Below are 56,514 nucleotides of genomic sequence, written 5' to 3'. Positions count from 1 at the left end.
ACCGATACCCGTGGCAAGGAACAGCACGTGACCGTGCCTGTGTCCCACTTCGACGAAGACAAGTTCACGTCCGGCCATGCATTTGATGGCTCCTCGGTAGCCGGCTGGAAGGGCATTGAAGCCTCGGACATGCAACTCATGCCCGACCCCAGCACCGCCAACATCGACCCCTTCTTTGAAGAAACCACACTGTTCCTGCAGTGCGATGTGATCGAACCCGGTGACGGCAAGGCCTACGACCGCGATCCACGCTCCATCGCCAAGCGCGCTGAAGCCTACCTCAAGGCCTCCGGCTTGGGCGACACGGCGTTCTTCGGCCCAGAGCCAGAATTCTTCATCTTCGACGGCGTGCGTTGGTCCAACGAACCCGGCAAGGTCATGTTCGAGATCGAAGAGTACGAAGCCCCCTGGAACTCGGGCGCCAAGCTCGAAGGCGGCAACCGTGGTCACCGTCCCACCGTCAAGGGTGGCTACTTCCCAGTGCCTCCCGTCGACAGCACGCAAGACATGCGCGCTGAGATGTCCCTGATCCTCGAATCCCTGGGCATCCCGGTCGAAGTGTTCCACCACGAAGTGGCGGGCGCTGGCCAGAACGAAATCGGTACGCGTTTCAGCACGCTGGTCGAGCGCGCTGACTGGACGCAGGTCCTGAAGTACGTGGTCTGGAACGTGGCCAACGCCTACGGCAAGACCGCCACCTTCATGCCCAAGCCCTACGCTGGCGACAACGGCTCCGGCATGCACGTGCACCAGTCCATCTGGAAGGACGGCAAGAACCTGTTCGCAGGCGACGGCTATGCTGGCCTGAGCGACTTTGCGCTGTACTACATCGGCGGCATCATCAAGCACGCACGTGCCCTGAACGCCATCACCAACCCCGGCACCAACTCCTACAAGCGCTTGGTGCCCGGCTTTGAAGCCCCTGTGAAGCTGGCCTACTCGGCCCGCAACCGCTCGGCCTCGATCCGCATTCCTTACGTGGCTAACCCCAAGGGCCGCCGTATCGAAGCGCGTTTCCCCGATCCATCGGCCAACCCTTACCTGTGCTTCTCGGCACTGATGATGGCGGGCCTGGACGGTGTGGAAAACAAGATCCATCCCGGCGAAGCCGCCACGAAGGATCTGTACCATCTGCCGCCCGAAGAAGACAAGCTGGTGCCCACCGTGTGCCACAGCCTGGACCAAGCGCTCGAGTATCTGGACAAGGACCGTGGTTTCCTTACCAAGGGTGGCGTCTTTACCGACTCCATGCTGGATGCCTACATCGAACTCAAGATGGGCGAAGTCACGCGTTTCCGCATGGCACCTCACCCTGTCGAGTACGACATGTACTACTCCCTGTAATCGCCTGCCTGCAGGCCATTAGCCTCACAAAGGCGGCCCCGGCCGCCTTTTTTTATTGCGCTCAAGGATCGGGTTTCGCTGAAACGGAACCACTGGCTGGGCCGTTGCATCCTTGTACAAAGCCCTGTGCGGGGCTGCTGGTGTTGGATTGGCGATGTGTGGTGATTGGGGGATACTCCCCGAACCCCTGCATGGCAGTGCGAGGAAACCGAATGAAGAAAACGCTCATCACCCTGTTACTGATCGCCGCGACGGCTCCCGCCGCATGGGCGCAAGACCGCATCTACCGTTGCGGCAACGAATACACCAACAACGCCCAGCAGGCCAAGGAGCGCGGCTGCAAGCTGGTTGAGGGAGGCAACGTCACCGTGGTCCAGGGCACCCGACCTGCAGGCGCCGCAACGGCAGCGCCAGCGGCGGGAACCGGGGCTGGGGCGGGCACAGCTCCCGCCGCATCTCCCCCGTCTGCACCCCGTGTCGCCACCAACGACCAGAAGGCCCGCGATGCCGATGCCCGTGCCATCCTCGAATCCGAGTTGCGCAAGGCCGAGGCGCGCCATGCCGAGCTGGTGAAGGAATACAACGGTGGCGCGCCGGAGCGCAACGCGCTCGACCTGCGCAACCCGCAGCGCTACATGGAGCGCACGGCAGAACTCAAGGCCAGCGTCGCCCGCAGCGAAAGCGATATCGCAGGCATCAAGCGCGAAATCGCCCGTCTTCCGGCCAACTGAATCTCTTTCCCTCGTTTGGCACGCGTGTGAGTTCCTCACCTTTCACAGAAGCCCCTTCCTCCGACACGGGGCGCTTTCATTCGCTGGACCTGATGTCCACCCTGGTGGCGGTGCTGCGCGCTGATGGCGCCGTGCAATTCGCCAATGCAGCGCTGGAGAACGCGCTCGGCCTCTCGCGCCGCACCCTGGAGGGGGTGGACTTCTCCACCTTCTTCACCGACCCCGCCTTGCTACAGACCGCATTGGCGGGCGCGCGGGGCAAGGACTTCGCGGCCCTGCGGTATGAAGCCAGCCTCAAGCGCCAGCACCAGGACCCGGTGCCCGTGCATGTGAGCGTGGCCGATGCGGAGCAGGTCGGCGAAATCCTGGTGGAGCTGTGGCCGCTGGAGCAGCAGGCCCGCCAGGACCGCGAGGAGCGCCTGCTGGACCAGGCCCAGGCCAACAAGGAGTTGATCCGCAACCTGGCCCACGAGATCAAGAACCCGCTGGGCGGGATTCGCGGTGCTGCGCAACTGCTGGAGATGGAGCTTGAAAGCCGCGAACTGACCGAGTACACCCAGGTCATCATCCACGAGGCCGACCGCTTGCAAAGCCTGGTAGATCGGCTGCTGGCACCCCATCGCCATCCCCACCTGGTGGGTGACGTCAATATTCATGAGGTGTGCGAGCGCGTGCGGTCTCTGGTGCTGGTGGAGTACCCCCAGGGCCTCAAGGTGCTGCGCGACTACGACACCTCGATCCCTGAGTTCCGGGGCGACCGCGCCCAGCTCATCCAGGCGCTGCTGAACATCGTGCAGAACGCAGCCCAGGCGTTGACCGAGCGCATCGCAGAGGGTGAGGCGACGATCACACTGCGCACCCGTGTTGCGAGACAAGTAACGTTTGGTCGCCAGCGCTATCGGCTGGCACTGGAATTGCATGTCATCGACAACGGACCGGGCGTGCCTGATGCGATCAAGGAGCGGATTTTTTACCCTCTGGTATCGGGTCGGGACGGCGGGTCAGGGCTGGGGCTCACGTTGGCACAAACCTTCGTGCAGCGCCATCATGGGTTGATCGAATGCGACAGCGTACCGGGTCGCACCGATTTCCGCATCCTGATTCCCTTGCCTTAAAAGCGCAGATGGTCCCTGACACGCAACCACAGGGAAGGTAAGAAAAACATATGAAGCCGATCTGGATAGTAGATGACGACCCCTCGATCCGCTTCGTCCTCGAAAAGGCGCTGGCCCGCGAGAACCTGCCTACGCGCAGCTTCACGCACCCCCGCGAAGTGCTGGACGCGCTGGCCGATATCACCCCCGGAGACCCGGCGCGGCAAGGCCCCCAGGTCCTGGTAAGCGACATTCGCATGCCTGGCGGCTCCGGCCTGCAACTGCTGGAAAAAGTGCGCGAACTGCAGCCAGGCCTGCCCGTCATCATCATGACGGCGTACTCCGACCTGGACAGCGCCGTGTCGGCCTTCCAGCGCGGCGCGTTCGAGTATCTGCCCAAGCCATTTGACCTGCCCAAGGCGGTGGAGCTCATCCGCCGCGCGGTCGAAGAAAGCCAGCGCGAGGAAGTGACCGAAGAGCGCCAGGCCGAAGCCCCGGAGATGCTCGGCCAGGCACCCGCCATGCAGGACGTGTTCCGCGCCATCGGCCGCTTGAGCCAAAGCCAGGTCACGGTGCTGATCACCGGCGAATCGGGCTCGGGCAAGGAGCTCGTGGCGCGCGCGCTGCACAAGCACTCGCCGGTCGCAGACGGACCCTTTGTCGCCATCAACACGGCGGCCATCCCCAAGGACCTGCTCGAATCTGAACTCTTCGGCCACGAGCGCGGCGCCTTCACCGGCGCACAGACGCAGCGGCGCGGCCGCTTCGAGCAGGCCGAGGGCGGCACGCTGTTCCTCGATGAAATCGGCGACATGCCGTTCGACCTGCAGACGCGCCTGCTGCGTGTGCTGTCGGACGGCCAGTTCTACCGTGTGGGCGGCCATGCGGCCGTGAAGGCCCATGTGCGCGTGATCGCTGCCACCCACCAGGACCTGGAGCGGCGCGTGAAGGAGGGGGGCTTTCGCGAAGACTTGTTCCACCGTCTCAACGTCATCCGCCTGCGCCTGCCCGCGCTGCGCGAGCGGCACGAGGACGTGCCCGTGCTCACTCGCCATTTCCTGCAGCAAAGCGCGCGGCAACTGGGTGTGGAGCCCAAGCGCATTGCCGACTCGGCCATCGCACGGCTGGAGCAGTTCGCCTTTCCGGGCAATGTGCGCCAGCTGGAGAACATCTGCCACTGGCTCACGGTGATGGCGCCCGCCCAGGTCATCTCGCTGCAGGATCTGCCGCCCGAAGTGCTGGAAGCGCCCCTTTACCAACCCGCTCCCCGACCCGGCAGTGATCCGTCTGCGGCGGTAACTGCCGTGCACGCCGTTGCTGCCCCAATGCCAACCCCTGCGCCGGCGGTGGAGCTGGTGGGAGGGCTGCCACAATCTGCCACTGTCGCCACGCAGCCCCTGGTGGGCGGTATTGCGGCCTCTGCCACCCCGGCGCTGGGCGCTACGCCCCACTGGCCCGCCGAGGCGCAGATGGCGACGGGTTCGGGCGGCATAGCTGCCACCGTTGGCACTGCGGCGACCTGGGAGCAGGCGCTGGAGACCGAGGCGCAGAAGCTGCTTGCGGGCGGCCAGCCCGAAGTGTGGGACGCCCTTACGCGGCGGTTCGAATCGCGCCTGATCCGCACCGCGCTCACCGCCACCCATGGGCGCCGCATGGAAGCCGCGCAGCGCCTGGGCATTGGTCGCAACACCATCACACGCAAGATCCAGGAGCTGGGCCTGGATGCGCCCGATGAGGCATAAAAATAACCTCTAGCGCTTGATGGTAAAGCGTTAGGAGCTATAAATTTTGTAGTGCTCGAGGTGGGTCTGTCTTGGCGGATGCCGGGGCAGGCACACCTCCCAATGTCCTACAAGCAGGCCCTCCTTGGGCCGACCCAGCCCTCCGGGAGTGACTTCAACAATGAAGGCACTGTCAACCAACCGGAGAGCTTCTATGTCGGATTTCAACGATGCCAACCGTGACCCTTTGACCAATGAACCGGGTTCCCATCCCGTCGGAACCGGGGTCGGTGCTGCCCTGGGTGGCGCCGCTGCGGGTGCCGCAGCAGGTGCCTTTGGCGGCCCGGTCGGCGCAGCCATTGGCGGCGTGGCCGGTGCGGTAGCCGGCGGCCTGGCGGGCAAGGCTGCCGCCGAGGCGGTCAACCCCACCGAGGAAGATGCCTACTGGCGCGAAAGCTTCCACCGCGAGCCTTATTACGTGGGTGGCCGCACCTACGAACAATACCGCCCTGCCTACGAACTGGGCTGGTCGTCGGTGGGCCGCTATGAAGGCGATTTTGAGGCGGTGGAACCCCGCCTGGCCGATGACTGGCGGGCGCGCCATTCGGACGGCCTGGCCTGGACGGATGCCCGCCCCGCCGCCCGCGCCGCCTGGGAACGGGTCTCGCGCTCCAGCCTGAACGACGACCGCCCCATGGATGTCGTGGACAACGAAGACGTGGTGGATGTTCTCAACGACCTGCTGGAGTCGTCCCGCGATGGCGAATACGGCTTCACCGCCTGCGCCGAGCATGCCGACTCTGCCCAGCTCAAGAGCGTGTTCCAGCGCCATGCGCGCGAATGTGCGGCCGCCGCTGTCGAACTGGAGCACGAGGTGCGTCGCCTGGGGGGCGAGCCTGCTTCAGGCGGCACCGTGGCTGGCGCGCTGCACCGCGGCTGGGTGTCGGTGAAATCCGCACTGTCTGTGCACGACGACAAGGCCGTGCTGCAGGAATGCGAACGCGGCGAGGACGCTGCCGTGGCCCGTTACCGCAAGGCCCTGAAGGCCACCCTGCCGCTGGATGTGCGGGCCCTGGTAGAGCGCCAGTCGCAGGGCGCGCAGCGCAACCACGATGAAGTACGTGGCCTGCGCGACACGTTCGCCAACAGCTGATAGGGCACAGCTTGCGCGCTGGGGTTTCGTTCAGGGGCTCACAGCGCGTCGCAAGTCATAGGCCATAGGCCGCAGGGACTTTTGGACGCAGGTTTCTTGCGCGCCGATTCCCCAAAAACAAAGGCTGCAAGGATTTTCCTTGCAGCCTTTTGTGTATGCCGGGCGTCCAGCTTGTTGTCGCACGGCCCGCGTCGTCAAGGGTTGTTATGCCATGGTGAGCACCACGGGCGCGTGGTCGCTGGGTTGTGGGTTCTTGCGGGGGGCGCGGTCTACCGTGCAGGCGGTCACACTCGCACGCAGTGCATCGCTCACCAGAATGTGGTCAATGCGCAGCCCCCGGTTCTTCTGAAACCCGAGCATGCGGTAGTCCCACCATGAGTAGCTTTTCTCGGGCTGCTCGAACATGCGGAAGGTGTCTGTCAGGCCCAGGGCAATCAGGTCCTGGAAATGCTGGCGCTCTTCCACCGTGTGGTGGATGGTGTCTTTGAGCCCCACCGGGTCGAACGAATCGCGGTCTTCGGGCGCTACGTTGAAGTCACCCAGCAGCGCCAGGCGCGGGTGGGCCAGCAGCTCTTCACGCAGCCAGCGATGCAGCGCCGCAAGCCACAGCATCTTGTAGGCAAACTTCTCCGATCCCGGGGCCTGGCCGTTCACGAAGTAGCAGTTCACCAGGCGCAGTTCACCGCCGGGCGTGTCCAGCGTGGCGGCAATGACGCGGGCCTGCTCGTCCGTGTGCCCGGGGATGTTGCGCACCACGTCGCGCATGGCGTGGCGGCTCAGGATAGCGACGCCGTTGTAGGTCTTCTGGCCAAAAGTCACGGCCTCATAGCCTGCCTCCTTGAACGTGTCGTGCGGAAATTTGTCGTCGGTGAGCTTGAGCTCTTGCAGGCACAGCGCATCGACCGGGTTGGCCGCGAGCCAGGCCAGCACCTGGGGCAGGCGGACGGTGAGGGAGTTGACATTCCAGGTGGCGATTTGCATGTTTTTTGCCTCCAGCGCTTGATGGGTAAGCGCTAAGTGCTATCAATTGATGAGCTTTGCGTTCCGGAGCCGTGTCAACCTGCGCGCACGTAGGTCACAAAGCTGAAGGGCAGCCCCTTGGTGCTGACGTGGCGGCTGCGTGCGGATTCTGTCCACGGCGCACCCAGCGTGGGCGCGTAGGCATCCCCGTCGAAATCCTGGTCGATCTCGGTCACTTCCAGGCGGTCGGCCAGGGGCAGGGCCTCGGCGTAGATCTGCGCGCCGCCTATCACCCACACCGTCTGATCGGCAGGTGCCTGCTGCAGCGCATCCTGCAGGCTGGTGGCGCGCACGGCGCCCTCGGCCTGCCAGTCGCCCTGGCGCGTGACCACGATGTTGGTGCGGCCGGGCAGGGGGCGAAAACGCGGGGGCAATGAGTCCCAGGTCTTGCGGCCCATGATGACGGCGCAGCCCTGCGTGAGTTGCTTGAAGTGCGCCATGTCCTCCGGGATGTGCCATGGGATGGTGTTGTCCTTGCCAATGACGCCGTTGGCGGCGCGGGCGTAGATGAGGTGCAGGGGCATGGTGGGGCTTCCTTGTTTCAGATATGCAAGGCGGCGAGGGCGCCCACGCCCAGGCCCACGGCAGCCACGCCGTACATGCCGTACTCCAGCCATTTTTTCTTGGTCAGCAACGCAATGGCGGCCAGGGCGATCGCCACCTGCAGCGCCGTGGTGGCCTGTGCCCAGCGGTGGTGCTGGTGCATCTGGGCCTCGCTCTTGCGGTCGAACTCATGGGCGTCGGCTTCGAGTTTTTCGGCCACCACCTTGATCTCGTTTTTCTCGGCCTCGTAGCGCTCCACCTTGGTCTGGTAGCCCGCCTTGCGGTCATCGGGCGCCAGGTCGCGGGCCAGCTCGGCCAGGGATTGCTTGGTGCTCTTGGACTGGAAGTAATTCCACTGGTTGGACGCTTCGGTCTTCTTGATGGCTGCGTCGTTCTTGAGCAGGCCGGCATTGGCTTGCGTGGCGCCGCCCATGTAGGCAAAGATGGCACCCACCGTGGCCACGATGGCGGTGAACATGGCGATCTTGTTCATCGACGAGTTGCTGTCGGTGCCGTGCGCTGCAGCGTGGTCGCCGTGGGTGGCATGCTCCACCGCGTGGTCGTGGGGGCCGTGTACGTGAAATCCGCCGGAAGACATGGATAAAAGCTCGTGGTGTTGGGTGGAAGCAGGCAAGGCGCTGTTGACTCTGCCCTTGGGACTCAAGAGGTAGGGGGTACCAAAGAGGGATGTCGGCTGATCAAACGGCCACAGGGGCCTTGATGGCGGGGTGGCACTGGTAGTCCAGCACTTCAAAGTCTTCGTACTCGTAATCAAAGATGCTGTCGGGCTTGCGTTTGATGTTCAAGACCGGGTAGGGGTAGGGCGTGCGCGCCAGCTGGGTCTGCACCTGCTCGTGGTGGTTGCTGTAGATGTGGCAGTCGCCGCCCGTCCAGATGAAGTCGCCCACGTCCAGGTCGCACTGCTGGGCCACCATGTGGGTCAGCAGTGCATAGCTGGCGATGTTGAAGGGCACTCCGAGGAAGATGTCTGCGCTGCGCTGGTACAGCTGGCAGCTCAGCGTGCCGCGCCCGCCGGGTTCTTGTGCCGGGGCCACGTAGAACTGGAAGAACGCATGGCAGGGCATGAGCGCCATCTTGTGCAGCTCGGCCACGTTCCAGGCGCTCACGATGATGCGGCGCGAGTCGGGGTTGGTTTTGAGCGTATTGATCACGTCGCTGATCTGGTCGATGTGCCCGCCGTCCGGCGTCGGCCAGCTGCGCCACTGCACGCCGTACACCGGGCCCAGGTCGCCGTCTTCGCGCGCCCATTCGTCCCAGATGGTCACGCCGCGCTCCTTGAGCCAGTTGTTGTTGCTCGACCCCGTCAGGAACCACAGCAACTCCTGGATGATGGATTTGAGGTGCACCTTCTTCGTGGTGACCAGCGGGAAGCCTTCTTTCAAATCAAACCGCATCTGGTGGCCGAACACGCTCTTGGTGCCGGTGCCCGTGCGGTCCGACTTGTCCACGCCATGGGTGAACACGTGGCGCATGAAGTCTTCGTATTGTGAGCGGACGGGGCGGGCGTGTTCTGTCATGGCGGTTGGAAGGCGAAAGACGCGATTTTAGGGGGGCGGCTGCCGGCTGGAACCGGCTAAGCTCGCAGACCTTTTCGCCCAGCTGCCCTTTCTAGAAAGAAGCCCCCGATCATGCGCCCTGTCTCTCCAGCCCCTTTGTCACGCGCCGTGCTGGCCGCTCTTGCGTTGGCGGTGCTGCTGCCGGGTTGCGTGGGTACGGTACCCACCGCGCCCACTGCGCCGCGCAAGGTCGCGCGTCCTGTGCCCAACGACGTACCTGCCGCGCCCGCCAATCCCTGGGGGAACCTGCAAACCCAGGTAGGCAACTATCCGGTCGGGGGCTCAGACTTCCTGCGTGCCGGCCCGCTGGCCGAGCGGCTGCGTGGGCTGCTCGGTCTCGCCAACTACAACGTGCTGCTGGACAACCTGCAGGTGAGTGGGCCGCTGCGGCAAGACGGCTCCATGCTCTACATCACCGGCAACCGGCCGGACGCAGGCGACACGGCGGCGGCCGCCATCGTGATCCACGCCGCCACCGACACGGTACGCGTATGGCTGCTGACCGGCGGGGAGGAATGGGACGTGCAGGACCTGGGGACCCCGAAGACCCTGCCGGCCCACGTTGCCACGATGATGGAAAACGCGCGGCGCTGAGCTCGCAGCCGACCTGTCCGCGTGGTGGCGTGCCCAGGATCTGGGCGGGAATGTGTTTCTATAATCGAGAATCATTCTCAAAAAGGCCGTCACGCCATGTCTGCCGCTCATCCCCTGCACGCGCTCTACAGCCACCACCACGGATGGCTGCAGTCCTGGCTGCGCCGGCGGCTCGGTTGTGCCGACGATGCGGCCGACCTGGCGCAGGACACCTTCGTGCGCCTGCTCGCACGGCCGACCGCCATCGCCCCCGACGCGATGCGCGAGCCGCGCGCCTACCTGACCACGGTGGCACGCGGGCTGCTGGTGGACTTCTGGCGCCGGGGTGAACTGGAGCGCGCCTACCTGGCAGACCTGGCCCTGCAGCCCGAGGTGCTGCAGCCATCCCCCGAAGAGCGCCTGGCCGCCGTGCAGATGCTCCACGCGGTCGATGCATTGTTGCAGGGCCTGACGCCCAAAACGCGCGCAGCATGGCTCATGAACCGGCTCGATGGTCTCACGCATGCAGAGATTGCCGAGCGGCTGCAGGTGTCGGTGCCCCGCGTGCGCCAATACCTGGCCAACGCCATGCGCCACGCCTACCACCTGCGTTTTGGCGGCGCGGCGTGAGCAGTGCGGGCTGGACAATGGGCGGCCCACCTGGTGGTACAGGCGACGACCACCCCGTGCCGCCTGCCGTGCTGGAGGCCGCCATCGGCTGGCAACTGCGCCAGGGCGAGGGTGATAACTCGCCGGCGGACGCCCAAGCCCTGGCCGACTGGCTGGCCGCACACCCCGACCATGCCCGCGCCTGGCGCCAGCTGGGCGACATCGACCATCACTTGGCCCGAGCCGCCGCAGGTCCCGGAGCCCGCGCAGCGTTGCTGCTGCCACCGCGCCAGCGCCGTCCTGCCCGCGTGGCGGGCGCCGTGCTGGGCCTGGCATTGGCGGTGGCCTGCGGGGTGCTGGTGCTGGACCGCTACCAGCCCGTGGGCCAGCTGCTGGCCGACCACCGCACCGCGACCGGCGAGCGCCGCACCATCGTGCTGCCCGACCAGACCGTGCTGCACCTGAACACCCGCAGCGCTGTGGACATCGTGTTCAGCCAAGGCCAGCGCGCCATCCACCTGCGCGCGGGCGAGGTGGCCGTGGAAACCAGCCATGCCGACCCGGCTGAGCGGCGCCCGTTCGTCGTGCTGACCGAGGACGGCAGCCTGCGCGCCCTGGGCACCCGCTTCACCGTACGCCGCTGGACACAGGCGCACACCGCTGGCAGCGATGGGGCGCAGGGCCGTGGCGCGCCCGCCACCGAGGTCGCGGTCACCCAGTCGGCCGTTGCGGCCCGCCCGGCGAACTGTGCGGCAGCAGCGTCCGAGCCGTGCAGTGCCGAGCGCATCGTGTCGGCCGGGCAGGGCGCGCGGCTGGAGGGCGGGCGGGTGGACCCGTGGGTGGCCCCGCCCGATGCCGACGCCTGGAAGGACGGCATGCTGGTCGTGGACAACCAACCCTTGGGCGAGGTGGTGGCCATGCTGGCGCGGCACCGGGTCGGCCACCTGGGTGTCGACCCCCGTGTGGCCGGGTTGCGTGTGACGGGCACGCTGCCCCTGGCGGACACCGACCAGGCCCTGCTGGCGCTGACCGCGGCCGTGCCGGTGGAGGTGGTCTGGACCACGCGCTGGTGGGTCACGCTCAAGCCGCGTGCTGCGCCCTGAGGAGGAAAATATAAGGAAAATCGGCCGCTACCGCTTGATGGGTAAGCACTGGCAGCTATAAAAAAATGAGTGACTTGGTGCGGCTGATCGACGGTTCCATTCAGTTCAACCCAGATCAACCCGCCGAAGCAGATCAACCCAGAGCGCCGCTGCCAGCTGGCACCCCATCCACCAACGATGCCGGCCCGAAAAAGAAATTGCCCCGGCCCCCTCTCACTTTTCGGCACCCGTTCGGCAATCAGACAGAGACCGTGCATCCGCGCGGTTGCCCCTCTTTTCTGACGTGACCCGTTTCGGAGCCTGACCCATGCCCTCTGCTGTTCTCCCCTTTCCGCTGAACCCCTGCGCTGCGGCGCTGCTGCTCGCGCTGGCGGCCTCTGCGGTGGCTGCACAGCCAGCCACGGCAGAGACCCCCGCGGCCACGGCCAGCGCTGCGGCGGTGCGCGACTACGACCTGCCCGCCGGGCCATTGGGGGCTGCCCTGAACCGCATCGCGCGCGACGCAGGCCTGGCCCTCACCGCCGATGCGCAGTTGGTGGAAGGCCGCAACGCGGCGCCTGTACGGGGCCGCTTCGATGCACCCGAGGCACTGCGCCGCGCGCTGGCGGGTTCGGGGCTGGAGCTGCGGCAGGCCACGGGCGGCGTCTTCACGCTGCGCGAGGCATCGCGCCCTGCAGTGCAGGCACCCCGGCTCAGCGATGCCGCCACCCTGGGCGCCGTCACCGTGACGGCCAGCGCCGAGGCAGCGCCCGGCGATTTGCCGCCCGCCTATGCCGGCGGCCAGGTCGCCACGGGCAGCCGGGTCGGCCTGCTGGGTCAGCAGAGCCTGATGGACACGCCGTTTCACATCACCAGCTATACGGCCGAACTCATGCAGGACCAGCAGGCGATCACCGTGGCCGATGTGCTGGCCAACGACCCGTCCGTGCGCACGGTGTCCTACAGCCTGACGAACGCTGCTGCGGGGGGCGACATCTTTCTGATCCGCGGCTTCTCGGTGCAGGACTCGGTGCTGTTCGACGGCATCGGAGGCATCGCCACCAACCGTGCCGTGGCGGTCGAAGCGGCCGAGCGCGTCGAGGTGCTCAAGGGCCCCAACGCGCTGCTCAACGGCATGGCACCTGGGGCGGGCGGCGCGGTGGGCGGCGCCATCAACCTGGTGCCCAAGCGGGCGGGCGATGTGCCGCTGACCCGCCTGACCACCACTTACCTGTCCAAGGGCAACCTGGGCGGCCACCTGGACGTGGGCCGCCGGTTCGGCGACGACCACCAGTGGGGTGTGCGCTTCAACGGCGTCTACCGTGACGGGAAGACCGCCACCCAGGGCCAGTCCGTCGAGCTGGGGGCTGCGGCGCTGGCCGTGGACTACCGGGGCAGCCAGCTGCGGGCCTCGGTAGATGCCGGCCACCAGACGATGAACAACGAAGCGCCGCAAGGCGCCGCGGGCTTTGGCATCGACGACGCCATTGCCATCCCCAGGCCGCCCCGGGCCAGCCATCGCGTCGCGCAGGACTGGGAGTTCGCCAGGTCGCAGAGCAACTACCTTCTGGCCAAAGCCGAGTACGACCTCACCCCGGACTGGACGCTCTCTGCAGCCGCGGGTGGCAGCCACACGCGGTCCCGCTACCTCGCCACCGACGTGTTCGTGACCAGCGTGCAGGGCGATGCGCAGGCCACCACGTACTTCTGGCCCAACTGGACGAACTACCGCACCGTGCAAGGCGGCCTGCAAGGCACGGTGCGTTCCGGCGAACTCACGCATCGCATCCACCTGCATGCGTCGTACCTGAAGAAGGACAGCGGCTTCACGGCGCAGTACTACGGCTTCGACAGCTTCGCCACGAACATGTATGCGCCCGCGGCCACCGCGCGTCCGTCCATCGACGGTTTCTCATCGCGGCCGCCACAGACCGATTCCTTGCAGTTGCCGTCTGTGGCGCTGTCAGACACCGTCTCGCTGTGGCAAGACCGCCTGGCCGTCACCCTGGGTGCCCGCTACCAGCGCGTGAAGGTCGTCAAGTACGACACCACCACCGGGGCAGGCAGCACCGCGTACGACGAGCACGCGGTAACGCCGGCGCTGGCGGCGGTGTTCAAGCTACAGCCGCACGTATCGCTCTACGGCAATTACATCGAAGGGCTGGTCCAGGGCGATTCAGCGCCGCTGGGCACCACCAACGCCGGGCAGGTGTTCCCGCCGGTCCGGACGAAGCAGCGGGAGGTGGGCGTGAAGGCCGATTGGGGCCGCTTCAGCACCACAGCGAGCCTGTTCCACATCCAGAAGCCGAGCGGGCTGGTGGCGTCCAACGGCGATGGCACGTTCACCTACCAGGTCGGTGCAGAGCAGCGCAACCGCGGCGTTGAACTCAATGTCTTCGGCGAGGTGGCCCGGGGCACGCGCCTGCTGGGCGGCGTGACCTTCAACGATGCCCGGCTGACCAAAACCGAAGGCGGCACCTACAACGGCAACGCCGCACCCAATGTGTCGCGCTGGCAGCTCAACCTGGGCAGCGACCACGACGTGGCTGCCGTTCCAGGACTGACGCTGTCGGCCCGCATGATCTCCAGCAGCGCGCAGCATGTGGACGCCGCAAACCTGCGGCGCATTCCGGGCTGGACGCGCTGGGACATCGGTGCCCGCTACAAGACCCAGGCGTGGAGCCGGCCGCTGGTGCTGCGCGCGGGCGTGGACAACCTGTTCAACCGCAACTACTGGTCCAGCGGCTCCGGCAACTGGCTGTATGTGGGAAGTCCTCGCACGGTGACTCTCTCTGCCACGGTGGATTTCTGACGGGAGCAGTGCTGCCGTGGGCGGACGGACAAATGGATGGAGGAGGGGGTAGTGGTGTCTTCCCCGGTGGGCCTTGGTGCACGAAATATGGATTAAATTGGCCTCTACCGCTTGATAGATAAGCGCCAAAAGCTATTGATTTGATAGTGATTTGGGGCATCCGCGACTAACCGTGCTGGGGGTCCGGCCCCTCTCTTCCTGGTTGGTTAGATACCCTGTTGACACCTCTAGGTATAAATCCTGAGTATCTGGTGCAAATTAGTATTTGTGGAGGCATCTGGAGTACCAATCGAGCATTGCAGCATCGGTATCGTTCAGTTCGTCAATGCCGTATGCCTGCACTGGCGTTGAACGGTCGATCCCATACCAATTACGAAGGAGACATTCCGATGCCACATTCCCCCCGTGTTTTTGCTCCTCAGCGCCTCGCCCTGGCCGCTGCACTGGCCCTGTCGCTGTGCGACGCCGCCAGCGCGCAGACCGAGCTGGTCATTGCCACCGTGAACAACGGCCACATGATCGAGATGCAAAAGCTCAGCAAAAACTTCGAGCAGGCCAACCCCGACATCAAGCTCAAGTGGGTCACGCTGGAAGAAGGCGTGCTGCGCCAGCGCGTGACCACCGACATCGCCACCAAGGGCGGCCAGTTCGACGTGATGACCATCGGCATGTACGAGGCGCCCATCTGGGGCAAGAAGGGCTGGCTGCAGGAGCTGAAAACCGACGCTGCGTACGACGTGGACGACCTGCTGCCCGCCGTGCGCAACGGCCTGTCCATCGACGGCAAGCTGTTCGCTGCGCCGTTCTACGGCGAAAGCTCGATGCTCATGTACCGCAAGGACCTGGCCGACAAGGCGGGCGTGCAGGTTCCCGAGCGTCCCACCTGGCCGCAGATCAAGGACCTGGCCGCCAAGATGCACGACCCCAAGAACGGGGTGTACGGCATCTGCCTGCGCGGCAAGCCGGGCTGGGGCGACAACATGGCGTTCCTGACCACGCTGGTCAACACCTTTGGTGGCCAGTGGTTCGACATGCAGTGGAAGCCGCAGCTCGAGTCCAAGCCCTGGAAGGACGCGATCAACTTCTACGTGGACCTGCTCAAGAACTACGGCCCGCCCGGCTCTGCCGCCAACAGCTTCAACGAGATCCTGGCGCTGACCAACTCGGGCAAGTGCGGCATGTGGGTGGACGCGACCATTGCGGCATCGTTCGTGGCCGACCCCAAGCAGTCCAAGGTGGCCGACCAGATGGCCTTTGCCCAGGCGCCCACCATGAACACGCCCAAGGGCGCCAACTGGCTGTGGTCGTGGAATCTGGCCATCCCGGCTGGTTCCAAAAAGGTCGACGCCGCGCAGAAGTTCATCACCTGGTCCACCAGCAAGGACTACATCCAGCTGGTGGCCAAGACCAACGGCTGGGCCAACGTGCCCACCGGCACGCGCAAGAGCACCTACGCCTCGCCGGAATTCCAGAAGGCCGCGCGTTTTGCCGCCGCAGAGAAGACCGCCATCGACTCGGCCAACCCGACCGATTCGACCCTGCCCAAGAGCCCGTACGTGGGCGTGCAGTTCGCGGCCATTCCTGAGTTCCAGGCCATCGGCATCGCGGTGGGTCAGCAGATGAGCGCAGCACTGGCGGGCAAGACGACGGTGGACGCTGCGCTCAAGGCCAGCCAGGTGTCGGCAGACCGCGAAATGAAGAAGGCCGGCTACTACAAATAGGCAAGCACCCATTGGGCTACTGCGCGGCCCGATCTGGGGGCGGTGTTCCTCGCCGTACGGGAGTACGACTGCGGTACAGCACCCCCACCTCGGGCCGCTCGCTACGCCCACAGGGCGCTTGCCTCACTGCGCTGTGTAAGTCTGTATCGGAATTCCCATGAACCGCCGCCTGCTACCCCGTCTGCTGCTCACGCCAGCCATGGCCACGCTCTTCCTGTGGATGATCGTGCCGCTGGTGATGACGATCTACTTCTCGCTCATCCGCTACAACCTCATGCAGCCGGACCAGACCGGCTTTGCCGGGCTGGAGAACTTTGAGTATTTCGTCACCGACCCCTCGTTCGGCACGGCGGTGGTCAACACCATCTTGCTGCTGGGTAGTGTGATTCTCATCACGGTGGTGTTCGGCATTGCGATTGCGCTGCTCATCAACGAGCCGTTTGCGGGCCGTGGCATCGTGCGGGTGCTGCTGATTTCGCCGTTCTTCGTCATGCCCACGGTGAACGCGCTGATGTGGAAGAACATGATGATGAACCCCATCTACGGCGTGCTCGCCCAGGTGTGGATGTTCTTTGGCGCACAGCCGGTGGACTGGCTTACCGACCACCCGCTGTTCTCGGTGATCGTCATGGTGTCATGGCAGTGGCTGCCGTTTGCCACGCTGATCTTCATGACCGCATTGCAGAGCATGAACCACGAGCAGCTCGAAGCATCGCGCATGGACGGCGCCAACTACCTGCAGCAGCTGCGCTACCTGTATGTGCCACACCTGGCGCGCTCGGTGGCGGTGGTGGTGATGATCGAACTCATCTTTTTGCTCAGCATCTTTGCCGAGATCTACACCACCACGGGTGGCGGGCCGGGCGATGCGAGCACCAACGTCACCTTCCTGATCTTCAAGCAGGCGCTGCTCAACTTCGACGCGGGCGTGGCCTCGGCCGGGGCGCTGTTCGCAGTGTTGCTGGCCAATATCGCGGCGGTGTTTCTGATCCGCATGGTCGGCAAGAACCTTGACAAGTAAGACGGGGCAACGCTCATGACAACGACAAAACGACGCCGCTCCAACTACCCGCTGGGCCTGCTGGCTTTGCGCACCGTGGCCGCCTGGGGCGTGGCCCTGCTGCTGTTTTTCCCGCTGGGTTGGCTGTTCCTCACGGCGTTCAAGACCGAGTTGCAGGCCATCGCCGTGCCGCCGCAGCTGTTCTTCATCCCCACGCTCGAGAACTTTCACGAGGTGCAGGAGCGCAGCGACTACCTGCTGTACGCCAAGAATTCGGTCATCACCAGCGTGGTCTCTACCCTGGTGGGCCTGATGCTGGCCGCGCCTGCGGCCTACGCCATGGCCTTCTTCAAGGGCAAGTACACCAAGGACATCCTCATGTGGATGCTCTCGACCAAGATGATGCCCGCCGTGGGCGCGCTGGTACCCATTTATGTGCTGGCGCAAAAGAGCCACCTGCTCGATACGCAGCTTGCGCTCATCATCGTGTTCGCGCTGTCCAACCTGCCCATCATGGTCTGGATGCTGTATTCGCACTTCAAGGACATCCCGCGCGAGATCCTGGAAGCCGCGCGCATGGACGGCGCCACGCTGTGGCAGGAGGTGCGCCTGGTGCTGCTGCCGCTGGGCATGGGCGGCCTCGCGTCCACCGGCCTCTTGTGCCTGGTGCTGTCATGGAACGAGGCCTTCTGGAGCCTGAACCTCAGCGCCGCCAAGGCCGGCACGCTGGCTACGCTGATCGCGTCGTACTCCAGCCCCGAGGGCCTGTTCTGGGCCAAGTTGTCTGCGGCTTCGCTGATGGCCATTGCGCCCATCGTGGTGTTCGGCTGGTTCAGCCAGAAGCAGCTCGTGCAAGGCCTGACGTTTGGTGCGGTCAAGTAAGCCGCAGTTTTCCTCTAAGTTTTCAAGATTTCAGGAACCCGATTCCATGGCCTACCTTCAACTGCGCGGCATCGAGAAATTCTTTGGTGAGCACCGCGCCATCAAGGGCATCGACCTCACCATCCAGCAAGGCGAGTTCATCGTCTTCGTCGGCCCCTCGGGCTGCGGCAAGTCCACGCTGCTGCGGCTGATTGCGGGGCTCGAAAATATCGACGGCGGCACCCTGATGCTGGACGGCCGCGACATCACCGACCAGCCCTCCAGCAAGCGCGACTTGGCGATGGTGTTCCAGAGCTATGCGCTGTACCCGCACATGAGCGTGTACGAGAACATGAGCTTTGCGCTCAAGCTCGCCAAGGTGGACAAGCAGGTGATCGACGAGAAGGTGCAGAACGCCGCGCGCATCCTCAACCTCACGCAGTACCTGCAGCGCACGCCCAAGGAGCTGTCGGGCGGCCAGCGCCAGCGCGTGGCCATCGGCCGCGCCATCGTGCGCGCGCCCAAGGTGTTTTTGTTCGACGAGCCGCTGTCCAACCTCGACGCGGCGCTGCGCGGCCAGACCCGGGTGGAGATCGCCAAGCTGCACCGCGACCTTGGGGCCACCACCATCTACGTCACGCACGACCAGGTCGAGGCCATGACGCTGGCCGACCGCGTGGTGGTGCTGCGCGACGGCGTCATCGAGCAGGTGGGCACGCCGCTGGAGCTGTACGACAAGCCTGCCAACCAGTTCGTGGCCCAGTTCATCGGCACGCCGCAGATGAATGTGGTGCCCCTGCCGCAGCTGCCATCGCCTGTACAACAGCAGGCACCCGCCGGGGCGGAGGGCGGTGCCATCGGCCTGCGACCCGAGAACATCACGGTGCGCAACACCGGCGCGACGCCGGTGCCGGGCCAGGTGGACCTGGTGGAAGCATTGGGCGCCGAGACGCTGATCTACGTGAGCACGCCCAGCGGCGCGCAGTTTGTGGCGCGCCAGAACGACCGCACAGGCCTGCGCGCCGGCGATGCGGTTTGCCTGGACATCGACGCCTCGCAAGCCCATTGGTTCGACCCGAACGGCCGCGTGGTGGCCCGCCAGACCGCATGACCGCCATGACTGCTTCCATGCCACGCGGACAAGAACTTCAAGGCAAGGTGGCGGCCGTTACCGGCGCCGCATCGGGCATCGGCCTTGCCAGTGCCCAAGCCATGGCCCACGCTGGCGCGCGTGTGGTGCTGATCGATCGTGACGAGGCCGCGCTGGCCAAGGCGTGTGCAGCCATTGGCCCCGGCGCCTTGCCGCTGGTGCTGGACCTGCTCGATGCCAGGCAATGCGCCAGCCTGCTGCAGCGCACGCTGGCGTTGGCTGGTCAGCTCGACGTCTTCCACGCCAACGCCGGGCTGTATGTGGGCGGCGACCTGGTGGATGCCGACCCCGACGCCATCGACCGCATGCTCAACCTGAACGTCAATGTGGTGATGAAGAACGTGCACAACGTGCTGCCCCACATGATCGAGCGCGGCACGGGCGACATCATCGTCACCAGCTCGCTGGCCGCGCATTTCCCCACGCCGTGGGAGCCCGTCTACGCATCGTCCAAGTGGGCCGTCAACTGCTTCGTGCAGACCGTGCGCCGCCAGGTGTTCAAGCACGGCATTCGTGTGGGCTCCATCTCGCCCGGGCCCGTCATCACCTCGCTGCTGGCCGACTGGCCCGCGGAAAAGCTGGCCGAGGCCAAGGCCAGCGGCAGCCTCATCGAGGCCTCCGAAGTGGCCGACGTGGTGCTCTTCATGCTCACCCGCCCGCGCGGCATGACCATCCGCGACGTCGTGATGATGCCCACGAACTTTGATCTCTAGAAACCCGCAGTCACGCACCATGAATTTCATCCTGCACCTGGGCCTGGGCTCGTTCCACCGCGCCCACCAGGCCGTTTACGTTCACGCATTGCGCCAGCAGGGCGACACGGGCTGGGCCATCGCAGGCGGCAACCTCCGCCCGGACATGGCCGACACCATCGCGGCGCTGCAAGCGCAGGATGGGCGCTACACGCTCGAAACCGTCACCCCCCAAGGCGAGCGCAACTACACCGTCATCGAGTCGATCCAGCGCGTGATCCCCTACCAGGATGACCTGGCCCCGCTGATTGCCATGGGTGCCGACCTTGCCACGCGCATCATCAGCTTCACGGTGACCGAAGCGGGCTACTACCTGGATGCCCAGAACCAGCTCGACTGGCCCACGTTTGCCGACCTGCGCGCCGACCTGGCGGCCGTGAAGGCGGGCCAGGCAGGCCACACCATCTACGGCGGCCTGGTCAGCATCCTGCGCGCGCGCAGGGCAGCCGGTGCGGGCGCCGTGACGCTGATGAACTGCGATAACCTGCGCCACAACGGCGACCGCTCGCGCGGCGGGCTGCTGCAGTTCATCGAGGCGCTGGGCGATGCGCCACTCAAAGAGTGGGTAGAGCAGAACACCACGAGTCCCAACGCCATGGTGGACCGCATCACGCCGCGCCCCACGCCCGATGTGGCCGAGCGCGTGAAGGCTGCCACCGGCTGGGACGACAAGGCAGCACTCATGGGTGAAAGCTTTATCCAGTGGGTCATTGAAGACGACTTCATTGCAGGCCGCCCCGCGTGGGAAACAGTCGGTGTCGAGATGGTGCAGTCGGTGCAGGCCCATGAAGAGGCCAAGATCCGCCTGCTCAACGCAACCCACAGCTGCATTGCGTGGGCGGGCACGCTGGCGGGCTACCAGTACATCCACGAAGGCACACACGACGCGGCCATTCGCCAGATGGCCTACGACTACGTCACCGACGACGCGATCCCTGTGTTGCAGCCATGCCCCATCAACCTGGAGCAGTACCGCGACGTGGTGCTGGACCGCTTCGGCAACCCTGCCATCGCCGATACCAACCAGCGCGTGGCCATGGATGCGTTCTCCAAGATCCCCGGCATGATTGCGCCCACCATCCGCGACCGACTGGCGCGCAACGCGTCGTTCGACAGCGTGGCCATGCTGCCAGCGCTGTTCCTGGCCTACCTGCAGCGCTGGCACGCGGGGCAGATTCCCTACGCCTACCAGGATCAAGCCATGGACCCTGCAGTGGCCCATGCCATCTGCGATGCTGCTGACCCCGTGGCGGCCTATGCGGCCGACACGACCCTGTGGGGCGAGATGGCCAGCCACCCCCAATTGTTGGACGCGCTGCGCAAAGCCTATGCCCGCGTGTTGGCTTTTGTGGCGGAGCGGACAGGCGCCTGATGCTGGTGTAATTTGAGTCCACTATCGCCATGACCGTGAAGACGCCCATCGCCCCGCGCCAGACCAAGCCCGAGCTGGAGCACGACTATGTGCGCTCGCCCGCTCTGGGCTACGAGTCGCCCGAGACGGCGGGCTTCATCCGTTGCTTGTCGCACGGGTTTCCCACGCCGCTGGCGCGCTGGCATTACCACGACGAGTACGAGCTGCACCTGATCACCGCGACCTCGGGCAAGGTCTTTGTGGGGGACTGGATCGGTCAGTTCCAGCCCGGCCACCTGGTGCTGACCGGGCCGCGCCTGCCGCACAACTGGATCAGCATGGACCTGCCCGAAGGCGGCGTGCCGCTGCGCGACCTGGTGATCCAGTTCTCGCACGCGCCGCTGGTGGCCAGCAGCGAGACCATCCCCGAGCTGCGCGAGGTACTGCCTCTGCTGGAGCGCGCGCGCCACGGCGTGGAGTTCTTTGGCATGGAAGCGCAGGCGCAAGAGCATTGGCACCGCATCAAGGCGCGCCAGGGGCTCGCCCGGTTCGGCGCGTTCTGCGAATTCATGAGCGACCTGGCGCGCTGCACCGACTTTCGCCTGCTGTCGAGCACGCAGCTGCAAAGCGAGGACAACGATACCCAGCTCGACCAGATCAACGCCATCGTGAGCCGCATCACCGACCACCTGGCCGACCCGCTGTCGGCAGCCGACCTGGCGCAAGAGCTGGGCATGACGGAGAGCCGCTTCTCACGCTTCTTCCGCCGTGCCACGGGCAACACCTTCACCGACTTTGTGAACCTGGTGCGTGTGAACCGCGCGTGCCAGCTGCTGATGGAGACCGAGCGCTACATCACGCACATTGCTTATGACGTGGGCTTCAACAACATGGCCAACTTCAACCGCCGCTTTCTGGACATCAAGGGCATGACGCCCAGCGAGTACCGAAAGCAGGGCGCGGGAAGGTTTGGAAAGACTTCCTGATCCCCGGCCGGATCTGCACCCCGAGAGGGGGGGAGGCCCTTGTTGCGTGACCCCTGCACGCAACCCGCCAAAGACAAAGGCCGGGCCATGGCTTTCACTGTGAATCACTGACATCTGTCCATCACCCATGTACCTCGGAATCGATTTAGGCACCTCGGGTGTCAAGCTCCTGCTGCTGGACGATGCGCACACTGTGGTCGCTACGGTAGATGCCGCCGTGCCCCAGCTGCGCCCCCAGCCCAACTGGAGCGAGCAGCACCCCGCCGACTGGTGGGCCGCCGTGGAGACTGCCGTGACGCAGTTGCACGCGCAGGCTCCCGCAGCGTGGGCGCAGGTGCGGGGCATCGGCCTCTCGGGCCACATGCATGGCGCGGTGGTGCTGGACGCGCAGGGCCAGGTGCTGCGCCCGGCCATCCTGTGGAACGACGGCCGCGCCAGCGCCGAATGTGCGCAGCTGGAATCGGCTGTGCCCACCTCGCGCCAGATCACCGGCAATCTCGCCATGCCCGGCTTCACCGCGCCCAAGCTGCTGTGGCTGCGCACGCACGAGCCCGCCGTGTTCGACCACATCCGCAACGTGCTGCTGCCCAAGGACTGGCTGCGCCTGCAACTCACTGGCGATATGGCGAGCGACATGTCCGACGCATCGGGCACGCTGTGGCTGGACGTGCAGGCGCGCGCCTGGAGCCCGGCCATGTTGCAAGCCTGTGGGCTCGATGTTTCGCACATGCCTGCGCTGGCCGAGGGCAGTGCGCCCACCGGCACACTGCGCAGCGATGTGGCACGCCGCTGGGGGCTCGGTGACAGCATCGTCGTGGCTGCTGGCGCGGGCGACAACGCCGCCAGTGCCGTGGGCGTGGGCGCCCGCACTGCGGGGCAGGGCTTTGTGTCGCTGGGCACCTCGGGTGTGGTCTTTCGCGTGACGGACGCTTTGGCGCCTGCCACCGAGCGCGCCGTGCACGCCTTTGCCCATGCGCTGCCGCAGCGCTGGCACCACATGTCGGTCATGCTCAGTGCAGCGAGTGCGTTTGGCTGGATCACCCGGCTCACGGGGCGGGGCGACGAGGCGCAACTGTCTGACGCCGTGGGAGCCCTCAGCGCCAGCCGCCAGGCGCAGGCGCCACTGTTTCTGCCGTACCTGAGTGGCGAGCGCACACCGCACAACAACGCGGCTGCCACCGGCGTGTTCATGGGCCTGCGGTCCGAGCATGAAGCGGCGGACCTGGCCTATGCCGTGATGGAAGGCGTGGGCTTTGGCCTGCTCGATGGCCTCAACGCCATGCGCGCCGCAGGGCCGGGGAAGGGTAGTGACACAGGTCGGAGTGATGCGCCCCTGGCGCTCGTCGGGGGTGGCGCACGCAGCAACCCTTGGGCGCAGCTGCTGGCCAGCGCGCTGGGCACCCCACTGCAGCGCCCGCAGGGCGCACACGCCGCAGCCGCCCTGGGGGCCGCGCGCCTGGCCGCCATGGCCTGCGGTGGTGACGAAGCCCATTGGTGCGAGCCCCTGCCCGCTGACGCCACTTTCATGCCACAGCCCGCACAACAAACCCAGCTGGCCGAACGTTATGCCCGCTTTGTCGCGCTCTACCCCGCGCTGCAATCGCAGTTCTGACGCACTGTCTGCTTCCTTCCAAACGTCCATGACTTCCGCATCCACGATTTCCAACGGCACAGCGCCCATCCACGCCGCCATTGCCGGCGAGGCCCTCATCGACCTGATCCGCCGCCCCGATGGCAGCTACCTGCCGTGCCTGGGCGGCGCGCTCTACAACCTGTGCCGTGCGCTGGCCCGGCAAGGCGTGGGCACCCAGTACCTCAACCCCCTGTCGCGCGACCGTTTTGGGCGTGAACTGGCTGCGCAACTGGTGGCTGACGGCGTGGTGCTGGCCCAGACCGAGCCCGTGCTGCAGGTCACCTCACTGGCCGTGGTCAACCTCGACGCACATGGCCACCCCGACTACGCCTTCTACCGCGAAGGCGTGGCCGACCGCGCCGTGTCCGACGCAAGTCTGGGCGATAGCTGCGCCGCCTTGCCCGCGCTGCAGTTGGTGTGCACCGGCGCGCTGGCGCTCGACGCGCGTGACACTGCCATCTACCTGCCGTGGCTGGCCGCCCAGCGCGCCGCAGGCCGCTGCGTCGTGGTCGATGCCAACCTGCGCCCCTCCGTCATGCCCGACCTGGCGGCCTACCGCACCGCGGTGCACTCCGCGCTGGCACACGCCCACATCATCAAGGCCAGCGACGAAGACCTGGAGCATCTGGCCGTGCCCGGCGTGGATGCCCTGACCCGCGCACAGCACCTGCTGGCTACCAACCCGCAGGCCCGCCTGCTGGCACTGACGCTGGGGGCTGAAGGCGCCTGGCTGCTGCACCGCAACGGCGTGCAGTGTTTTGCCAAAGAGGCCCAGCCGCTGCCAGTGGTGGACACCGTGGGCGCGGGCGACAGCTTTCTGGCAGGGCTGCTGGCGCATTTGCTGCGGCAGGCGCAGGCCGCGGGTGGTGCGAGCTTTGTGCGGTTTGTCGAAACGCTGACGGCCGATCCCTGCCAGCAGGCGCTGCGCCATGCGCTGGCCAGCGCCAGTTTGTGCGTGATGGAGCAAGGCTGCGTGCCGCCGGGCTGGGAAGCTGCCCGCGCATGGAACCAGCAGCCTCCCGCAGCCCAAGACCCGCGCTGACATGGGGGTTCGGTCACCATCTCTGGAGTGGCAGGCCGTCTATCATTTCCCGTCGCTGATTTGCGGAGGATGCCGATGACGGAGTTTCTGGTTGCGATGCTGTGGTCAGTGGTTGAAGTGCTGATCGTCTTCACGGGTGCGCAGGTGGTGCGGGTGGTCGGCCTGGGCCGCTGGCGCTCTGAGCGCTGGGGCAGCAACGAAGCGCGGACCTGGAGTGCAGCGGGCGCACTGTCGTTCCGGCATGAAGGACAACGTGTGGTGACGACCAATGGCCTGATATTCGTAGGCTTGTTGTTTTATGGGGTGCTCGCTGTGCTGGCTGTCGCGCTTGCAGGGCTGGTTTCGGCGTGATTGCGGTTAGCGCAGTGCCTGAGGGCACAAAGATCATCCCGGTGGGCCCCGAGGCGGCAGAAGCCGCCTGCACGGTCATCCGTCGGTCCATCACCCACTGCTGCGTGCTCGACCATGCCAATGACCCCGCTATCCTGACGGCCTGGCTGGCCAACAAGACGCCCGAGAACCTTGCTGCGTGGATGTCCGCGCCGGGCGCTGCGGTGTGGGGCGCATACCGGGGCGGAATGATGGTGGGCTTTGCGCTGCTGGCGAGGGCCACGTTGGCGTTGTGCTATGTGGTGCCAGAGGCCTTGCACCAGGGCGTAGGCCACGCCCTACTGCGTGAGGCCGAGGCTCACGCGCGACAGTCGCGGCTGGCGGCACTGGGGCTGGAGAGCACGCGAACGGCGGAGGCTTTTTACCGTCGCAATGGCTATGAACCCGCAGGTGCAGTGCAGTCCTGGGCAGGGCTGCAGGCACAGCCGATGCGCAAGGTGTTCTGAAGGGGGCTCTGGGCCGCGTGGAACGCGATGCCCAGAGCCACGACCTCGCCGAGTGCCCTGTCCATCAGGGTTATGGCAGTTGTTGGAAGCGAGAATGTTAATAGAAAATGGCCGTGGCGCTTGATGTGTAAGCGCAATCAGCTATTGTTTTCATAGTAAATCTCGGCGTGGCCGGCAGGCGTTGATCAGAGTTCCTGCGAGTAGACGATGGACCCATGGTGCTTGGCCATCTTGTCGTACAGAAGTCGCGCGGTGGTATTGGTTTCGTAGGTTTGCCAATACACGCGCGATGCCTTGGCTGCCCGCGCTGCGCTGTACACGGCGTCGATGAGTGCGCGCCCCACGCCCCGGCCCCGCGCGGCTTCGTTGGTGTACAGGTCGCTCAGGTAGCAGATGGGATCGATGCGTGTTGTGCTGAGGTGAAAAAGGTAGTGCGCAAGCCCGAGGATCTTGCCGCCCGCAGCGTCGTGCGCCACGAGGCAGAAGACGGGCTCTGCCGGGTCCAGCAAGCGCTGCCAGGTGGTTGCGTTGATGTGCTCGGGCAGCGCGGTGGCGCCAAAGCGGCCATAAAACGCGTTGTAGCCGTCCCAGAGCGGGCGCCATGCGGCATAGTCTTCGGGCTGGACGGGGCGCACGGTCAAAGTGGAACTCATGGTCGGCCTGGCGGTGTTGCTGGAGCCGTGATTGTGCAGGTGGTGGAAAGGGATGGGTGTCAGTGCCAGCGCACCGCAAGGCACGGCTCCGGGGTCGTGACGGGCACCCAACAGCAGCGAACGCAAGGCCCTGTGGGTTTCTCGCGACGGCCTGGGCTGCGGTGCCGTGGGCGTGGCTACGATGTGCGCTCGTTGGCATCCCGTCTCCAACCTTCCACTGCCCGCCCATGAGCTATGTCCTGCACCTTTGGCGCCATCCGGTCCCTGTTTCCAGCGAGGATGCGCGAGCCACGCTGCACGACCTGCGCCAGCAACTGAGCTTCAGCCCCGATGCTGCGGCGGGCCAGTTGCTGGAGGCCATCGCATCCGCGCTGCCCCCGGAGGGAGCGCCGGAAGACTACTGGACCGAAATCCCGGAGCCAGACCCGTTTGCGTTGGTGCAAAGCCTGAGCCCTGACGTGGCCGAGCTGGAGGCGGTGCTGCCGGTGATCGAGCGCGTGGCCCGCCAGCTGGGGTGGGTGATTTTTGATCCGCAGAGCGGCGAGGTGCACACCCCTTCGGGGCGGGTGATGGGCCCGAGGGGATCTGCTGCAGCCGTGGCAGATGTGCCTGTGCCCCCTGATCTGGATACTTCGCCTTCGGCGCGCAGCCGCTGGGTGCAACAATCGCTGGAGCCCTTGTTTGTGCAGCGGGGCTGGCGCAAGGTGCGGGGCGAATTCTGGTTCAAGAAAAAGCTGCCTGTGGGCGAGGCGCTGGTGTACTCGGACATGGTGCGGGACACCTTGCACCATGGCGTGTGGATACGCCTTGCATTGCCCTCCCACCTGTAGTCCGCTCTTAACAGCGATGGCGGGCCGGCCTTCAGGGTGTCCCTGCAGCACTTCGCGCAGACGCACAGGCTGCCCTTCACTTACCTGGAGCCACCGGCACTGTTCCAAAAACAGGCGGGAGGGGTGATCTACGAGTTGCCCATGGGCAGCGCAGACAGTGCTGCCACGCGCCGGGATGAGCTGGCGGCGCTGTACGACAGGGCCGTGCTGGACTGGCTGGACCAGCTGCACAGCCTGGAGGATCTGGACAGATGGGCCAACCGCGTGCCGGATGAAGAATGCCCCTTCGTGGGCCTGCGCCAACGCAGCGACTACCGCTTGCTGAACTACCACCCCGATCTGCTGGTGGCTGCTGCAGTCAACGCCCCTGACTTCGCGCAACGCGCCCTGGAGCGCTATGCAATGTACGAGGTCGACGCGTTTGGCAGGGGGCTGCTGCCCCAGATGCACGAGCTGCTGGCCGTGTGCGGGCTACACATCGTGCGGCGTTAGACCTTCAGCACCCGCCCCGGGTTCATGATTCCCTGCGGGTCCAGCGCCTGTTTGATGGCGCGCATCATGCCCATGGCCACAGGCGACTGGTACTTCTCCAGCTTGTCGGCCTTGAGTTCGCCAATGCCGTGCTCGGCCGAGAATGAACCGCCGAACTCGGCCACGGCCTCATAGACGAGGTGGTTCACATGGGCTTCGTGCTCGCGCAGAAAGGCCTTGGGGTCGCCCTCGGCGGGCGCCTGCACGTTGTAGTGCAGGTTGCCGTCGCCCAGGTGGCCGAAGTTGACCAGGCGCACGCCGGGGATCTCGCGCTGCAGCACCGCGTCGGTGTGGGCCACAAAGGCGGGGATGCGCGAGATCTGCACCGAGATGTCGTGCTTGATGTTCAGGCCCTCTTCGGCCTGGGCGAGCGGAATGCACTCGCGGATGTGCCAGAGCTGGTGGGCCTGCGTGAGATTCTCTGCCACCACGGCGTCGGTCACGCAGCCCATTTCAAACGCGGTCTCCAGCAGCGACTCAAACCGTGCACGCGCGTGTTCTTCGGATTCGCTGTCGGAGTTTTCCAGCAGCACGCACCAGGGTGCGTTGTCGTCGCCCAGAAACGGCACGCGCAGCTGTGGCATGTGTTTGCCCACCAGGCTCAGCGCAAACTGGCCCATCACCTCGAAGCCCGTGAGGCCCGCACCCAGCTGCTTGTGCGCCAAGCCCAGCAAGGCCACGGCGTGTTCCATCGACGGCACGGCGGCCCAGGCCGTGAGGTTGGCGGCGGGCTGGGGGTAGAGCTTCATCGTCGCAGCGGTGATGATGCCCAGCGTGCCTTCGCTGCCGATGAACAGGTCGCGCAGGTCGTAGCCCGTGTTGTCCTTGCGCAGGCCCTTGAGGCCATCCCACACCTCGCCCTGGGCGGTGACCACTTCGAGGCCCAGGCACAGGTCGCGCGCATTGCCATAGCGCACCACCTGCGTGCCGCCTGCGTTGGTGCCCAGGTTGCCGCCGATGGTGCAGCTGCCCTCGGCCGCGAGGCTCAGGGGGAACAGCACGCCCGCGTTCTGCGCCACATCCTGCAGGTTCTGCAGGATGCAGCCGGCTTCCACCGTCATGGTCAGGTTGTCGGTGTCCACGCTGCGCACCGTGTTCATGCGCGTGAGGCTCAGCACGATCTGCGTGCCCGAGTCGTCGGGCGTGGAGCCCACGGCCAGGCCGGTGTTGCCGCCCTGGGGCACGATGGCGGTGCCCGCCGCTGCGCAGGCCTTGACCACAGCCGCCACTTCCTGCGTGCTGGCGGGGCGCACCACGGCCAGGGCCTTGCCGCGCACGCGACGGCGCCAGTCCTGCTCCCAGGCAGAGAGGTCGCCTTCGGTGATCACATGGGCGGGGCCGACGATGGCGCGCAGGGTGTCAAGCAGAGTGGTCATGGTCAAGGAGTTTCTTCTTCAAGGCGATGAAAAGAGGAGGTTGGCATCAGGATGCAGCAGAGGCGGCTGCAGCCGCCTTGGCATTGCGCTGGCGCAGCCGCACATGCAGCGTGCAGGCGGTGAACAACACGAGGCACAGGGCCACCTCGGCCCAGGCCAGCCACTGCGACGGGGGCTTGTCGCTCCAGCCGCGCACCACGCCTTCGGTGAAATACAGCCAGATCACCAGGCTGACCCAGCGGTAGGTGTACATGCGGTTCTTGAGAATGCCCGCCAGCGGGATGCACAGCGGAAGCGCCTTGAGTGCGAGCCATGAGCCACCAGGGCGCAACGGGGCCAGCACCAGCTCCCAGGCCAGGCACAGAACAATCAGCGCCAGCAGGCTGCAAGTGGCCAGCCAGCGCGTGGATTCCACAGCGCTGTCTGCGGGAACGGGGAGGGCGGGCGGGGCAGAAGGTGATGCGGTCATTGGGGTGGCATCATATCGGCCATGTCCTTGTCCTTACAGGCAGTGGCCCAGCGCGCGGAGGCGCTGGTGACCGAGCTGTCGCACTTCCCCTGGAAAACCACGGCCCAGACGCTGCGTGAGCGCTTTCGTGAGGACCATCTGGGGCTTACGGCCAGCAGCCTGACCTTCACCACCATCCTGGCGCTGGTGCCCTTCTTCACCGTGGCACTGGCAGTGTTCACGGCCTTCCCCATCTTCGGCAAGCTGCAGGATGCGCTGCAGGGCTGGCTGGTGAACAGCCTGGTGCCCGACAGCATCTCCCGACAGGTGCTGGGCTACCTCACGCAGTTTGCTGCCAAGGCCAGCAGCCTGGGGGTGGCGGGTTTCAGCATTTTGTTGGCCACGGCGCTGGCGCTGATCCTCACCATCGACCGCACCCTCAACGACATCTGGCGCGTGCAGCGGCTGCGGCCGCTGGGCCAGCGGGTGCTGATCTACTGGGCCGCCATCACACTCGGCCCGCTGCTCATGGGGGCGAGCCTGGCGCTCACGTCGTATGTGATGTCGGCCTCGGGCGGGCTGGTCAAGCGCCTGCCCGATGGTGTGCAGCTGCTGTTCGATTCGATCCAGTTTGTGGTGCTAGCGGGGGGCATGGCGTCGCTGTACCACTATGTACCCAACACGCCGGTGAAGTGGCGGCACGCCTGGACGGGAGGGCTGTTCGTGGCCGTGTGCATCGAGCTGGCCAAGAAGGTGCTGGCGCTGTACCTCGGCAAGGTGCCAACGTATTCGGTGGTGTACGGTGCATTCGCCACGCTGCCCATTTTGCTGGTGTGGATCTATGTGGCCTGGGTCATCGTGCTGCTGGGCGCGGTGGTTACGGCCTACCTGCCCAGCTTGCTGGCAGGAGTGGCGCGGCGCGGCACCGTGGCGGGCTGGACGTTTCAACTGGCAGTGGAGGTGCTGCAGCAACTGCACCGCGTGCGCCACCAGCCCCTCAAAGGCCTGCGCCCCGGCCAGCTCGCCCAGTTGCTGCGGGTGGATGTGCTGCAGCTGGCCCCGGTGCTCGAGGCGCTGACCGCGCTGGACTGGGTGGGCCAGGTCAACGATGCGGCGGTGGACGCTGCGGACGTGCCCGAGCCGCGCTATGTGCTGCTGGCCAACCCGGGCGCGACACCCCTGGCGCCGCTGGTGCAGCGCCTGCTGCTGGAGCGCGCCGAGAGCCTGCAGCCGCTGTGGTTACAGGCCCGGCTGGACGGGTTGCTGCTGGAGGATGTGCTGCAGGTGGGCGCAGGCGCTGACCCCGGCCTGGGCGCGCAGCGGGCCGTGCCCATGTAAGCTATCGAAATATAGCTGCTGGCGCTTGTTGGATAAGCGCTAGGGCCTATTTTTACTTGAATTTATCGCCGTGACAGCTGTCGCGAATCACCGCTTCAGAACGGCACCTTCCCCGTCCAGATGTCCTTGTACATCACCCAGTCGCCCATGAAGCTGTAGAGCGGCCGCTTGAAGCTGGCGGGTTTGTTCTTCTCAAAGCCGAAGTGACCCACCCAGGCAAAGCCGTAGCCGCACAGCAGGCCATACAGCAGGTACTGCGGTTTGCCCGTGACCACCAGCATGGCTAGGCAGACCAGGGTGAGCGTGGAGCCCACAAAATGCAGGCGGCGGCAAGTGCGGTTGCTGTGTTCGCCGAGGTAAAAGGGGTAGAAGTCGGCGAAACGCTTGAAGGTGCGCGGGTCGGTGGTCGTGGTGTGGGGGGCACTGATGTCCATCGTTGTCTCCTTGGGGGTGGGGCTACCTGATGCCAAACGCTTTATACGCCCAAGCCCTTGAAAATGCAGTGCCACTGTGGACATGAGATGCCGTGGGCTGTCGTTGAACAGGTTCTGTCACCATCGCCAGGATGACTTCCGCGGAATCCACAACCACCTCGTCTGTCGCTGCCCCCGCAGGGGGCCGCGAACACGCCATCGACGCGCTGCGCGGCTTTGCGCTGCTGGGCATCCTCATGGTCAATGCGGGCAGCTTTGCCTCCACCTACTTTGGCGTGGGGGTGTCTGACCCGGCCTTCTCGCGGCCGGTGGACCACGCTGTGCGCTGGCTGGTGAGCTTCTTCTTCGAGACCAAGTTCTATCTGCTGTTCTCGATGCTGTTTGGCTACAGTTTTGCACTGCAGATGGATGCCGCCCGGCGCACCGGCAGCGCTTTTGTTCCGCGTTTTCTGCGGCGCCTGCTGGGGCTCTTGCTGCTGGGGCTGGTGCATGCGTGGCTGCTGTTTGCGGGCGACATCCTGGTCACCTATGCGCTGCTGGGCCTGCTGCTGCTCGCATGGCGGGACGTGCGTCCGGGCACGGCAGTGGTGCTGGCACTGGTGCTGCTGGGTGCCACTGCCGCTGGCTGGGGCCTGTTGGCCTGGCTGGTGGCGCAGGTGCCGCCGATGGACTTGCCCCTGGCAGAGCTGCACGCCAAGGCGCAGCAAGCCGCGCAAGCGTATCGCGCCAGTGCCCTGGAGGCCATTGCGCAGCGCGGGCGGGACATGGCCGAGGGCGTGTGGTTTGTGCTGGTGTTCGTGCAGGGCCCGTGTGCGCTGGCCATGTTCTTGTTGGGGCTGGCGGCGCACCGCACCGGCTATCTGGCCACTGTGGCGCAGCACCCCGCGCGACTGCGCCGCTGGATGGTGTGCTGCCTGCCGGTCGGTGTGGCGGGTGCGTTGTTCTATGCCTCTACGCAGGGAGGCGGCAGCGCTCACTCGCCCGAGCATGTGGGTCTGGCTGCACTGGCAGTGGATTTGGCCACCGCACCGTTTCTCACTTTCGGCTATGTCGCGCTGCTGCTGTGGTTGCTGCAGCGCGGCCCTGCCGGCCGCCGGCTGGGCGCTGCGCTGCAACCAGCGGGGCGCATGGCACTGACGAACTACCTGCTGCAGTCGCTGGTGGGGGCGCTGGTCTTTACGGCCTACGGCCTGGCGCTGGTGGGCCAGGTGTCGCCGGGATGGGTGGTGCTGGGCGTGCTGGTGCTGTACGCCAGCCAGCTGGCGTGGAGCCACCGCTGGATGGCCACGCATGCCTATGGTCCGGTGGAATGGCTGCTGCGTGCTTTCACGCAGTGGCAGTGGCCCGCATGGCGGCGCGTCCCGGCCTGACTGCAGGCCGGGACGCGTGCGGAGCGCTGCTCAGCGGGCCAGAAAGTCGCGCAGCGCGAACAGCGTTTCTTCCGGCGCCTCGGTCATCTGGTTGTGGCCCACCGGCAGGTTGGCCATCGACACGGATTTGCCTGCTGCGCGTGCCGCATTCACCAGGCCCTGCGCGGCTCTGGGCGGTGTCATCTGGTCCTGGCTGCCTAGCGCAAACAGCACCGGGCATGTCAGCTGCGCCATGGCGGCTTCGCCGCCGGTGTAGCTATCGCAGGCCACAAACCCCCGGTGGAACACGTTGACCGCCGTATTGCTGCGCAGCACCTTGCGCCCCAGCGCCATGCCCGCGCCAAACACCCAGGTGCCTGGGCCCAGGGCCGATGGGGGCGCAGACAAGGTGCTGCGCGAGAACACGTTGACCATGCGCATCGCCTTCTCGGGGTCGGTCTGTGACGCTTCGATGAGTGCGGGCGAGACCTTCATCGGGAACGCCGTGCCCACCAGCACCAGGTGACTGATGCGGTCTTTCAGGCGCGCGGCCGCCTCCATGGCAATGAGTGAACCCCAGCTGTGGCCCACCAGCGCTGCGCGCTGCACACCGGCGGCATCGAGCAGCGCACCGATGAAGTCCGCGCCTTGCTCCACCGTGGCGGGCGCCTCGCCACTGCTGCGGCAGTGGCCGGGCAGGTCGATGGCCAGCACGTTCCAGCCGTGGTTGGCCATGTAGCGGCTTTGCAGGGCCCATACGCTGTGGTCGTTGAGCACGCCATGGATGAACACCACGGTCGGTTTGGCGGCGTCAAATGCCTTGCCGCCGGTGTAGCAGTAGATGGCGGCGCCGTTGACTTGGATGTGCATGGTCAGGCCCCCGCCTTTTCTGCGGCTTTGAGCGCGCGTTTCAGGTCGTCAATGAGGTCGTCGGCATCTTCGAGGCCGATGGACAGGCGGATCGTGCCCTGGCTGATGCCTGCGCCCGCCAGCGCTTCGTCGCTCATGCGGAAATGCGTGGTGCTGGCCGGGTGGATCACCAAGCTGCGGCAGTCGCCCACATTGGCCAGGTGGCTGAAGACCTTGAGGGTTTCGATGAACTTCTTGCCCTGCTCGCGGTTGCCCTTGAGGTCGAAGCTGAACACCGAGCCCGCGCCACGCGGCAGCAGCTTTTGCGCGAGGGCGTGGCTCCCGTGCGACTCCAGCATGGGGTGGCCCACGCGCGACACAAAGGGCTGTGTGGCCAGAAATTCGACCACCTTCTCGGTGTTGCGCATGTGCTGCGCCATGCGCAGCGGCAGGGTTTCAATGCCTTGCAGGATGAGCCAGGCCGTGTGCGGGCTCATGCTGGCGCCAAAGTCGCGCAAGCCCTCGCGGCGCGCGCGCAGCAGAAAGGCGCCCACGGTGCTCTCCTCGGTGAACACCATGTTGTGAAAGCCGTCGTAGGGCTGGGTCAGCTCGGCAAACTTGCCGGCGGATTTTGGGCCGTCCCAGTCGAAGCTGCCGCCGTCGACCACGATGCCACCCACCACGGTGCCATGGCCTGAGAGGAACTTGGTGGCCGAGTGGTAGACCAGGTCGGCGCCATGCTCGAAGGGCTTGATGAGCCAGGGCGAGGTGAGCGTGGAGTCCACCAGCAGTGGCACGCCGGCCTCGTGCGCGATGGAGGATACGGTGGGAATGTCCAGCACATCTAGGCCGGGGTTGCCCACGGTCTCGCCAAAAAACAGCTTGGTGTTGGGGCGTGCGGCAGCGCGCCAGCCGTCGATGTCGCCGGGCTTCACAAACGTGGTCTCAATGCCGAAGCGCGAGAGCGTGTAGTGCAGCAGGTTCTGCGAGCCGCCATACAGCGCCGTGCTGGCCACGATGTGGCTGCCCGCGCCCATGAGTGTGGCAATCGCCAGGTGCAGCGCGGCCTGGCCGCTGGCGGTGGCAATCGCGCCGACGCCGCCTTCCAGTGCTGCCACGCGTTGTTCCAGCACCGCGTTGGTGGGGTTGCTGATGCGGCTGTACACATGGCCGCCGCGCTCCAGGTTGAACAGTGAAGCCGCGTGGTCGCTCGACTCGAAGACGAACGACGTGGTCAGGTGGATGGGCGTGGCGCGCGCGCCAGTGGCGGGGTCGGGGCTCGCGCCTGCGTGCAGCGCCAGCGTGTCAAAGCCGGGGTCGGAGTAACCGGGCATCTTGTGTCTCCCATGTTGTCAATGCAGGCGGGCATTGTGGGCTATATTTGCCGACAAACGGCCTGCAGCACCTCGGCAACCCCAGCGGATGTGCTGGTGCCTGTGGGTCCACACATACTCTTCCCGATCCCCCGGAGACTCTGCACCATGAAAGTCAGCGACATCCTTCGCGTCAAAGGCAACACCCTCTACACCGCATCGCCGGACGAGCCGCTGGCGGGTGCCGTGAGCCTGATGGCCGAGCGCGACATTGGCTCGCTGGTGGTGATGGAGCATGGCGACCTGGTGGGCATGCTTACCTTTCGCGAGGTGATCCAGGCCTTGGTCAAAAACGGGGGCAGCGTGGGCACGATGCTGGTGCGCTCGGCCATGGACGACGCGCCCCTGACCTGCACGCTCGAAACCGACATGGACGAAGTGCGCCGCATGATGCTGGACCGCCATGCGCGCTACATGCCCGTGATGGACCGCCGCATGCTGATGGGCGTGATCAGCTTTTACGACGTGGCCAAGGCCGTCGTGGACAGCCAGAACTTCGAGAACAAGATGCTCAAGGCCTACATCCGCGACTGGCCGGAAGACGAGTCCCGCAGCGGCTGAACGCTGCGACGTCTGCGACACCGAGCGCGGCTCTCAGAACCTGTTCAAAGTCTTTTTAGAACCGCACAAGCTCCTTGCCGGGATGGGATGCAAGGCGCGGGGTGCAGCCAATAGCCCGTGCTATTGGCAAGCGCCGCAACGCCGCAGACCGCCCGGCAAGGCGTTTGCCCGAAGGGTTGGAGTGAAATCGGGCGACTGGACGCCCCGACTGCTTGCATGGGCACCAGCCCATGCGGCACATCCGAAGCATCCACTCATCCCGATTGCACTCCAATGCGGTCTCCAAAAAGACTTTGAACAGGTTCTCAGCTCACGCCCCGCGCAGGCGCGCAAAGCCAGGCTTCCAGTTCATCTGGTGGCATGGGCCTGCCGAACAAATAACCCTGCATCACAGGGCAACCGTGGGCCTGTAGCCATTGCTGCTGGCCTGTAGTTTCCACCCCTTCGGCCACCACCACCATGCCCAGGCTGTGGGCAATGCTGAGCACCGATACCGTGAGCGCGCGTGCGGTGGGGCTGGTGGTGAGGTCCTGCACAAACGCCATGTCCAGCTTGAGTTCGCTGATGGGCAGGCGGTGCAGGTAGCTCAGGCTGGAGTAGCCGGTGCCAAAGTCATCGAGCGACAGCTTAAAGCCCTTGTGGTGCAGCGCCTCGATGTTGGCCAGCGTTACCGGCCGTGCATCCATCATCACGCTTTCGGTGATCTCCAGCAGCACATCGTTGGTGCGCAGGCCGTGGCGCTCCAGCGCGTCGCAGACCTGCTGCGCAAACTCTGCCTGGTGAAAACTGCGTCCTGACAGGTTCACGGCCACGCAGGGCACGCTGTGGCCAGCTGCACGCCAGGCCGACAGCTGCGCACAGGCTTCGTCCAGCAGCCACAAGGTCAGTTCGTGAATGAGGCCGGCCTCTTCGGCCACTGGGATGAACCGGCTGGGGGGCACCATGCCCCATTCGGGATGTTGCCAGCGCGCCAGGGCTTCCACACCGTGCAGGGTGCCAGGCGCACTGCTGAGCACCTGGGGTTGGTAGTGCAGGCTCAGGCTGCGGTCGGCCAGCGCCTGACGCAAGGCGCGTTCCAGGGCGGCGCGCTCCTGTGCGCGGCGGTTCATTTCGGCGCTGAACAATTGCAGGCTGTGCCGGTGGTCGCTTTTGGCCTGGACCATGGCTTGGTCAGCGTGGCGCAGCAGCGTGTCGATCGCATCGCCATCGTCCGGAAACATCGCAATGCCAATGCTGGCGTGGCAGACATGGGCTTGCCCGTGGAGGTCCATGGGTCGGGCCATCTCTTGCAGGATGCTCTGGGCCATCTGCACGACTTGCCCGGTGCTGCACTCGGACAACAGCAGCACGAATTCATCACCCGCCAGCCGGCCGATCAGATCGCGCGCGCGCAGGCACTGCGTGAGTCGCTTGGCCACTTCGCACAGCAGTGCGTCGCCTGCGGCATGGCCCAGGGTGTCGTTGACCTGCTTGAAGCGGTCCAGGTCGATGAAAAGCACCGCACCAGGGTGGTCTTCCTGCCGCAGGCTGGCCAGCGCACGCTCCGCACTGCTGCGGAACATGGCGCGGTTGGGCAGGCCAGTGAGTTCATCAAAAAAGGCGAGCTGGTGAATGCGCTGGCGTGTGGCGTTGCGTTCAATGGCCAGCGCACACAAGTGCAGGCACACGTCCACCAGCCGATGGTGCAGCGCGTCGGGCGCGCGCGGCTCCCGAAAATAAAAGGCAAAGGTGCCAATCACCTTGCCTGCGTGGTCACAGATCGGGCTGGACCAGCAGGCTCGCATGCCGCTGGGCTCAAACAGGGTGCGGTAGTCGGCCCACAAGGGGTCGGTGGTGATGTCGGTGACCACAACAGGCGCCCGCCGGAAGGCCGCAGTGCCACACGAACCGACACAAGGGCCGATGGGAACCCCGTCCAGCGCCTGGCAGATGGCGGGGGGCAGCCCGGGCGCTGCCAGCGGGTGCAGCAGGCCCAGCTCGTCCACGGACAGGATGGAGGCCGTGACTTCGGGGGCGATGCGTTCGACTTCGCGGCACACCAGAGCCATCAGGTCGGCGAGCGGCAATTCGTTGACCATGCCCTCCAGCACGCGCTTTTGCAGCACCTCGTGCATCTTGGTGAGTGTGATGTCGGTCAGCACCGTGATGCTGCCACCCGGTCCGCCGGAGGCCTCCTTCGAGGCATTGATCATCATCGACACCCAGCGTGGCTGGCCAGCCTTGCTGTACAGCAGCGTCTCTATATGAAAGCCCCCTTGCTGGTCGATGCCATCACGGATTTCACTCAGCAGCCCGGGGTCGGAGTGTGGGCCCAGCAGCACGTCGCTGAGGTACTTGCCCAGCACCTCCGCAGGGCTGAACCCAAACAGGCGGGTGAATCCTTCATTCACATACACCACGTGCCGGGTGCTGTTGCTCATCACGATGGCGTTGTCGCTGGCATCCAGTGCCCTGCGCAACGGGGCATCGGCCAAAGGGGCTGGCGGCAGGATGCCGTGGTGGGGAGGAGTGCCGGAAGTGTGCGGGGCTGAAACGGGCATGGATGTCCCAAAGATCGTCCATGGATGCTAGCAAGTGCGCGCCGCACTGCCAAGCGCGTTTGTGGCAAGTATTCATCTGAACCCCATGTTGTGCCTCTCATTCTTGGGTGGGGCGTGCTCTGTGGTGGGGTCCAGCGACGGCGGCGCACGCCGCTCTGGGATAATCCCGCCCCATGAGCGGCAACACCTTCGGAACCCTATTCGCAGTCACCAATTTTGGTGAATCCCACGGCCCGGCCATTGGCTGCGTGATTGACGGTTGTCCGCCCGGCATGCCGCTGTCCGAGGCCGACATCCAGGCCGACCTGGACCGGCGCCGCCCTGGCACCAGCCGCCACGTCACGCAGCGCAACGAGCCCGATGCGGTGGAAATCCTCTCCGGCGTGTACGAGGGCAAGACCACAGGCACGCCCATCGCCCTGCTGATCCGCAACACCGACCAGCGCAGCAAGGATTACAGCAACATCGCCGAGAGCTTTCGCCCCGGCCATGCCGACTACACCTACTGGCACAAGTACGGCATCCGCGACCCGCGTGGCGGTGGCAGGTCATCGGCCCGGCTGACGGCCCCCACGGTGGCTGCGGGCGCGGTGGCCAAGAAGTGGCTGGCCCAGCAATACGGCGCACAGTTTCGCGCCTGCATGACGCAGCTGGGCGAGCTGGCCATCCCGTTCGAGAGCTGGGAGCATGTGCGCAGCAACCCCTTCTTCGCCCCCGTGGCCGATGTGCAGCAGTACGAGGACTACATGGATGCCCTGCGCAAGGCCGGTGATTCGTGTGGTGCCCGCATCCGCGTGCAGGCCACCGGCGTGCCGGTGGGCCTGGGTGAGCCGCTGTACGACAAGCTCGATGCCGACATTGCCCACGCCATGATGGGTCTCAACGCTGTCAAGGGCGTGGAAATCGGCGCTGGGTTTGCCAGCGTGGCCCATCGGGGCACCATGCACGGTGATTCGATGACCCCCCAGGGCTTTCGCACCAACAACGCCGGTGGCGTGCTGGGCGGCATCAGCACCGGGCAGGACCTGGAGGTGAGCATTGCGATCAAGCCCACCAGTTCCATCATCAGCCCGCGTGAATCGATCGATGTGCATGGCAACAGCACCGAGGTCATCACCAAGGGCCGCCATGACCCCTGCGTGGGCATCCGCGCGGCGCCCATTGCCGAGGCACTGCTGGCACTGGTCGTCATGGACCACGCCCTGCGCCACCGCGCGCAGTGTGGCGACGTGGTGCCCCCGGTGCCGCCCATCCAGGCATCGTTCCTGTAACGGGCGCGCTGCGCTGCGGGTGGAGCACGGGCTTTCGGTGCTGGTGACGCAGAGGGCGTGCAGCGATGCGCGCCCTTTTTTCTTGGATTGAATGAGGTAGTCCATGCGCAGCTTGTTGGCACAGGGTTTCATGGGATCGCAGCGAGGTTGCCGCAAGGTCGCACTCGCGATGGTGGCCACACTGGGGGCGCTGCTGGTGGGCTGCGGCACGGCTTTGCCAACTGGCGATGGGCGAACCCCTCAGCACATCGACATCACGCTCATTGGCTTCAACGACCTGCACGGCAACCTGGAGCCGCCGCGCATGGCGCATACCGTCCAGACTGCGGCGGGGCCGGTCTCGGTGCCTGCCGGGGGCATGGCTTATTTCGCCAGCGCCATGGCGGCGCTCAAGACCCGGGGGCCGCACCACGCCGTGGTTTCGGCGGGGGACATGGTGGGTGCATCGCCGCTGCTGTCGTCACTGTTCCTGGATGAGCCCACCATGGAGGCGGTCAACGCCATGCAGATCGACTTCAATGCCGTAGGCAACCATGAGTTCGACCGGGGCTGGCGCGAACTGCTGCGCCTGCAGCACGGCGGCTGCGAGAAGTTCACCGCGCGCCAGCCCTGCCAGATCAGCCAGCCCTTCGTTGGGGCGCGGTTCGGCTTCCTGGCCGCCAACACCGTGCGCACCGAGGATGGGCGCACGCTGCTACCTGCCACCGGCATCAAGCGATTTACCGAGGGTGGGGTGACCGTCACCCTGGGCGTGATCGGCCTCACGCTGCAGGCCACGCCCACCATGGTCAGCCCTTCGGGTGTGGCGGGCCTGCGCTTCGAGGACGAAGCGGCCACGGCCAACGCGCTGATTCCGCAGCTGCGTGCCCAGGGCGCCGATGTGATCGCTGTGGTCATCCACGAGGGCGGCGGCACCACGGCCGGCGTGCAGGAGACCAGCTGCGCGGGCCTCTCGGGCGACATCGTGCCCATCCTGGAGCGGCTAGACCCGGCCGTGGACGTGGTGGTCTCGGGCCACACGCACCAGGCCTATGTTTGCGACTACGGCCGTGTGAACCCGGCCAAGCCCTTTCTGCTGACCAGCGCGGGCCAGTACGGCACGCTGCTCACGGACATCCAGTTGCGGGTGGACACGCGCACCCGCCGCGTGGTGCACAAAGCCGCGCGCAATGTCATCGTGCAGGGCGAGGCGTTCACGGGCAGCCAGGGGCACGTGCCACTGACCTCGGCCGTGCCGTCCTTTGCGGCCGATCCGCAGGTGCAGAAGGTCATCGACACTTACCGTGCCGCCGCCGTGCCGCTGGCCCAGCGCCCCGTGGGGCAGGCCGCTGGCGCCCTGCGGCGCACACCGGCCCCGTCGCTCGAAAGCGCGCTGGGCAATCTGGTGGCCGATGCCCAGCTCCACGCCACGCGTGCACCGGAGCAGGGTGGGGCGCAGCTATCTTTGATGAATCCGGGCGGCCTGCGCGCTGATCTCGTGCCCGACGAACAAGGGCTGGTGCGCTATGGCCAGCTCTATGCGGTGCAGCCCTTCGGCAACCAGTTGGTCGTCAAGACCTTCACGGGCGCGCAGATCAAGGCGGCGCTGGAGCAGCAGTTCGCCAGCGGCAGCAACACCGTGCAGCGGCCCCGGGTGCTGTTGGTGTCCGCAGGGTTTTCGTACCGCTATGACCTCACCCAGCCAGTGGGTGCGCGGATTAGCCACATGGTGCTGAACGGTACCCCGCTGCGCGACGATGCGCAGGTGCGCGTGGTGATGAGCAGCTACCTGGACAGCGGCGGGGACAACTTCACCGTGCTGGCCGAAGGCCGCGACCGCCTGGTGGGCGGGCTGGACCTGGATGCGCTGGAGGCTTACTTCCGCGCCCACAGCCCGGTGTCGGTGCCCGCCACGGACCGCATCGCGCGCGGGGCCCGCTGAGGCGCTTGCTGGTTCTTAGCTGCGCCCCGGGCGCATTGCCGCCAGCCAGCGCAGCGGGTTGAATCCTGTCACCAGACCGGTGGCCACCAGCACCAGCGCTCCGCCCCACACCATCCCGGGGCCCAAGGCCTCGCCCAGAAAGACGTGGCCCCAGGCCACACCGAACAGCGGGATCATGAAGGCCGAACTCATCGCTGCCACGGGCGAGACATGTTTGAGCACCCGCAGGTTGAGCCAGTAGGCCAGGCCCGAGGTCACGATGCCCATCACGGCCACCGCAGCCAGTGCCCCCGGTGTGAAACGGGCCTCGGGCAGGCTCCACGCAGCGCCCGGCAGCAGCAACACCAGTGCGGCGGCGTGGATGCCTGCGGCGATCGACAGCGGGGACATTCGCGTCGTGGCGCGCTTCATCCACGTCGTAGAGATGCCATAGCAGGCAGACGCTGCAATGCAGGCCGCCGCGGCCATCAGCAAGGCAGGCGTGGGCTCCACGGGCCCCAGCTGCACGATCAGCGCCACCCCCGCAAAGCCGCAGAGGCAACCCAGCCACTTGCGCGTGCTCAGTGTGTCCTCCTTCATCCACGCGGCGGCAATCACGCCAAAGGGCACGGCCATGGTGTTGAGCAGTGAGCTGTAGCCGGCGGGCAGGTGCAAGGCCGCCCAGGCATACAGCAGAAAAGGCAGTGCGACGGTGAGCGTGCCCAGCCCGAACAGCTCGCGCCAATGGCGCCACGGCCAGGGTTCGTTGGCGACCCGCATGATGCCCATCAGCGTCAACGTGGCCAGGCCAATGCGCAGCGCAGCCATCACGTTGGGCCCGAGCACGGGGCTGGCAATGCGGATGAAAAGAAAGGAGGCGCCCCACAGGGCGGACAGCAGCACCAGCTGCAGGAAGTGGCGGGTTTTCACCGGGCGCATTGTGGAGTACAGGCGACTCGCGCGCTGGCTCGCACCAAGCCAGTTTGCAAGCTAAATTGGCACCTAGCGTTTATCCAGAAAGCGCGGGCAGCTATTAATTTTGGAGCATGCTGCGGTGTAGCACGCGCGACAGCGCCCGCCCGCTCAGGTCCACATGCGTCGCCCGTGGATGTGGGTGCTACTCTATTTATAGCTGTTAGCGCTTGTGTGATAAGCGCTGGAGGCCAAAATCGCCTGAAATCGTTCGGCCCTGTAGCCGGCACCGGTGCAGACAGCAATACGAAGGCTTTTACTTGCGCACTTCGTCGACCATGGCGCGGAAGTCGTCGATGTCTTCAAAGCTGCGGTACACGCTGGCAAAGCGGATGTATGCCACCTTGTCGAGCTTCTTGAGCTCGCGCATCACCAGCTCACCAATGCGGCTGGAGATCACCTCGCGCTGCCCCAGGTTGAGCAGCTTTTCCTCGATCCGCTCGATGGCGCTGTCGATCTGGTCGGTGCTCACGGGGCGCTTGCGCAATGCCAGGTTGAACGAGGCGAGCAGCTTGCCCCGGTCGTATTCAATGCGGCGCCCGTCCTTCTTGACGATGGCCGGGAAGTTCACTTCCGGCCGCTCGTAGGTGGTAAAGCGCTTGTCGCACGCGCCGCACTGGCGGCGGCGGCGGATGAAGACCCCATCCTCAGACACCCGCGTTTCAACGACTTGCGTCTCGAGGTGGCTGCAGAAGGGGCACTTCATGGTTTTCGGCTGTGGATTTAGCCGTAGACGGGGAAGCGGGCGGTCAGGGCATTGACCTTGGCACGCACCGCAGCGATGTTGGCTTCGTCGCGCGGGTTGTCCAGCACGTCGGCGATCAGGTGGGCCGTGATGCGGGCCTCTTCTTCCTTGAAGCCGCGCGTGGTCATGGCGGGGGTGCCAATGCGCACGCCGCTGGTCACCATCGGCTTTTCAGGGTCGTTGGGGATCGCGTTCTTGTTGATGGTCATGTGGGCGGCGCCCAGCACGGCCTCGGCTTCCTTGCCGGTGATGCCCTTGGCGCGCAGGTCGACCAGCATCACGTGGCTTTGCGTGCCGCCGCTCACGATGCGCAGGCCGCGTGCGGTCAGCGTCTCGGCCACCACCTTGGCGTTCTTGGCTACTTGCTCCTGGTAGGCCTTGAACTCGGGTTGCAGTGCTTCCTTGAAGGCCACGGCCTTGGCGGCGATCACGTGCATCAGCGGGCCGCCTTGCAGGCCGGGGAAGATGGCGCTGTTGATGGCCTTTTCGTGCTGAGCCTTCATCAGGATGATGCCGCCACGGGGGCCGCGCAGGCTCTTGTGCGTGGTGGAGGTGACCACGTCGGCGTGGGGCACGGGGTTGGGGTACACGCCAGCTGCGATCAAGCCAGCGTAGTGGGCCATGTCCACCATGAAGATCGCACCCACGTCCTTGGCCACCTTTGCAAAGCGCGCAAAGTCGATGTGCAGGCTGTAGGCCGATGCACCGGCGATGATGAGCTTGGGCTTGGTTTCGTGGGCCTTCTTTTCCATCGCTTCATAGTCGATGGCTTCGTTGGCGTCCAGGCCGTAGGAGACCACGTTGAACCACTTGCCCGACATGTTCAGCGGCATGCCGTGTGTGAGGTGGCCGCCTTCGGCCAGGCTCATGCCCATGATGGTGTCGCCGGGCTTGAGGAAGGCCAGGAACACGGCCTCGTTGGCAGAGGCGCCGCAGTGGGGCTGCACGTTGGCGGCTTCGGCGCCGAAGATCTGCTTGACGCGGTCGATGGCCAGTTGCTCGGCCACGTCCACATGCTCGCAGCCACCGTAGTAGCGCTTGCCGGGGTAGCCTTCGGCGTATTTGTTGGTCAGCTGCGTGCCCTGCGCCCACATCACGGCGGGGGAGGCATAGTTCTCGCTGGCGATCAGCTCGATGTGGTGCTCTTGCCGGGCGTTTTCAGCCTGGATGGCGGCAAACAGTTCGGGGTCGGTTTGTTCGACAAGAATATTGCGGTCGTACATGATTGGCAGTCCTATGAACTTGTGTCCCTTGAAACAAGGGCTGCCCAGGCGAACGGCTGAACGCAGAAGGGATAAACCCCGTGCGGCACGCTTCCCAGTGGTTCACAAGAGGCAAGCCCTTGTCGGTTTCCACGTCAGCGGCAGCACCCTGTGTTGGATGCCGCGCCTATCGCCAGTCGCGTACCTCGCTAGTGTAGCTGACGTGACGCGCGCAAAGGTGCCAGGGAAATGGGAGGCGGTGTGTCCGAGGGATGTTTCTACCCCCAGGGGCTCGCGAACCTTGTCAGAGCCCGGAGAGCAGGGCCACTTTGTCACCGCTGGCGGCAGGCGTTGCGGGCGGTGCGGCCACCGGGATCACCTGTGCGGGAGCCTGGGTAGAGAGGTTGGGTGGTGGCGTGGTGGGCATGGCCCGGCCACCGGCGACCTGGCGCAGCCGGAAATGCTCGGCCATCACCTTGGCCGCATAGCCGCCATCGTCGGCAAGGTTGCCTGCGCCGACATAAAAGCGCAGCCCGCCCTCCACCGAACCGGCGCGCGCAATGCACTCCTGCAGAACCTTCACGCCCACACGCAGATTGCTCACGGGGTCAAAGGCAGCAAAGTGCCCGCCAAAGTTCTGGTACTTGTCGGTGTGCACATTGGTCATCACCTGCATCAGCCCCTGAGCGCCAACGGCGCTTTGTGCAAATGGGTTGAAGCTCGACTCGATGGCCATGATGGCAAGGATCAGCGTCGGGTCGATCTTGGACTTTGCGCCAATTTCATAGGCCTCGGCCACCAGCACGCTCAGCGGCTCAGGGGCCACACGGTACTTCTTGCTGAGCCAGAAGGCGACGGCAGCCTGCTCTTTGGGCAGGTCCTTGGGGTTGCCCGCCGTGGCGCGCTCACTGGCTTCTGGTTCGATGGGCATGCCAAGCACTTCCACTTGACGGGCCTGCAGCCAGTTCATCAACTGTGCTTCACCAGCCTGGCGCAAGTCCGGGCGGGCCGTGAGGGTGATCACGACGAAGGCGACAGCAAGACCGATGAGGGCAAAGCTGTTGTGGGTGATTTCAAGAAAACCTTCGGTCACGTCGGCCACGAAGGTCCGCACGCCGGAGACTATTTTTCCTGACGCTGTCATAGCTCTTCCTTTCTGAGGCGCCACAGTGAGCCGGGCAGTCGTCGGGGACTGTCTCGTCTCGGCGGATCGCCTGGATTGGTACGCCATCAAGTGAGGCCGCACGTCTTTGGTGTGCTTGGGGCCTGCTTTGACTTAGCCGGGTTCGGCAGCGAGGTTGGGGTTTTTACTAGCCCGTTTTGGGGCTGGCGGATTCTAGAAGTTCACTAAATGCTTAGTCAATACTAACATTTTGATTTTTAAGATCATTAAGTTATGAAAAATATGTAAAAAATCACAGGTTTTAGGGGGTGTGTGCTGGCCTGGCGCTTGGGACTTTGCGAGCTGTTGTTACGTGCGTATGTCAAATTCAATCGCCGGTCTTTTTGCCATTGAGAATCCAGTTTGAGTTGCGGCGGCGCCTTTGGTAAGGTTGCGTTGCCTGTAGATTTCAGGCATCGCCAGACGAAGCCAAGTCTCCCTCCGAGGGCATTCAGTGTCCTGGTGCAGCAGATGCGGCTTCTACGGCAAACCCCTGGAGGCAATACCTTGCCTCCTCGCCATGTGGACCTTTATCTCCGCATCGCGACCGATGGCAAAGACCGTTGTGTCAGCCGTCAAGCCCGGCAGGCAGGCCTTGAGGTCCTGTTCGCCGGGCTTTCTTGTTTGTGGCGTGGCGTGCTTTTGGGCTCTTGGCCCTTATATATAGATAATGGGGGCTGTTCCCTAGAGCGGCGGCGCCCTTGCAGGGCCGCAGCATGTCAGCCCGTCTGGCAAAGCCTTGTGCCAGATCACCCCCAGGGCTTGGCACACCGCCATGCTGCGGCCTGTTTGCCAAACCCGGTGAAAATAGCCGCTTTGTTGCTCTGGCGCGCGTGCAGCGCAGTTGCCGGGGCAGGCCTTCAGGCAGTGCGCCCGGGGCCGCCTTTGTTATCCATTGGATCCATGTTTCCATTTTTTTCCCGCAGCAAAATGTCCGACGCACCTGAAGTGAATCCGGCCCCGGCCAAAACCCATGAGCCGCATCCGCTTGATGCGCTGACCGGTGGCGCTTTTTCTGCCGCTACCTCTGGCGAGCGCGCCTCCCGCATTCGTGACTGGCTGGCTACCCAGCCAGAACACGAGCAGTTGCAGGAGGTTTTCAAAGAGTTGAGCGGGCGTGACAAGGGCGCCGCGCGCGCGGTGCGTGAGCGCCTCGATGAAATCCGCCGCGCCAAGGGCCAGGAGGTCATTGCCGCCGAGTGGGCTGAAAAAGCGCAGGTGCTGCTTGCAGCCCCTAAGCTCAACATTGCCGATGCCCTGGCATGGCAGCGTGATGCCGCCAAGGCGGGCGCACCGCTGTCCCGCGAGCCCTTGTCTGTGCTCAAGGTACAGGTCGCGGATCGCGTGAAGGTGATCGAGGATCTGCAGCACCGCGTTCAGGTGCAGCGTGAGGCGGCTGTGCTGCTGGCCCAGCGCATCGAAGTGCTTTCCACCAAGTCCTGGCGTGACGCTCAGGCGGCGCTGGAGCTGTTGCGTGCCGATGTGGCCCGCTGGCAGGAACAGGCGCAGGAGTTGACTGGCGATGCCAGCTGGGCCAGTGTGGAGGCACGTTTCCCCCCCTTACTCGATGCGTCGCGCACCCAGCTGCTGGTGGTGTGGGAGGCATTCCAGCCCGCTTTGGCCCAGGCTGTGGCGGCTGCCGAAGATGTCAATGCACCGCTGCCGCCAGTGCCCGTCTGGGCGGATGAGCTGCGTACCGCGCGCGGCCTGCCTACGGAGGCTGCTGCTGCCGCTGCGGCTGCGGCTGCCAAGCCTGCGCGTGTTGCCAAGCCCAAAGTCGCGCCGGAAGTGATTGAAAAGGCTGCGCATAGTGTGCGGGAGGCCTTGGCGGTCCTCGAAAAGGAAACTGCCGAGGGCCATGGGAAGGCCAGTGCCGGGGCTGCAGCCGCGCTGCGCGCCGTGCTCAAGGTGCATGGCAAACACATCGATAGCGCCCTGGAGCAGCAGGTGCATACGGCCCTGGTGGCGGCTGGTGAGCTGGAAGGCTGGCAACGCTGGAGCGCAGACCAGGTGCGCGAAGACCTGGTGGCCAAGGCTGAGGCCTTGCTCAACCGCCCTGAGGGCCAGGCCCTGGGCGGCCGCAAGATGCAGGAAACCCTGCGCAACCTGCGCGAGCAGTGGAAACAGGCAGACCAGGGCGGGGCTCCCAACCACAGCCTGTGGAAGAAATTCGACGAAGCCTGCAACGCTGCGCACAAGGTGGTGGAGGCGTGGCTTGACAAGATCCGCACCGAAGCCGCTGAGCACAAGGCCCAACGCCTGGCGCTGATCGAAGAGGTCAAGGCGTGGGCGCAGGAACATGCCAACTCCGGCGACTGGAAAGCCATCAACCGTGCCCTCCACCAGTTTGGTGATCGCTGGCGCGAAGGCGGCCATGTGGGCGAGAAGCTGTTTGCGGAACTGCAACCCCTTTGGAAGCAGGCGATTTCCATGGCAGCTGCTCCCCTGGAAGCTGCACAGAAGGAAAGCCTGGCCCGCCGCCATGCAATGATTGATGAGGCCATGGCCCTTGGTGCGGCACCCACTTTGCGCATCGATGCGGTCAAGGCGCTGCAGCAGCGCTGGCAGGCTGAGGCGCAAACCGTGCCCTTGGACCGCAAGCACGAGCAGAAGCTGTGGGATGCGTTTCGCAAACCCATCGATGAAGCCTTCAACCGCAAGTCGGCAGACCGCGAGCGCGCGGTGACCGAATTGAGCGCACGCGATCGCGTGGTGCTGGAGGCTTCGAAGGCCCTGGAGGCTGCCAATGCCAGCGGTGATGCGCAGCAGATTCGCGCGGCCATGCAGGCGCTGGAAGCTGCACTGCGCGGTCAGGCCCAGGCGGCAGAAGCTGTGGCCACGGCGCAAAAGGATGCTCAGGCGCATTCAGAGGCGCAGGCAGGCGCGCTCCCGGTTGCTACCGAGGGTGGCGCCGGTGAATCTGCCGAAACCCCCGATGGTGGTGAAGTTGCCGAGGTTGCCACGCCAGCGCCCGCAGCACCTAAGCCTGCTGCCCGGCCTGTGGTGGCAGTGCGCGGTGACGACCGCCCCGGTATGAAGAAGGATGCGCCTGCGGCCGCTGGCCGTGGTGCGCGTCCAGGCGACCGCCGCGATGGTCGTCCGGGTGATCGCGATGGCGCCCGTGGCCCGCGTGGCGATGGCCGCATGGGCGACCGTGCTGATCGTGGCGGCCGTTTTGGCGAGCGCCCAGCGTTCGAGGACCGCGGCCCCCGCCTGGGTGACACCGCGTTCCGCGCCCAGCGCGAAGCCATGGAGCATGCCCAGCTGGCCTTGAAGAAGCTGGCGGCTCAGGCCCACGGCGAGGCGCTGACCCAGTTGTTGACGGCCTGGGAGAAGCGCGATGCAGCGCTGGTGCCCGGCACGCAAGATCTGGGTTCGGGTGTGACCGCATCGGTGCGCAGCGCCTGGACACAAGCGCTGACGGCTGCCCCCAAGGGTGATGCGGCAGAAGCGCTGCTGCGCCTGGAGATGGCGGCTGAGGCGCCCACTCCGGCGGAGCACATCGCTGCCCGTCGCATGTTGCAGCTGCAGCTGCTGACGCGCCGCAATGATCCTGCGCCTGCACAGACCTGGGGGCAGGATGTGGCGCGCGTGCTGGCCAGCTCCAGCGATGCAGGCAACGCACGCCGTTTGCAGAATGTGCTGAAAACACTGCTGCGCAAGTGATGTGACGGGTGGGCATGTGCACTGCGGTGTGTGTGCCCACAGTGCTTGCCGCAACACGCAAGACGAGATCGGTGGCGGTCTCGGTTTTTCTTTGGCGGCCAGAAAACAAAAAAGCCGTTGCAACTGCAACGGCTTTTTATGTGTTTGGTGCCCAGGAGAGGACTCGAACCTCCACGATGTTACTCGCTAGTACCTGAAACTAGTGCGTCTACCAATTCCGCCACCTGGGCTTTCAGATCAGCCTCGAATTATAGGATAAGAAACTTGGGCTTCTGAAGAGTTTTCAAAAAAATGTGCCGTCGGTTCAAAATTCTTTGGCCGCAACAGGGAGGTCAAAACGTATCGGCAAATAAAAAAGCCGCTGTGTGTACAGCGGCTTCGATATTTTGAAAACCATCGCTGGTTCTCGTTAAACTTGGTGCCCAGGAGAGGACTCGAACCTCCACGATGTTACTCGCTAGTACCTGAAACTAGTGCGTCTACCAATTCCGCCACCTGGGCATTTCAGGAGGGTAGGGACAGTTCATTACTGAACCATCCCCCCCTAAGAACCGGACTTGCGACTTTCACCGCATCCGGCTCAAGCACAACACTGTCCGTATTGTGCGAAGACTCAGATTGTACCCTAAGTTTTCGCCTTCTTCGGACTCGAAGCCCCATGTGGGGCCGGTTTCGCTACCGTCAGACCCAAGGCGTGCAGTCTGATGTGGCAGACCGGGTGCAGTAGCACCCGGTTGTAGAGAGCATCCGACCCGCCATCCACTTTGCGAACAATGTGGTGGTCGTGCCATCCGCTCTCGTAGTCCAAGGGCTGTGCGCAAAGTGCACACTGCCCCGCCTGGGACACATACAGCATAGTTGTTTCGGCCCTGTACGCGATGCTTCGCAGCATGCGCTTCGTCCTCAATTTTTCGCCGTACGCTTCCCACGATGGATCGAAGGGGTTGTAGTCCGCCTTGATCTTCTCGTGCCTCACGATCTCTGTATCCGCGAGCTTCAACAGCTTTTTCGTGAATGGACCTTCTGCCGTCTTGACGGTTGCAGCGAACTCATTCCTCTCGTTGATGCGCTGCCAGTAACGGTTCGCACACCACTTCGGGGACTTGTTTGGATGGCGCCGTCTCGCCCAGCGGACAAGCCGCCAGTAGATCAAGTTGTCCATCTTGTTGAAGGTTTCTTTTGCCACCACCGGATGGTGGTACTGCGCCCAGCCCCGAAGGATAGGGTTCAGTTTGGCGATGAGATCCTCCTGCTTCACCATCGCATGTGTCTTTACGATCTCCCTGACCTTGCTGTAGAGCGCTTGCGCGTTCTTCTTGCTTGGTTTGATGAGTAGTTTTCCCGCGTACTTGCGGAAATTCCACCCCAGAAAGTTGAAGCCGTCATCAATGTGGGCGACCCTTGTCTTCTCCGGCGACAGTTGCAACCCTCGTTGTGCGAGGAATGCTTCGATCCACGGCCTGACTTCTGTCTCCAGCAACTCCTTGGAGTCGCCGGTGATGACGAAATCGTCTGCGTACCGGATTACATTGACTTTCAGCTTCAAGGCGCGAGACCTGAACCGCGCTTTGAGGTGCGCGGCCAAGCCGGATTCGAGCCCGTTCAGACACATGTTCGCCAAGGTTGGCGAAATGATGCCGCCTTGCGGCGTTCCTTCGTCAGTCGGCGAGAAGTGACCCTGGTGGATCACCCCGGCTTTCAGCCACTTGCGCAGGATTGCCTTGTCCGTGGGGACGTGGCGCACCAGCCAGTCGTGATTGATGTGGTCGAAACAGCCTCGGATGTCCGCCTCCAGCACCCATGGGGCCGAAGCCTTTTTGGATGTGCAGACGAATATCTGGCCCATGGCATCGGCCGTGGAGCGATTTCTCCTGAACCCATAGGAGTTCGGGTCGCTCGTGCTTTCCGCCACGGGCTCTAGTCCTAGCAGGTGAAGTGCCTGCATGGCCCGGTCGAACATGGTTGGAATGCCCAGGGGGCGCTCCTTCCCGTTCGATTTTGGGATGTAGACCCGCCGCAAGGGCAGGGGCCTATACCCTCGTTGCTGTTTCAACAAACCGATTGCCGCCCATTTCAGGAGCGGAGTGTCCCAAAGTTGGCGATCGACCCCTGCCGTTCGCTTGCCTTGGTTTTCGGTCACCCGCCTTACCGCCAGAGCTCTGGCGGAGTGCGAGTGGATCAAGGATCGTTGGAGGGCTTTCACCCGCCGCCAATCCTGTTCTTGCGTCGCCTTCGCGATCTTTTGCTGCATCGTTCGCACAAACCTTTCAACTCGCTGCCAGTCAATGGCGTGCCAGTTGGCGGGTTCGCGTGAGGATGCAGGCTCGCTGTTGCCAGCAAGTTTTCTCATGCTTTCCTCTTTGAGTTAGACCCATCGAGGACGCACTTCTCCCCCGAAGGGGAATTGAGCATCCCTTCGGGGTCGATTGAACTTAGACAGCCGTCTCGCGACGGTTGCACCAAGTGGAAGTTTGCACGCTTTCGCGTTGGGGCAAAGTTGGAACCCCTATGCCACCCGTTACAGGCAGCCGTTCGCTTTTTCCACCATCCCATACCCCCTCATCCAACAGGTTGCCTTGCGGCTTCCCTGCCTGCGTGCCGAAGCACGCAGGCGGGTGGTGGGGCTTACCACGTTCCCTGATCTACCGATCTTGGCGGTTTGCGCCGCTTCGATCTCTCCATTTAGGACCCATCTTTCCTGGGGCTGCATTTTGACGACGTATTCCCACTTTCCACAGGAATAGCCAGCAGCGCACCTTTTGGTTACGGCCTATCAGCAGATTTGGCCGTTCAATCTTCACCCAGGTTCTGACGATGGTTCACTTATGTTGCCCATATGGAACTAGCCTAGCCCCCTTGGCCGCCTTTCTGCTGGCAGCTTCCAGTTACACCCTCGCGGGCGTAGCTGCTACCGAAGTAGGGGTTCATTGTTGAGTGGGCTTCACACAGGGTCATTGCTGTCCCTGCATGCCACTCTAGGCTACTCGCGGTCGCACGCGAGGTCACAGCGGTCCGTTGCCGGATGTATGACAAGGCAGATCAGAGCAGGACGCTCTGAATAGTTTACTCAGAAACGAGCTGCGCACGCGGCAGACAAAGCTCCGCTTGTGGCGTGCTCGTCGGCTATGTGCGCGAGCGCCACAAACGGCATCTCTGCCGCTTTCAATACAAAGTCACTCGATAGAGTGACCTTGATGAGATAGCTCGGTTGCCCGTCTATCTTCTATTAAAGCCCGTCCTTGCGGATCAAGCTGTGGGATGATCGGGGTGAGCCGAGCATCTGTTTTATGCCCGCCGAAGCGGGTGAGTAAATTGCTAATATTTAACGAGGCAGCTACCTCATTCAGAACGACACGTTACGTGTCGCACGGAAAGACTAAGATTGTATATCAAAAAAACCACCCCCGGCACGCAGTCCACGCATTTGTCGGACGAGATTGAAGGCAGCGTGCAAGGGCACCGTGATGGACACGGTTTTGTCATCCGTGACGATGGCGAAGGCGACATCTATATCCCCCCGAACGAAATGCGCGCAGTCTTGCACAAGGACCGTGTGCGCGTGCGCATCGTCCGCCAGGACCGCCGTGGCCGCCCCGAAGGGCGTGTTGTTGAAATCATTGAGCGTCCGCCCCAGCCCATCATCGGCCGACTGCTGCAGGAAAGCGGCGTGTGGCTCGTGGCCCCCGAAGACAAGCGCTACGGTCAGGATGTACTGATCCCCAAAGGCGCCACGGGCGCCGCGAAGCCCGGGCAGGTCGTGGTGGTTGAGCTGACAGAACCTCCAGCCCTGTTCGGCCAGCCTGTGGGGCGTATCACCGAAGTGCTCGGTGAAGTGGACGACCCTGGCATGGAGATCGAGATCGCGGTGCGCAAGTATGGCGTGCCACACGAGTTCTCGGCAGAGTGTCTCGCCCAGGCCAAGGAGCTGCCCGACAAGGTGCGCGCGCAGGACAAGAAGCGCCGCGTGGACCTGACCGACGTGCCCCTGGTCACCATCGACGGCGAAGACGCGCGCGACTTCGACGATGCCGTGTACTGCGAGCCCGCCAAGGTCGGCCGCAGCAAGGGCTGGCGCCTGCTGGTGGCGATTGCCGACGTGAGCCACTATGTGGAGACGGGCAGTGCCATCGACATCGATGCCTACGACCGCGCCACCAGCGTGTACTTCCCGCGCCGCGTGATCCCCATGCTGCCCGAGAAGCTCAGCAATGGGCTCTGTTCTCTGAACCCCGAGGTAGAGCGCCTGTGCATGGTCTGCGACATGCTGGTCACCGCCAAGGGCGAGGTGCATGCCTACCAGTTCTACCCGGCCGTGATGTTCAGCCATGCGCGCTTCACGTACACCGAAGTGGCGGCCATCCTGGCCAACACGCGCGGCCCCGAGGCCAGCAAGCGCAAGGACCGCGTCAAGGACCTGCTCAACCTGCACGACGTGTACCGCGCGCTGCTCATCGCGCGTCAGGCGCGCGGCGCGGTGGACTTCGAGACCACCGAAACACAGATCGTCTGCGACGAAAACGGTCGGATCGAGAAGATCGTGCCTCGCACCCGTAACGATGCGCACAAGCTCATCGAAGAGGCCATGCTGGCCGCCAACGTGTGCAGCGCTGACTTTATCGCCCAGGGCGGACAGCCCGGCCTGTTCCGTGTGCACGAAGGCCCCACGCCCGAGAAGCAGGAAATCCTGCGCAACTACCTCAAGGCCATGGCCGTGGGCATGACGATTGGCGACGACCCGAAACCCGGTGACTTCCAGGCCATCGCCACGGCAACCAAGGACCGGCCCGACGCTCAGCAGATCCACACCATGCTGCTGCGCTCCATGCAGCAGGCCATCTACACGCCCGTCAACAGTGGTCACTTTGGCCTGGCGTTCGATGCCTACACGCATTTCACCAGCCCGATCCGGCGCTACCCCGACCTGCTGGTGCACCGGGTCATCAAGGCCATTCTGAGCAAGACGAAGTACGCGCTGCCGTCCTTGCCTACACCCGGCGAAGCCCATGCCAAGCTGGCCAAGCGGTTGGCGGCCCGCGTGGCGGCGCCCGGCACCAAGCCCCGCAAGGATGTGGCACCCCCGAGCCGCGACACCCAGGCCTGGGAGGCCGCAGGCCTGCACTGCAGTGCCAACGAACGCCGTGCCGACGAGGCCAGCCGCGATGTGGAAGCCTGGCTCAAGTGCAAGTACATGCGCGAGCACCTGGGCGAGGAATACAGCGGCGTGGTCAGCGCAGCAACGAGCTTCGGCATCTTCGTCACGCTGGACGCGATGTATGTCGAAGGCCTGGTACACATCACCGAGCTCGGCGGCGAGTACTTCAAGTTCGACGAGGCGCGCCAGGAGCTGCGTGGTGAGCGCACAGGCATCCGCTACGCCATCGGCGCGCGGGTCCGGGTGCAGGTCAGCCGTGTGGACTTGGACGGACGCAAGATCGACTTCCGCCTGGTGCGAGAGGGCGAAGAGTTGCTGGGCCGCGCGTTGAAAGACAAGGGCCTGGGCACAGAAGGCGCTGGTGGCGCCCGCAAGGCGGGTGGCCGGTCCGGTGGACGCAAGTCCGACAAGGGCCCAACCCCATCTGCCACGGAGCAAGCGGGCCTTTCGCGTGAGCGGGCTGCGCGTTCACCGATCCAGTCTCTGAAAGCATCTGTCAAGAAGGCGGTTGCGGGAAAATCCAGCAAGAGCAAGGCGCGCAAGCCCCGCCGGGGCTGACACAAGCGGGTACGGCGTACAAAATCACGCTCAAGCTATTGCTCACTAATTAATAGCTGCTAACGCTTTATGGATAAGCGCTAGCAGCTATTTTTATTGGATTTTCGGCGTGGTCTCGCGCGGGGTCGTGGCCACAACGCCCAAGAAGCGGGCGTATCGCTGCGCCGTCTCTTTGGGCGCCTCCATCATGGGCAGGTGGCCAATGCCGGGCAGTGCTTCGGCATGGGCGTGGGGCAACAGCTTCTGCAAAGTCTGCAGTCCAGAGTGGTCGAACACGCGGTCGCTCTCGCCCCACAGGGCGAGGATGGGGTGGTGCTGCAACGTGCTCAGTCGTTGCTCCAGCAGGTAGCGGTCTTTGAGCTGCGCGTCCCACAGGCGCGTGTTGGAGGTGGCGTTGCGCAGCGCTTCTTGTTCAGACGCATGCAGGATGGGGTAGGGCAAAAAGGGGCGCTTTTCAAACACCAGATCCATCATGGCACCGAAGGCCGCGGCATCGTGGGTTACCAGCGGGCGTTGTCCGGTGTCGATGAGGCGGTCCATGGTGCTGGGCTGGGGCGAGCGAATGCCGTGGGGTGCGCCGATGAACGCCACGCTGGCCACGCGCTCGGGATGCTGCAAAGCAAAGAGAGCGGCGATGGTGCCGCCCATTGAGTTGCCCGCCAGATGCACTTTCGCAAGGCCGAGCGCGTCCAGAAACGCGGCCAGCCGCGCGACGTGGGCGGCGTAGTCGTAGGGCTGGTCGTCCCGCCGCGTGCTCTCGCCAAAACCCGGGATATCAGGGGCAATCACCCGGTACTGGCCGGTGAGCGGTCGCGCAAAATCCACCCAATGGTCTTTCTCCGCAAAAATGCCGTGCAGCAGAACGATGGGTGTGCCACTGCCGTGGCCCGGCGCGGGGTTTGGGGGCGTGCCGTTGTCCAGGTAGTGGATGGTGTGCATGGCCGCATCGGCGGTTTTTTCTTCCAGGCCGGACAGATGGCGATTGGCGCTGAGCAGCGGCTCTTTGAACAGCGAAGGTGCCCCGTAGTAGAGGCCGACCGTGCCCAGTACCAGAGCCGTTGCGACAGAAATAACGATGCGTTTCAAGAAGCGTTCTCCAGGGGTATGGCTGAGTGCATGCCAGGGACTGCTGCTTCAAGTGTCAACACCTGCTCGGCCCCTGGCGGGAGAGGCAAGGCTACGGAGAACGCGGTAAAAAAACTTGTAGGTTTGGGCTATGCCAGCACGCAACACACTGACCCTGGGCACTGACCGGGCGCTCTACGTCGGAGAGATCCCGGCCACGGGCTGGCACTGCCATGCGTCGCCGGTGCTTCTGATGGGGCTCTCGGGTCGGTTCGCGGTGCACTGGGGGGCAGGGCGTGTGGAGACCTGCCACAGCGCGCTGGTGGACGCGGGCGTGGAGCACCTGTTCGACCCTTGCGGCGAGACGGTTGCCCTGGTGTACCTGGAGCCCGATTCGCGCGAAGCACGGGGGTTGCGCGGTCTGTTCCAGCAAGAGGGTGGCGTGGTGCTGGATGTCGCAGTTTCCGTGGGGGCGCGCAGTGCCATGGAGGGCTATCTAAATCACTTCGACCTGCCCGCCTTGCTGCGGTGCCCGCTCGATAACGAGGTGGCGCCGCTGGACCCACGCGTGGCGCGCAGCCTGCATGTGCTGCGCCATCCGCAGGCGGGGCGGGTGGCACGGGGTGACCTGGCCTCGGGCGTCCAGCTTTCGGCATCGCGTTTCAACCACCTGTTTCGCGCCGAGATGGGCGTGAGCTTGCGCAGCTACCGCGTCTGGTCCCAGGTGCGGCTGGCGATGGCGGGGCTGGCGCTCAGCCCGCGCCTGACCGACGCGGCGCTACATGGCGAGTTTTCTGATTCGGCCCACTTCAGCCGCATGTTCCGGCAGACCTTTGGCATGACACCGTCGAGCGTGCTCAAGCCGCTCAAGACGGTGACCTTGCTGGCCTGAGGTTCAGCGTCCGCCCACGCGCCGCGCCAGCATACTGGCCGTCAGCGCCTGGCGCG

Annotated in this window: 48 protein-coding genes, 2 tRNA genes and 1 riboswitch (2 of these 51 only partly in view); of the genes, 30 read left to right on the top strand and 20 right to left on the bottom strand. The window is 64.9% G+C overall.

The genetic code is table 11. The features are described from left to right. From glnA to ACSQ22_RS19420, 5 genes are all read left to right on the top strand, one after another. Positions 1–1,344, top strand: the 3' portion of a protein-coding gene (gene glnA, locus ACSQ22_RS19440) for a type I glutamate--ammonia ligase (RefSeq protein WP_121420585.1). The gene continues 72 nt to the left of window position 1, outside the view; only the last 1,344 of its 1,416 coding nucleotides appear in the window; its start codon lies off the left edge, out of view; the stop codon is at positions 1,342–1,344. A 212-nt stretch (positions 1,345–1,556) separates the two neighbouring features. Next, on the top strand, positions 1,557–2,075 hold the full coding sequence (locus ACSQ22_RS19435) for a hypothetical protein (protein WP_055397181.1): 519 nt from the start codon (positions 1,557–1,559) through the stop codon (positions 2,073–2,075). 92 nt (positions 2,076–2,167) lie between these two features. Continuing rightward, entirely contained in the window at positions 2,168–3,190 is a 1,023-nt protein-coding gene (glnL, locus tag ACSQ22_RS19430) for a nitrogen regulation protein NR(II) (RefSeq protein ID WP_010457747.1), read from the top strand. Positions 3,191–3,240: 50 nt separating this feature from the next. Beyond that, positions 3,241–4,911 carry a nitrogen regulation protein NR(I) gene (gene ntrC, locus ACSQ22_RS19425; protein ID WP_228897711.1) on the top strand — a complete coding sequence of 557 codons (1,671 nt, stop codon included), beginning with the start codon at positions 3,241–3,243 and terminating at the stop codon, positions 4,909–4,911. Between the two features lie 193 nt (positions 4,912–5,104). Then, complete coding sequence (locus ACSQ22_RS19420; protein WP_055397175.1) at positions 5,105–6,043, top strand: ferritin-like domain-containing protein; 939 nt, start codon at positions 5,105–5,107, stop codon at positions 6,041–6,043. Positions 6,044–6,247: 204 nt separating this feature from the next. Here the strand turns inward: ACSQ22_RS19420 and xth are convergent, their stop codons facing one another. The 4 genes from xth to ACSQ22_RS19400 all read right to left on the bottom strand — a co-directional run bounded on the left by xth (position 6,248) and on the right by ACSQ22_RS19400 (position 9,144). After that, positions 6,248–7,024 (bottom strand): exodeoxyribonuclease III, encoded by a 777-nt coding sequence (gene xth / locus ACSQ22_RS19415; protein ID WP_436131272.1) that lies wholly within the window; start codon positions 7,022–7,024, stop codon positions 6,248–6,250. Positions 7,025–7,098: 74 nt separating this feature from the next. After that, entirely contained in the window at positions 7,099–7,587 is a 489-nt protein-coding gene (locus ACSQ22_RS19410; protein WP_055400409.1) for a dihydrofolate reductase, read from the bottom strand. A 17-nt stretch (positions 7,588–7,604) separates the two neighbouring features. Continuing rightward, complete coding sequence (locus ACSQ22_RS19405; protein WP_055400411.1) at positions 7,605–8,204, bottom strand: DUF4337 domain-containing protein; 600 nt, start codon at positions 8,202–8,204, stop codon at positions 7,605–7,607. Between the two features lie 100 nt (positions 8,205–8,304). Next, a complete protein-coding gene (locus ACSQ22_RS19400) occupies positions 8,305–9,144 on the bottom strand; it encodes a thymidylate synthase (RefSeq protein ID WP_055400413.1) in 840 nt (279 codons plus the stop codon). 111 nt (positions 9,145–9,255) lie between these two features. Here ACSQ22_RS19400 and ACSQ22_RS19395 point away from each other — a divergent pair, with 111 nt between their 5' ends. From ACSQ22_RS19395 to ACSQ22_RS19325, 15 genes are all read left to right on the top strand, one after another. Further along, positions 9,256–9,777: a hypothetical protein gene (locus tag ACSQ22_RS19395; protein WP_176886432.1), complete on the top strand. Its 522-nt coding sequence runs from the start codon at positions 9,256–9,258 to the stop codon at positions 9,775–9,777. Between the two features lie 96 nt (positions 9,778–9,873). Beyond that, positions 9,874–10,386 (top strand): sigma-70 family RNA polymerase sigma factor, encoded by a 513-nt coding sequence (locus tag ACSQ22_RS19390; protein ID WP_436131271.1) that lies wholly within the window; start codon positions 9,874–9,876, stop codon positions 10,384–10,386. Between the two features lie 17 nt (positions 10,387–10,403). Then, entirely contained in the window at positions 10,404–11,468 is a 1,065-nt protein-coding gene (locus ACSQ22_RS19385; protein WP_436131270.1) for a FecR family protein, read from the top strand. Between the two features lie 307 nt (positions 11,469–11,775). Next, the gene (locus ACSQ22_RS19380) at positions 11,776–14,259 is read left to right on the top strand and encodes a TonB-dependent siderophore receptor (RefSeq protein WP_436131269.1); all 2,484 of its coding nucleotides are present in this window, start codon (positions 11,776–11,778) and stop codon (positions 14,257–14,259) included. A 389-nt stretch (positions 14,260–14,648) separates the two neighbouring features. Beyond that, positions 14,649–15,980, top strand: coding sequence for an ABC transporter substrate-binding protein (locus ACSQ22_RS19375; protein WP_436131268.1), 1,332 nt, complete (start codon positions 14,649–14,651; stop codon positions 15,978–15,980). 157 nt (positions 15,981–16,137) lie between these two features. Next, the gene (locus tag ACSQ22_RS19370; protein WP_069105336.1) at positions 16,138–17,001 is read left to right on the top strand and encodes a carbohydrate ABC transporter permease; all 864 of its coding nucleotides are present in this window, start codon (positions 16,138–16,140) and stop codon (positions 16,999–17,001) included. 15 nt (positions 17,002–17,016) lie between these two features. Then, complete coding sequence (locus ACSQ22_RS19365; RefSeq protein ID WP_121420576.1) at positions 17,017–17,862, top strand: carbohydrate ABC transporter permease; 846 nt, start codon at positions 17,017–17,019, stop codon at positions 17,860–17,862. A 46-nt stretch (positions 17,863–17,908) separates the two neighbouring features. After that, a complete protein-coding gene (locus tag ACSQ22_RS19360) occupies positions 17,909–18,952 on the top strand; it encodes an ABC transporter ATP-binding protein (RefSeq protein ID WP_121420575.1) in 1,044 nt (347 codons plus the stop codon). A 5-nt stretch (positions 18,953–18,957) separates the two neighbouring features. Continuing rightward, a complete protein-coding gene (locus tag ACSQ22_RS19355) occupies positions 18,958–19,704 on the top strand; it encodes an SDR family oxidoreductase (RefSeq protein WP_436131267.1) in 747 nt (248 codons plus the stop codon). Positions 19,705–19,723: 19 nt separating this feature from the next. Then, on the top strand, positions 19,724–21,115 hold the full coding sequence (gene dalD / locus ACSQ22_RS19350) for a D-arabinitol 4-dehydrogenase (RefSeq protein ID WP_436131266.1): 1,392 nt from the start codon (positions 19,724–19,726) through the stop codon (positions 21,113–21,115). A gap of 29 nt (positions 21,116–21,144) precedes the next feature. Then, entirely contained in the window at positions 21,145–22,080 is a 936-nt protein-coding gene (locus ACSQ22_RS19345; protein WP_055402746.1) for an AraC family transcriptional regulator, read from the top strand. Positions 22,081–22,207: 127 nt separating this feature from the next. Next, complete coding sequence (gene xylB / locus ACSQ22_RS19340; RefSeq protein WP_436131265.1) at positions 22,208–23,692, top strand: xylulokinase; 1,485 nt, start codon at positions 22,208–22,210, stop codon at positions 23,690–23,692. A gap of 28 nt (positions 23,693–23,720) precedes the next feature. Next, the gene (locus ACSQ22_RS19335) at positions 23,721–24,755 is read left to right on the top strand and encodes a PfkB family carbohydrate kinase (RefSeq protein WP_436131264.1); all 1,035 of its coding nucleotides are present in this window, start codon (positions 23,721–23,723) and stop codon (positions 24,753–24,755) included. A gap of 75 nt (positions 24,756–24,830) precedes the next feature. After that, positions 24,831–25,106, top strand: a complete 276-nt coding sequence (locus ACSQ22_RS19330) for a hypothetical protein (RefSeq protein ID WP_055402739.1) — start codon at positions 24,831–24,833, stop codon at positions 25,104–25,106. A 14-nt stretch (positions 25,107–25,120) separates the two neighbouring features. After that, the gene (locus tag ACSQ22_RS19325) at positions 25,121–25,591 is read left to right on the top strand and encodes a GNAT family N-acetyltransferase (protein ID WP_436131263.1); all 471 of its coding nucleotides are present in this window, start codon (positions 25,121–25,123) and stop codon (positions 25,589–25,591) included. Between the two features lie 185 nt (positions 25,592–25,776). Here the strand turns inward: ACSQ22_RS19325 and ACSQ22_RS19320 are convergent, their stop codons facing one another. After that, positions 25,777–26,244, bottom strand: a complete 468-nt coding sequence (locus tag ACSQ22_RS19320; RefSeq protein ID WP_436131262.1) for an N-acetyltransferase family protein — start codon at positions 26,242–26,244, stop codon at positions 25,777–25,779. A 227-nt stretch (positions 26,245–26,471) separates the two neighbouring features. Between ACSQ22_RS19320 and ACSQ22_RS19315 the strand changes: the two genes are divergently transcribed. Further along, positions 26,472–27,074 carry a hypothetical protein gene (locus ACSQ22_RS19315; RefSeq protein WP_436131261.1) on the top strand — a complete coding sequence of 201 codons (603 nt, stop codon included), beginning with the start codon at positions 26,472–26,474 and terminating at the stop codon, positions 27,072–27,074. Positions 27,075–27,110: 36 nt separating this feature from the next. Continuing rightward, positions 27,111–27,566, top strand: coding sequence for a hypothetical protein (locus ACSQ22_RS19310; protein WP_436131260.1), 456 nt, complete (start codon positions 27,111–27,113; stop codon positions 27,564–27,566). On the opposite strand, the gene ACSQ22_RS19305 is transcribed toward ACSQ22_RS19310, so the two are convergent. Beyond that, complete coding sequence (locus ACSQ22_RS19305) at positions 27,563–28,981, bottom strand: FAD-binding oxidoreductase (RefSeq protein WP_436131259.1); 1,419 nt, start codon at positions 28,979–28,981, stop codon at positions 27,563–27,565. The two genes, ACSQ22_RS19310 and ACSQ22_RS19305, sit on opposite strands and share 4 nt — an antisense overlap. A 46-nt stretch (positions 28,982–29,027) precedes the next feature. After that, positions 29,028–29,450, bottom strand: a complete 423-nt coding sequence (locus ACSQ22_RS19300; RefSeq protein WP_121505946.1) for a DUF2069 domain-containing protein — start codon at positions 29,448–29,450, stop codon at positions 29,028–29,030. Positions 29,451–29,471: 21 nt separating this feature from the next. Between ACSQ22_RS19300 and ACSQ22_RS19295 the strand changes: the two genes are divergently transcribed. Then, complete coding sequence (locus ACSQ22_RS19295; protein ID WP_055394755.1) at positions 29,472–30,767, top strand: YihY family inner membrane protein; 1,296 nt, start codon at positions 29,472–29,474, stop codon at positions 30,765–30,767. Positions 30,768–30,862: 95 nt separating this feature from the next. Here the strand turns inward: ACSQ22_RS19295 and ACSQ22_RS19290 are convergent, their stop codons facing one another. Beyond that, a complete protein-coding gene (locus ACSQ22_RS19290; RefSeq protein ID WP_055394757.1) occupies positions 30,863–31,201 on the bottom strand; it encodes an Mpo1-like protein in 339 nt (112 codons plus the stop codon). 131 nt (positions 31,202–31,332) lie between these two features. Here ACSQ22_RS19290 and ACSQ22_RS19285 point away from each other — a divergent pair, with 131 nt between their 5' ends. Next, on the top strand, positions 31,333–32,571 hold the full coding sequence (locus tag ACSQ22_RS19285; RefSeq protein WP_436131258.1) for a DUF418 domain-containing protein: 1,239 nt from the start codon (positions 31,333–31,335) through the stop codon (positions 32,569–32,571). A 30-nt stretch (positions 32,572–32,601) separates the two neighbouring features. Here the strand turns inward: ACSQ22_RS19285 and ACSQ22_RS19280 are convergent, their stop codons facing one another. Both ACSQ22_RS19280 and ACSQ22_RS19275 read right to left on the bottom strand, forming a co-directional pair. Further along, positions 32,602–33,420: an alpha/beta fold hydrolase gene (locus ACSQ22_RS19280; RefSeq protein ID WP_055394759.1), complete on the bottom strand. Its 819-nt coding sequence runs from the start codon at positions 33,418–33,420 to the stop codon at positions 32,602–32,604. A 2-nt stretch (positions 33,421–33,422) separates the two neighbouring features. Next, positions 33,423–34,733: an O-acetylhomoserine aminocarboxypropyltransferase gene (locus tag ACSQ22_RS19275; RefSeq protein WP_436131257.1), complete on the bottom strand. Its 1,311-nt coding sequence runs from the start codon at positions 34,731–34,733 to the stop codon at positions 33,423–33,425. A gap of 147 nt (positions 34,734–34,880) precedes the next feature. Here ACSQ22_RS19275 and ACSQ22_RS19270 point away from each other — a divergent pair, with 147 nt between their 5' ends. Further along, the gene (locus ACSQ22_RS19270) at positions 34,881–35,333 is read left to right on the top strand and encodes a CBS domain-containing protein (RefSeq protein ID WP_055394762.1); all 453 of its coding nucleotides are present in this window, start codon (positions 34,881–34,883) and stop codon (positions 35,331–35,333) included. Between the two features lie 305 nt (positions 35,334–35,638). Here ACSQ22_RS19270 and ACSQ22_RS19265 read toward each other — a convergent pair whose 3' ends face one another. Next, positions 35,639–37,873 carry a sensor domain-containing protein gene (locus tag ACSQ22_RS19265; RefSeq protein WP_436131256.1) on the bottom strand — a complete coding sequence of 745 codons (2,235 nt, stop codon included), beginning with the start codon at positions 37,871–37,873 and terminating at the stop codon, positions 35,639–35,641. Between the two features lie 173 nt (positions 37,874–38,046). On the opposite strand from ACSQ22_RS19265, the gene aroC reads away from it, so the two are divergent. Further along, positions 38,047–39,144 (top strand): chorismate synthase, encoded by a 1,098-nt coding sequence (gene aroC, locus ACSQ22_RS19260; protein ID WP_055394766.1) that lies wholly within the window; start codon positions 38,047–38,049, stop codon positions 39,142–39,144. 103 nt (positions 39,145–39,247) lie between these two features. Then, entirely contained in the window at positions 39,248–41,065 is a 1,818-nt protein-coding gene (locus ACSQ22_RS19255; protein WP_436131255.1) for a bifunctional metallophosphatase/5'-nucleotidase, read from the top strand. A 15-nt stretch (positions 41,066–41,080) separates the two neighbouring features. Here the strand turns inward: ACSQ22_RS19255 and ACSQ22_RS19250 are convergent, their stop codons facing one another. From ACSQ22_RS19250 to ACSQ22_RS19235, 4 genes are all read right to left on the bottom strand, one after another. Next, positions 41,081–41,983 carry a DMT family transporter gene (locus tag ACSQ22_RS19250; protein WP_436131254.1) on the bottom strand — a complete coding sequence of 301 codons (903 nt, stop codon included), beginning with the start codon at positions 41,981–41,983 and terminating at the stop codon, positions 41,081–41,083. 289 nt (positions 41,984–42,272) lie between these two features. Continuing rightward, the gene (nrdR, locus tag ACSQ22_RS19245; RefSeq protein WP_055394770.1) at positions 42,273–42,722 is read right to left on the bottom strand and encodes a transcriptional regulator NrdR; all 450 of its coding nucleotides are present in this window, start codon (positions 42,720–42,722) and stop codon (positions 42,273–42,275) included. 17 nt (positions 42,723–42,739) lie between these two features. After that, the gene (gene glyA / locus ACSQ22_RS19240; RefSeq protein ID WP_306555779.1) at positions 42,740–43,984 is read right to left on the bottom strand and encodes a serine hydroxymethyltransferase; all 1,245 of its coding nucleotides are present in this window, start codon (positions 43,982–43,984) and stop codon (positions 42,740–42,742) included. Positions 43,985–44,019: 35 nt separating this feature from the next. After that, positions 44,020–44,174, bottom strand: a riboswitch (ZMP/ZTP riboswitch). 93 nt (positions 44,175–44,267) lie between these two features. After that, positions 44,268–45,107 carry a lytic transglycosylase domain-containing protein gene (locus ACSQ22_RS19235; RefSeq protein WP_055394774.1) on the bottom strand — a complete coding sequence of 280 codons (840 nt, stop codon included), beginning with the start codon at positions 45,105–45,107 and terminating at the stop codon, positions 44,268–44,270. Positions 45,108–46,028: 921 nt separating this feature from the next. Here ACSQ22_RS19235 and ACSQ22_RS19230 point away from each other — a divergent pair. After that, positions 46,029–48,791, top strand: coding sequence for a DUF349 domain-containing protein (locus ACSQ22_RS19230; protein ID WP_436131253.1), 2,763 nt, complete (start codon positions 46,029–46,031; stop codon positions 48,789–48,791). Positions 48,792–48,936: 145 nt separating this feature from the next. On the opposite strand, the gene ACSQ22_RS19225 is transcribed toward ACSQ22_RS19230, so the two are convergent. The 3 genes from ACSQ22_RS19225 to ltrA all read right to left on the bottom strand — a co-directional run bounded on the left by ACSQ22_RS19225 (position 48,937) and on the right by ltrA (position 51,141). Continuing rightward, positions 48,937–49,021: transfer RNA gene (locus tag ACSQ22_RS19225), tRNA-Leu, on the bottom strand. A gap of 186 nt (positions 49,022–49,207) precedes the next feature. Continuing rightward, positions 49,208–49,292, bottom strand: a tRNA-Leu gene (locus ACSQ22_RS19220). 124 nt (positions 49,293–49,416) lie between these two features. Further along, positions 49,417–51,141 (bottom strand): group II intron reverse transcriptase/maturase, encoded by a 1,725-nt coding sequence (gene ltrA, locus ACSQ22_RS19215; protein ID WP_108499507.1) that lies wholly within the window; start codon positions 51,139–51,141, stop codon positions 49,417–49,419. A 1,032-nt stretch (positions 51,142–52,173) separates the two neighbouring features. On the opposite strand from ltrA, the gene rnr reads away from it, so the two are divergent. After that, positions 52,174–54,501 (top strand): ribonuclease R, encoded by a 2,328-nt coding sequence (gene rnr / locus ACSQ22_RS19210; RefSeq protein ID WP_055394778.1) that lies wholly within the window; start codon positions 52,174–52,176, stop codon positions 54,499–54,501. A 93-nt stretch (positions 54,502–54,594) separates the two neighbouring features. Here the strand turns inward: rnr and ACSQ22_RS19205 are convergent, their stop codons facing one another. Beyond that, on the bottom strand, positions 54,595–55,587 hold the full coding sequence (locus ACSQ22_RS19205) for an alpha/beta fold hydrolase (RefSeq protein WP_436131252.1): 993 nt from the start codon (positions 55,585–55,587) through the stop codon (positions 54,595–54,597). 130 nt (positions 55,588–55,717) lie between these two features. On the opposite strand from ACSQ22_RS19205, the gene ACSQ22_RS19200 reads away from it, so the two are divergent. After that, positions 55,718–56,458 (top strand): helix-turn-helix transcriptional regulator, encoded by a 741-nt coding sequence (locus ACSQ22_RS19200; protein WP_436131251.1) that lies wholly within the window; start codon positions 55,718–55,720, stop codon positions 56,456–56,458. A 3-nt stretch (positions 56,459–56,461) separates the two neighbouring features. Here the strand turns inward: ACSQ22_RS19200 and ACSQ22_RS19195 are convergent, their stop codons facing one another. Further along, positions 56,462–56,514, bottom strand: partial view of an NAD(P)H-hydrate dehydratase gene (locus ACSQ22_RS19195; RefSeq protein WP_436131250.1) — the 3' end only. 1,489 nt of this gene lie beyond the right edge of the window; the window shows 53 of its 1,542 coding nt (coding positions 1,490–1,542); the start codon falls outside the window, past its right edge — the gene reads right to left on this strand; its stop codon occupies positions 56,462–56,464.

This window comes from Acidovorax sp. LjRoot38, assembly GCF_964252975.1.
GTDB lineage: Bacteria > Pseudomonadota > Gammaproteobacteria > Burkholderiales > Burkholderiaceae_C > Acidovorax > Acidovorax facilis.
Note: the sequence above shows the minus strand (reverse complement) of the source record. Positions and strands in the feature narration are given on the sequence as shown.

Bases quoted from the DNA above. Each gene is read 5' to 3' on its own strand.
- nrdR (WP_055394770.1), bottom strand. From the start codon at position 42,722: ATGAAGTGCCCCTTCTGCAGCCACCTCGAGACGCAAGTCGTTGAAACG.
- ACSQ22_RS19275 (WP_436131257.1), bottom strand. From the start codon at position 34,733: ATGCCCGGTTACTCCGACCCCGGCTTTGACACGCTGGCGCTGCACGCA.
- ACSQ22_RS19365 (WP_121420576.1), top strand. From the start codon at position 17,017: ATGACAACGACAAAACGACGCCGCTCCAACTACCCGCTGGGCCTGCTG.
- ACSQ22_RS19420 (WP_055397175.1), top strand. From the start codon at position 5,105: ATGTCGGATTTCAACGATGCCAACCGTGACCCTTTGACCAATGAACCG.
- ACSQ22_RS19390 (WP_436131271.1), top strand. From the start codon at position 9,874: ATGTCTGCCGCTCATCCCCTGCACGCGCTCTACAGCCACCACCACGGA.
- ltrA (WP_108499507.1), bottom strand. From the start codon at position 51,141: ATGAGAAAACTTGCTGGCAACAGCGAGCCTGCATCCTCACGCGAACCC.
- xth (WP_436131272.1), bottom strand. From the start codon at position 7,024: ATGCAAATCGCCACCTGGAATGTCAACTCCCTCACCGTCCGCCTGCCC.
- ACSQ22_RS19290 (WP_055394757.1), bottom strand. From the start codon at position 31,201: ATGGACATCAGTGCCCCCCACACCACGACCACCGACCCGCGCACCTTC.
- ACSQ22_RS19250 (WP_436131254.1), bottom strand. From the start codon at position 41,983: ATGCGCCCGGTGAAAACCCGCCACTTCCTGCAGCTGGTGCTGCTGTCC.
- ACSQ22_RS19305 (WP_436131259.1), bottom strand. From the start codon at position 28,981: ATGACCACTCTGCTTGACACCCTGCGCGCCATCGTCGGCCCCGCCCAT.
- ACSQ22_RS19435 (WP_055397181.1), top strand. From the start codon at position 1,557: ATGAAGAAAACGCTCATCACCCTGTTACTGATCGCCGCGACGGCTCCC.
- glyA (WP_306555779.1), bottom strand. From the start codon at position 43,984: ATGTACGACCGCAATATTCTTGTCGAACAAACCGACCCCGAACTGTTT.
- ACSQ22_RS19285 (WP_436131258.1), top strand. From the start codon at position 31,333: ATGACTTCCGCGGAATCCACAACCACCTCGTCTGTCGCTGCCCCCGCA.
- ACSQ22_RS19320 (WP_436131262.1), bottom strand. From the start codon at position 26,244: ATGAGTTCCACTTTGACCGTGCGCCCCGTCCAGCCCGAAGACTATGCC.
- ACSQ22_RS19375 (WP_436131268.1), top strand. From the start codon at position 14,649: ATGCCACATTCCCCCCGTGTTTTTGCTCCTCAGCGCCTCGCCCTGGCC.
- ACSQ22_RS19200 (WP_436131251.1), top strand. From the start codon at position 55,718: ATGCCAGCACGCAACACACTGACCCTGGGCACTGACCGGGCGCTCTAC.
- ntrC (WP_228897711.1), top strand. From the start codon at position 3,241: ATGAAGCCGATCTGGATAGTAGATGACGACCCCTCGATCCGCTTCGTC.
- ACSQ22_RS19330 (WP_055402739.1), top strand. From the start codon at position 24,831: ATGACGGAGTTTCTGGTTGCGATGCTGTGGTCAGTGGTTGAAGTGCTG.
- ACSQ22_RS19385 (WP_436131270.1), top strand. From the start codon at position 10,404: ATGGGCGGCCCACCTGGTGGTACAGGCGACGACCACCCCGTGCCGCCT.
- ACSQ22_RS19295 (WP_055394755.1), top strand. From the start codon at position 29,472: ATGTCCTTGTCCTTACAGGCAGTGGCCCAGCGCGCGGAGGCGCTGGTG.
- glnL (WP_010457747.1), top strand. From the start codon at position 2,168: ATGTCCACCCTGGTGGCGGTGCTGCGCGCTGATGGCGCCGTGCAATTC.
- ACSQ22_RS19370 (WP_069105336.1), top strand. From the start codon at position 16,138: ATGAACCGCCGCCTGCTACCCCGTCTGCTGCTCACGCCAGCCATGGCC.
- dalD (WP_436131266.1), top strand. From the start codon at position 19,724: ATGAATTTCATCCTGCACCTGGGCCTGGGCTCGTTCCACCGCGCCCAC.
- ACSQ22_RS19335 (WP_436131264.1), top strand. From the start codon at position 23,721: ATGACTTCCGCATCCACGATTTCCAACGGCACAGCGCCCATCCACGCC.
- ACSQ22_RS19395 (WP_176886432.1), top strand. From the start codon at position 9,256: ATGCGCCCTGTCTCTCCAGCCCCTTTGTCACGCGCCGTGCTGGCCGCT.
- ACSQ22_RS19235 (WP_055394774.1), bottom strand. From the start codon at position 45,107: ATGACAGCGTCAGGAAAAATAGTCTCCGGCGTGCGGACCTTCGTGGCC.
- ACSQ22_RS19280 (WP_055394759.1), bottom strand. From the start codon at position 33,420: ATGCACATCCAAGTCAACGGCGCCGCCATCTACTGCTACACCGGCGGC.
- ACSQ22_RS19255 (WP_436131255.1), top strand. From the start codon at position 39,248: ATGCGCAGCTTGTTGGCACAGGGTTTCATGGGATCGCAGCGAGGTTGC.
- ACSQ22_RS19230 (WP_436131253.1), top strand. From the start codon at position 46,029: ATGTTTCCATTTTTTTCCCGCAGCAAAATGTCCGACGCACCTGAAGTG.
- ACSQ22_RS19270 (WP_055394762.1), top strand. From the start codon at position 34,881: ATGAAAGTCAGCGACATCCTTCGCGTCAAAGGCAACACCCTCTACACC.
- ACSQ22_RS19380 (WP_436131269.1), top strand. From the start codon at position 11,776: ATGCCCTCTGCTGTTCTCCCCTTTCCGCTGAACCCCTGCGCTGCGGCG.
- ACSQ22_RS19355 (WP_436131267.1), top strand. From the start codon at position 18,958: ATGACTGCTTCCATGCCACGCGGACAAGAACTTCAAGGCAAGGTGGCG.
- ACSQ22_RS19400 (WP_055400413.1), bottom strand. From the start codon at position 9,144: ATGACAGAACACGCCCGCCCCGTCCGCTCACAATACGAAGACTTCATG.
- ACSQ22_RS19410 (WP_055400409.1), bottom strand. From the start codon at position 7,587: ATGCCCCTGCACCTCATCTACGCCCGCGCCGCCAACGGCGTCATTGGC.
- ACSQ22_RS19300 (WP_121505946.1), bottom strand. From the start codon at position 29,450: ATGACCGCATCACCTTCTGCCCCGCCCGCCCTCCCCGTTCCCGCAGAC.
- ACSQ22_RS19360 (WP_121420575.1), top strand. From the start codon at position 17,909: ATGGCCTACCTTCAACTGCGCGGCATCGAGAAATTCTTTGGTGAGCAC.
- ACSQ22_RS19345 (WP_055402746.1), top strand. From the start codon at position 21,145: ATGACCGTGAAGACGCCCATCGCCCCGCGCCAGACCAAGCCCGAGCTG.
- aroC (WP_055394766.1), top strand. From the start codon at position 38,047: ATGAGCGGCAACACCTTCGGAACCCTATTCGCAGTCACCAATTTTGGT.
- ACSQ22_RS19315 (WP_436131261.1), top strand. From the start codon at position 26,472: ATGAGCTATGTCCTGCACCTTTGGCGCCATCCGGTCCCTGTTTCCAGC.
- ACSQ22_RS19265 (WP_436131256.1), bottom strand. From the start codon at position 37,873: ATGCCCGTTTCAGCCCCGCACACTTCCGGCACTCCTCCCCACCACGGC.
- ACSQ22_RS19405 (WP_055400411.1), bottom strand. From the start codon at position 8,204: ATGTCTTCCGGCGGATTTCACGTACACGGCCCCCACGACCACGCGGTG.
- xylB (WP_436131265.1), top strand. From the start codon at position 22,208: ATGTACCTCGGAATCGATTTAGGCACCTCGGGTGTCAAGCTCCTGCTG.